Raw genomic sequence first — 53,401 nt, 5'->3', positions numbered from 1 at the left:
GGTCGCCATCGAGCCTTCGTGGCCGGTGTTCATGGCGCCCAGCATGTCGAGCGCCTCGGCGCCGCGCACCTCGCCCAGGATGATGCGGTCGGGCCGCATCCGCAGCGCATTGCGCACCAGCGCGCGCTGCGACACTTCGCCCTTGCCCTCGATGTTGGCGGGACGGGTTTCCAGCCGCACCACGTGCGGCTGTTGCAGTTGCAGCTCGGCCGCGTCTTCCACCGTGACGATGCGCTCGGTGCGGCCGATGAAGCCGGAGATCACGTTCAGCATGGTGGTCTTGCCGGAGCCGGTGCCGCCCGAGATCAGGATGTTGACCTTGGCCTTGCCCAGACCCTGCAGCACCTCGGCCATGTCGGCCGTCATCGAGCCGTAGGCCACCAGGTCGGCCAGGCGCAGCGGGTCGGCCGAGAAACGCCGGATCGACATGATGGGGCCGTCGATGGCCAGCGGCGGGATGATGGCGTTGACGCGCGAGCCGTCCGGCAGGCGGGCGTCGACCATTGGGCTCGACTCGTCGATGCGGCGGCCCACGCGCGAGACGATCTTGTCGATGATCTTCATCAGGTGGGCGTCGTCGCTGAAGGTGACGTCGGTCAGCTCCAGCTTGCCGCGCCGCTCGACGTAGATCTGGCGGTAGGTGTTGACCAGGATGTCGGACACGGTCGGGTCTTCCAGCAGCGGTTCGAGCGGGCCGAAGCCCAGCATCTCGTTCTGGATGTCGCGCGTCAGGGTCTTGCGTTCGGCGTCGTTGATGACCACCGAATCTTCTTCCAGCAGCTTTTCGACCAGGTTGCGCAGCTCGACGCGGATTTGATCTTGCGTCAGCCGCTGCATGCTTTCCAGGTCGACGCGGTCAAGCAGCGCCGCGTGCAGGCGCTGCTTGAGTTTCTGGTAGGCGCGGTTGTCGATGCCGGTGACGCGCTGGCCGGAGCCGCGCGCTTCGCCGCTCTCCAGCCGTTCGCGCAATGAAATCGGAGTGCTCATGATTCAGTCCTTATTTGCGCGGCAGCAGCTTGGACAGCCAGCCGCCGCTCTGCGCATCGGGCGCCGCTTCGCCGGTGAGGCTGCGCGCCAGTCCCGCCAGCGCCAGGCTCAGCTGGCTGTTCGGGTACAGCTGCAGCACCGGCACGCCCTGGTTGACCGAGGCGGCGGCGGCGTCGTAATGGTTCGGAATGGTGATGTTGACCTCGGCGTCGAAGGCGCCTTCGAGGTCTTTCAGGCGAATCTCGCCGCCCTTGTCGTGGCGGTTGACCACCAGGTGGATCTTCTCTTTGCCGTACTCCAGCGAACGGAACACGTTGAGCAGGCGCTTGCCGTCGCGGATGTAGGGCAGCGTGGTCTGCAGGATCGGGTAGATATGGTCGGCATGGTCGAGCGCGCGGATGCTGACTGCGTCCAGGCTGCGGCCGACGTCGAGCAAAATAAAATCGTACTGGCGACGCGCCAGCTTGAGGATGGCGTCGATGTGGTCGGGCTTGACGTCGTTGGCGTGGGCCGGGTCGGACGGCGCCGCCAGCACGCCGTAGTTGGGCGTCACGCTCAGCATGCTGGAGCTGAGGAAGGACGGGTCGAGCCGGTGGATCTGCTGGGCCACGTCGCTGAGCGTGGCCAGCGGCTTGTGGTCGGAGACGAACAGCGAGGCGTCGCCGAACTGCAGGTTCATGTCGATCAAGGCCACCTTCTGCTTGCCGCTGGCGGCCAGCGCATAGCCGAGGTTGGTGGCCAGGAAGGTGGCGCCGCTGCCGCCCTTGCACGAGATGAAGGCCAGCACCTTGCCGCTGGTCTGGCCGCGCCGCTCCAGCTTTTCGCCGATGCGCTCGATGGCCGGGTACAGCGTGGCGCTGGTGGCCGGCGACGGCAGCACTTCGCGCACGCCGGCGCGCATGGCTTGCATCAGGAATTCCGGATCGCGCTCGATGCACAGCGCCACGCAGGCGATGCGCGGGTATTGCGCCGAGAAGCGTTCCAGGTTGTCGAGATCGCCGTCCTCGCGCGACGGGCGGTCGAGGATCAGCACGTCTGGCAGCTGCTCGTCGGTCAGGGTAGCGGCGCGCGCCACGCCGCCCACCAGGTGGTCGATCTCGTCGGACGGCGAGCGTGCGCGCAGCATGCGCATCAGTTCGGCCAGGTGTCGCTCATCGCGTGAAATGACGGCTATCTTCAATTTGGTCCCTGCAAACTCGTGAGTGGTCGGGCCGGCACTATTTGCTGACGCCGATGGTGAAGTTGTTTTGCTGCTGTTCCGGGCTGGCGTAGGAGCGCTGGTAGTTGTCGTATACGCTCTTGGCGGCCTGGGCATCCAGGCCGTTGACCGGGCTGCGGTTGTTGCGCGCCTGCGGGTTCAGCGTCTGCTGGGCCAACGCCAGCCGCACGCTGCTGCCGAACTGCTGGTCGACGCGCGGCGTTTGCGCACAGCCTCCCAGGCAAGCCAGCGCCAGCGCCAGCACCAGCAGGACAGGACGGGAAAGTAAAGTCGTGTGCATGGGCGCTCCTATTGTGCCGGCGTGGCCGCTGCGGCCGGCGCCACCGGCGCGGGGCCTTCCATCTTGCCGCGCAAGAAGAAGTCGCTGCGGTTCGGCGGCGTGTAGTCGTCGGTCGGCAGCTTGTGGTCGGGCGGCAGCGGCTGCGCCAGGTGCGGCGTCACGATGAACACCAGCTCGGTGCGGTCGCTCTGGAAGTCGCTGCTGCGGAACAGCGCGCCCAGCACCGGAATCTCGCCGAGGCCGGGGAAGGCCTTGATGTTGGTGGTGACGTTGTTCTTGATCAGGCCGCCAATGGCGAAGCTCTGGCCGTCGTACAGCTGCACCGTGGTGCTGGCGCGGCGCGTGGTGAACGAGGGCAGCACGGCGGTCGAGGTGGTGCCGGCGGCGGTGATGCCGATGCCTTCGCGGTTCAGTTCGGACACTTCGGGCGCCACGCGCAGGTTGATGCGGCCGTTTTCCAGCACGGTCGGCGTGAACTTGACGGCCACGCCGAATTCTTTTTCCTCCAAGGTCACGCGCGGCACGCCGCTGGTGGTGTCCTGCGAAACCGGGATGAAGATCTTGCCGCCGGCCAGGAAGCTGGCCTCCTGGCCGCTGATCGCCATCACGGTCGGCTCGGCCAAAATCTTGACCAGGCCGTCGTTCTTTTGCGCGTCCAGGGTGGCGAACTTGCCGTTGCGGTTGTTGAAGGCGTCCAGCTTGTTGGGATTGCCGCTCAGCAGGTTCGACAGCAGCGTGTAGGTCCAGCTGCCTCGGGAGCCGACCAGGCCGACGCTGGCGCCGAGCTGGTCGACCAGCGTCTTGGAGATTTCGGCGATGCGCACTTCCAGCATCACCTGCTGCGGCGCCGCCACCGACAGCATGTTGATCACGCGGCCGGCGGCCTGGCCCTGGCCGAGCGCGGCCATGGGATCGGCCGCCGCCGGTGCAGCGCCGGCGGCCGGGGCTGCCGCTCCGGCAGCAGCCGCAGCTGGAGCGGCGCCGCCGGCGCCGTTGTTATTGCTGCTGTTGCGCTGCAGGTAGGCGCTGGTCACCGAGACGATCTGCGCGGCGCGCACCGAGTCGGCCACGGTGCCGGTCAGGATCACGGCGCCGCCGGAGACGGTGATGCGGATATCTTTTTCGGTCGGGAACAGCTGGTCGAACTGCTGGCGCAGCGCCACCGTGTCGAGGCCGACCACGATGTCGATGATGGTGGCCTGGTTGGCCTTGTTCCAGACGATCAGGTTGGTGGCGCCGGTCGACTTGCCCAGCATGTAGACCTCGCTCGGATTGATCAGGATGACGTCGGCCACGCGGGCGTTGCCGACCGCCAGCCGCGCCGCCGGGAATGGCAGGTGCATCAGGGTCGACTTGCCTTCGGACAGGGTGATCTGGGCGGCCAGCTCGACGCTGGAAGCCTGGCCCGGCGCGGCCGCAGGAGCCTTGACGGCGGCGGCCTGTGCCGGCGACAGCGCCAGCGTGGTGACCAGCAGGGCGCCGAGGGCGGCGGGATGGAGTACGGTCATCAATCTGTCTCTCTGGTTATCTTTAAAATTGTTGCGAGCTGCGGTCCAGGCCCTTGATCACTTCGATTTTGTCGCCCTGCGGTTCACGCGGCGGATGCGGCCGTGGCGCCGTGGCGGGTGCGGCCGGCGCGGCGGCCACGGGCGCTGGGACCGGCGCTGGCGCCTGACGCGGCGTCCTGCCGTCGTCCAGCAGCGAGCTCTTGGTCGCGCCCTCGGTGTTGGCGCTGGCCGGGTCGATCTGGTTGCGCAACACCAGCGACAGGGTGCCGACGCTGCGCGCCAGGTCGAGCTTTTCGACCTGTTCCGGCGTCAGTTCCAGGGTCACGGCGTTGACCACTTTGGGCTTGGTGTCGTCGCGGTTGGATTCCTGGGCGATGGCCAGCACCAGGATGCGTTCGAGCACGATCTTGGAGATGGCTTGTTCGCGCGGCGCGCTATCGCCGTGGAAGTCGCTCTGGGTGTTGACCAGGATGTCGACGAAGTTGCCCGGCAGCGCGAAGCCGGCCACGCCCACCACGTCGTTGACGCGCACCGTCATCGCGCGCTTGCCGGCGGCCACCACGGCCGACAGGCCGCCGGTGGTGCCGGCCGGCGCCAGCTTGCTTTCCATGATGGGTTCGCCGCGCTGGATGTTGGTGCGGGTGATGCGGCCGTCGGCCGACTTGATGTCGAGCAGGGCGCCGGGCGGCACCGAGCTCGACGGCCAGTCGACCATGTGCACCAGTTCCGGCGTGATGCGCGCGCCCATGCTGATGTCGAGCAGCGCCACCGCCACCTTGTTGCTATTGGTGGCCGACTGGCCGGCGATCCATTGCGCCGCCAGTACCACGGCGGCCATCGCCATCACCAGTGCCACGGCGATCATTGTCAAGGCCCGCGTATTTCTCATGCTGTACTTTCCCGGTTAGCCCGTTGTGTTGGTGTCGCGTCGTTCGCGCTCTTTTTTCTGCTGGTCGGCCGCCACGCGGCGTGCCCCTGCGCCGGCGAAATAATTCTGCCAGGCCCAGTCGAGCGAGCGCTGGTTGAGTGTCGGCGGCGTGTTTTCGTAGCGCGCCAGATCGCGCACCTGGCGTATCAGGTCGCGCGGGTAGCAAGCGAGCAACGGCGTCTGTTCCTTGGCGTGGTGTTCGTTCAGCAGATACGCGAAGGCGTCGGCGTCAAACGCCATGCCGTATTGCTTGCAGGCCTGGCGGAACAGCAGCTCATATTCCGCCTGGGTTTGGGGCGGGACTTCTATCTTGTAACCCAGGCGGCGCAAGAAGGCGCCGTCGGATAATCGTTCGGGTAGAAAGTTCGAGGAGAATACCACGACCACATCAAAAGGAACTTGAAAAACCAGTCCAGTGTGCAACGAAAGATAATCGACGCCACGGTCCATCGGCACGATCCAGCGGTTCATCAACTCCAGCGGCGAGCAGCGCTGCCGTCCGAGGTCGTCGATGATGAAGATGCCGTTGTTGGCTTTCAAATGAGGCGGCGCCTGGTACAGGCGGGTGTTGGCGTCGAAGCGCAGGTCCAGCATCTCCAGCGTCAGCTCGCCGCCGGTGAGCGCGGTCGGGCGCTGCAGGTCGCGCACCCAGCGCGCATCGAGCGTGCGGTTGCGGTCGCCCAGTTCGATCTGCGCCGCTTCGCTGCTGTCGGCGACGGCCTGCGCCACGCCGGCCGCCGGCTGGTGCTGCACCGGATCGTAGAACGGCACCACCTCGGCGTCGATCATGATGGCGTAAGGCACGGCGATGGCGCCGTGCAGCAGGCCGCACAGGCGCTCGGCCAGGAAGGTCTTGCCGCTGCCGGCCTGGCCGTAGATGAACATGGCGCGGCCCGAGTTCATCGCCGCGCCCATCTGGTCGAGCACGCTCTGGCTGGCGACCACGTCGCTGAAGGCGTGGCCGACATCGGCGCGCGTGACGTGCAGTTGGCGCACGCTTTGCGCTTCCACTTGCGCCACGTAGGCGGCCAGCGTCACCGGCGCCGGCCCGGCGTAGGCGTTGCGGTTCAGGCAGGCGGTGGCGCGCAGCGCGCCGGCATCGGTCAGGTGGTAAGTAAGGTCGGCGTCGGTGCCGCTGTGGCCGCTGCGCGTGACTTCGCACAGTTTTTCGTTGCGCAGGAAGGTCACCAGCGGCGTGATCACGCTGACGCTCAATTTGATGTGGGCCGCCAGTTCCGGCAGCCGCACCTGGCCGCGCTGGAACAGGACTTTGAGCACAAGCTCGGTGAGGAACAGGAACGACAGGCCGGTTTCCTCGACGCTGCGCGGCGCGCGCGCGCCGGCCGGTGCGCCGGATTCCGCAATGGCAGTGGTGGGGCCCGGCTCAGCTTGCATAGCGTCCTTGATCGTAAGCCGTCAGGAATCTTGTCGGCAGAACAATTATATCGTTACGGCTGGTCACGGGCGTATACAAACTTAGTGTTGTAAAAAAACATCAAACAGCGAGCGTCCGGTGACGGCGCCATAGATCAGGTAGGGCAGGGTGCCGGACGCGATCGCCACGGCGTAGGGCAGCCGGCCGCTGGCCTCGGCCGGCGCCTCGATCTGCACCCGTTCGCCGCCCAGGCTGCGGAAGAAGGCATGCAGGCCCATCTGGTAGGTGTTGCGCAGCAAAGGGCGCAGGCGGCCGCTCGCCGCCGCCACCGCCAGCGCCAGCACGCCGCCGGCCAGCAAGGTCATGACGGTGCAGCCGATCACCGTTTGCGGACCGACAAAGGCGCCCACCATTGCCATCATCTTGACGTCGCCGGCGCCCAGCGTGCGCAGGATGTACATCGGCAGCAGCAGCGCGAGGCCGGCGCCCAGGCCGGCCAGGGCCCATAACAGGCCGAGACCGCCGAACGGGGTAATGAACAAGCCGTCGCCGGAAGCATAGACCGTGTTCAGCACCAGGCCCAGCAGTGCGCCACCGAACACCAGCCCGTTTGGAATACGGCGCGTGCGCACATCGCTCCAGACCGCCAGAGCAAGCAGGGAGCACAGCAGAATCAAAGGTAGTTGGGTCATGGCGTGGCGCAGAGAAAGGCGATGGCTGATGGTAACGCAGTTGTGGTCGCGACGCTTACACCTTGGCGCCGCCGAGGCTGTCGATGATCTCGTTGATCTTGCTCTTGATCCCGTCGCCCAGCCCGGTGAAAGCGACCGTGATGATGGCGCCGAGGGCGGCCGCGATCAGGGCATATTCGATGGCGGTGATACCGGATTCGTCGTTGATGAAGTTGGTGATCGCATTCATGAGCTTCCTTGCTTATCGAATTGGAGAAATTGAATATTAAGCAATGGCCCTGCTTGTCACATCGGACAGATGTCATTTATGGCAAGGAGTAATGTCATGATCTTGCGGCGACCACCCGTGACATTTGTCACGGGTTAGGACAAAAAAACGGACCGACTATGCGATCCGCTCAAGTAGGGGTACTACTACTGCGTTTAAACCGTGGTGCCGCCGAGGCTGGTGATGATGGCGTTGATCTTGGTCTTGATGCCGTTGCCCAGGCCGGTGAAGGCGACGGTGATGATGCCGCCGATGGCTGCTGCCATCAGAGCGTATTCGATAGCGGTGATGCCCGATTCGTCGTTGATGAAGTTTTTGATAGCGTTCATGATAGTTTCCTTGAGTATGTGGGGGGATTTGCTTACATCGTCAATTCAACTAAAACGGGGTTCGGGTTTTAGGTGCAGCTGATGGAATGAATTCTACGGAAGGCCGGCCGGCGCCGCATCCGACAGATGTCACTTTGTGGCATGACATTTGTCACGGTCCGCAGCAAAAAAAACGGACCGCAATGCGGTCCGCTCAAGTAGGGGTGCTACTACTGCGTTTAAACCGTGGTGCCGCCGAGGCTGGTGATAATGGCGTTGATCTTGGTCTTGATACCGTTGCCCAGGCCGGTGAAAGCGACGGTGATGATGCCGCCGATGGCTGCTGCCATCAGTGCGTATTCGATGGCGGTGATACCGGATTCGTCGGCGATGAAGTTTTTGATGGCGTTCATGATGGTGTCCTTGTGCTTATGTATGTATGGGTGTGTACGGTGTGCGCCGCGCTTAGACGGTGGTGCCGCCCAGGCTGGTGATGATGGCGTTGATCTTGGTCTTGATGCCGTTGCCCAGGCCGGTGAAGGCGACGGTGATGATGCCGCCGATGGCTGCGGCCATCAGTGCGTATTCGATGGCGGTGATACCGGATTCGTCGGCGATGAAGTTTTTGATGGCGTTCATGATAGTTTCCTTGGATATGTGCGTTAAATGTCGTTTTACATCGTCAATTCAACTAAAACTGGGCTCAGGTTTTAGGTCCTAAAAAAAGCGAGCAGCGCGATGATGATGATCACCGACCCGAGGGCCACGAGGAGCGCATACTCCATCAAGGTGGCGCCTTGCGCTCGACCGATCAGACGGTATGGGCGGTTGGCCTTCCTTGTTGAAATCCGCATTCTCATGCTCCTTTGTGTTGGGGTTCCGTTGCCGGTTCAGCCGTTACAACAACGCTGCTGATGTATTGAATTCTACGGAAGGCACGGCGGCGCCACATCGGACGGATGTCACTTTGTGGGGAGGAGGGAGGTCACGATTTTCAGCGGCGGCGGCGTGACATTTGTCACGCGCCGCGCCGGTTCGCCTTATTGCAGCCCGTGGCGGGTGGCGTAGACGTACAGTTCCAGGCGGTTGGCCACGCCCAGTTTTTGATAGATGGAGGTGAGGTTGTTGCGCAGCGTCGGCTCGGCGATGAACAGCTTGGCCGCCAGTTCCTTGTTGGCCGCGCCGTTGCTCTCGACCACGGTGGCGACGATCTTGCGCTCCTTGGGCGTGAGCGAACCGATGCGCTGCGCTTCGGGATCGGCCTTGGCCGGGGCGCCCTGGCCCAGCAGCGCGCCCATCAGGCTGGCGTCCAGATGCATCTCGCCGGCGCGCACGCGCTCGATGGCCTGCAACAGCACTTCGGCCGGGGCCTCCTTGCTGACCACGCCGCGCGCGCCGAGCTTGACGGCTTGCGCCAGCAGGGCCTGGTCGCGGTTGCCGCTGAGGATCAGTACGCGCGCGCCGCTGTCCTGCAGCAGCTGCGGCAGGATTTCGATCGAGCTGCGGCCTTCGAGGTCGAGGTCGAGCACGATCAGGTCGGGCCGCAGGCGCGCGCCTTCGCGCAGCGCGCTGTCATTGTTGTGGGCGGTGCCCACCAGGGTCAGGGCCGCGCCGGCGCCTTCGATCAGTTTTTCCAGCCCCCACAACATGGTCTTGTGGTCGTCGACCAGCATGATGCGGATCGGCGTGTTGGTGTCGGTAGTGGTCATTTCTCTTCCAGGACTCAGACCGGAATGGCGATATGGACAGCGGTGGCGCCTTGCGCCGTCTGGCTTATCTCGATCGTGCCGCCGAGCGCGGTGGTGCGTTCGGCGATCGATCCTGGCAGGAATTGGGCCGGTGGACCTTCCGGTGTTTCATTTTCAATCCGTATGTGCAGCTGGTCATCCACGTTGTTGAGGTGGATGCGGCCGTTGCGCGCACGGGTATGCTTGCGGATGTTGCTCATGCCTTCGTTGACGATTTGGAACACCTCGGCGGCCAGGCGGTCGCTCAGGCGGAAATCCTCGGCCGCCTCGATGTTGATGGTCAGGCCGTAGAATTCGCGCACTTGCGTGGCCTGGCGGCGCAAGGCCACCAGCAGCTCGGTCTCCTGCCGCGCCGCGCCTTCCCGCACGGTCTTGGCGAAGGCGCGCATGTCGGTGATGACCTGGCTCGTCATGTCCAGTAGTTTATCGAGTTCCGCCGCACATGGGTGCTCTGTTTGCACCGATTGGCGAATCGCGCTGATGCCGTGGCGCAGGCCGATGTAGGGCTGGATGGTGGTGTCGTGCAAGTCGCGGGCGATTTTCTGCCGCTCGCGGAAGGCGGCGTCGGACGCCAGCCGGTCGAGCAGCACGATGTTTTCGATCACCGGGAAGAACTGCGTGGCCAGCTGGTACAGGAAGGCGGCGTCGCCGCGCGTCAGGCGGTCGGCGCCGGAGACCACGTACAGCCGGCCCTCGCCCTTGCGCAGCGGCAGCGGCACGCTGATCAGGGAGCTGGCGTCGAGCAGGTCGATCAGGTGCACCAGTTGTTCCGGCGGCAGCGCTTCCCAGCGCGCCTGGCCGGCCGCGCGCTGGCGCGCCTCGGCGGTGCGCGGCAGGCGCGGGTGCAGCGGCTGCGCATATTGCACCAGCATCTTGGGCGCGAACGCCAGCAGCGGAGCGGCGGCGGCGTCGGATAAATGCGACAGTGTCACCTTGTCCGCCGTGGCCGAGTGCAGTTGCCACAACTCGTCGGCGCCGCTGCGCATCAGCAGCAGGCAGTTGCTGGCGTGATAAAAGCGGCCCGTCTGCTGCAGCATCGAGCCGATGGTCTGGTCGACCCCGAAGCGCGGATTGGACAGCTGGCTGACCCGGCGCAGCAGGTTGAGGCGGCGGCGCTGGGTCAGGCCCAGTCCGCCCCAGTAGGAAATCATGTAGCCGAGCGCCAGCAGGAAGGTGGTGCGCAGCAGCAGGTTGGCGTGGTTGGCGCCCTGGTCGGCCAGCCAGGTGGCCAGCGCCAGCACCAGCGCCGAGGCCAGCGTGATGCGCGCGCCCTCGTCGAAGCCCCATTGGAACGAGGCGGTCAGGATCACAAAGAAGAAGAAGGGGAAGAAGAAGCTGTTGCTGCCGCCGCTGCAATACACCATCAGGCCGTACCAGCCCAGGTCCAGCCAGTACACCAGCTTGCCGTGCCAGAACGGATTGCCGTGGCGCCGCGCCGCCACCAACAGCGTTATGCTGTGGGCCAGGTAGGCGCTGAAGATCATCCACGACAGCGCGCCCTGCACACCGGCGTTGCCCAGGTCGCCCGGCGCGATGGACAGCGTCAGCAGGGCGGACAGGGCCAGCAGCAGGCGCATGACAAACACCATCGAAGCGCCGGCCACATCGCCGTTGCGTCCCTTGGGCGTATCGATGTCATGAATGGGTGGCGTCATGCTGTTGGAATAACAATGTTTGAGTTTTAGTCAACATTTGTTGCACTAGTTGCAATTCCGGGAGTCTACTCATAGAATCGCATCCTGTAAAGTAAGTATTTCCGGTGCTGCGGCAAGCGCGGCGGCGTGGCTTGCTATTTGGTACTGATAGTTAACTTTAAATAACAAGACGAAACTTTTGAATCACGCTACAATGAGCCATCGCCACCCCAATCCCGTGACGCCGCCGGCCCGCATCAGAAGCCGGAACGCCGCTACGCCGTGCCGCGCAACGCGCCACCGCCGCATTTCCTTGTTTTATATTCCCGACATGACGTCATGAGCGTATCTAATTTTTCGCGTCGCCGCCAAGGCGGATCAGCGGTGGTGGAGATGGCCCTGGTAGCGCCGATCGTGCTGCTGCTGATGTTCGCCATCCTCGAATTTTCCATCATTTTCTTCACCACCATGAGCATGCAGTACGCGGTGCGCGAAGGCACGCGCTACGGCATCACCGGGCGCACCGACCAGGACAGCTCCACCACGCCGGCGCGCTTTCAGGCGATGATCAACGTCATGCGCAACAGCTCGGCGGGGATGTACGACATGGTGTCGCCGGTGATCTCGGTGAACGGCGCCACCTATGCCAGCTCGGCTAATTATTCCAACACCATGTTCGGCGGGCCGGACGATATCGTGGTGATCCGCCTCGATTGCACCTGGACCCTGCGCACGCCGCTGATCGGCGCCTTCTTCAAGAACGGCAAGCTGAACTTCGCGGTGGCGGCCACCATGAAGAACGAAAGCTGGGGTAGTTGATGAAACCGGTCTATCGTTCGCGCCGCCGCGCGGCTGGCATTGCCGCCGTCGAGGTGGCACTGATTCTGCCGGTGATCATCATTCTGTTCCTCAGCCTGGTCGATGTGGCGCGCGGCATCCAGGCCAATATGATCCTGATTAACCTGAGCCGCGAAGGCGCCAACCTGGCCTCGCGCGGCAAGCTGCAGCTGTCGGAAAATGCCCAGGCCATCATCGGCCAGGTGGCGGCCTCGGCGCCGCCGCTGGACATGAACAAGCAGGGCATGCTGTACGTCACCCGCATCATGGGCCAGACCAGCGGCAGCGGCACCCGCACCGTCGTGCTGGAACAGTACCGCTGGGATGACAGCGTCAACAATCGCGGCTACCGCGTCAGCGGCTATGCGCCGACCAGCAAGGTCTGGAGCTGCGGCAACTGGGCCAGCGGCGTGGCCGGCACCTGCGTGGTGCCGACCGGCAGCAATGCGCCGACCACCACGCTGATGAGTAATCAGCTGGCCGACGGCGAGGTGGTCTACGTGGTCGAAGCGTTCTACAAGTTCGACATGGTGTTCGCGCCGGTCACGTTCGGTCCGCTGGGTACGTCGACCATTGGTCCCAACCTTTATTCGATGTCGATATTCTGATCATGGCTACCTACACACACAAACAACGCGGGGCGGTGCTGCCGCTGATCGTCATCGGCATGCTGGTGCTGATCATGGCGGCCGGCCTGGCCTTCAGCGCCGGCCTGAGCTATATGATCAAGGCCAAGCTCAACGCCGCCACCGACTCGGCGGCGCTGGCCGGCGCGCGCGCCACCAGCCTCGGCGGCGACCAGGCCACCCAGACCGCCAACGCCAAGGCGGCGGCGACGCGCTTCTTCAACGCCAACTTCCCGGCCGGCTACATGGGCTCGACGGCCACGCTGGGCGACACTCAGGTCAGCTACAGCGGCGGCCAGGTCACGGTGTCGGTCTCGGCTTCGGCCACCATGCCGGCTTCGCTCTTGGGCACCAATCTCAGCGGTCCGCTGACCCCGGGCGTGCTGACGCAGACCACGCGCAAGGACCTGGACATGGTGATCACGCTCGACACCTCGGGCTCGCTGTCCGACAGCGCCGCCAATGTGCGCAGTTCGGCCATCACCTTCCTCAAGCAATTCAATTCGACCCAGGACCGCGTGGGCCTGGTGCACTTCGCCTACGGCTCCGAAGTGGACGACGCGATCCGTCCGACCCTGCGCGGCTTCGACCGCACCAGCATGGAGACGCACATCAAGGCGCTCCAGTTCGAAGGCTCGACCGCCTCGGCGGAAGGCATGTGGCGCGCGCGCGACCAATTGAACAGTGTGCCCTCGGCCAACCTGAACCGTTCCAACCTGCGCGTGATCATCTTCTTCTCGGACGGTGCGCCCAACTCGTTTGCGGCCTACCTGAACTGGAAGACCGCCAGCGATTGCATCGTGGCCGGCACCATCGCCACCGACGATGATGGCTCGGGCGAACCGTCCGGCCTGTACAGCCCGAGCGACAACAACACCGCACTGGCCGGCAAATGCAATCCCTATAACCTCGGCTATAACGACTCGCTGGGCCGCAGGGCGCAGCTGTCGGACCGTGTGACGTCCTTGCCCGACTGGTACAACGGCCACAATCTCGTGACCAATCCCAACGATGCGAACTTGCGCGAATTCAAGGTGGTCACGACCACGCCGCGCGTGGTGACCAATGCCATCACCTACCAGAACGTCAACCGCGCCGCGCGCAACCTGGTGGAAGCCATGGCGGCCAAGTCGCAGGACGAGGGCATCTATGTGTTCACGCTGGGACTGGGCTCGCAGCTGAAGGCCGGCTCCGGCGTCGACAAGGAAAAGGGCGAGGACACGCTGAAGTGCATGGCCAACGCGGTCGACGCGCCGGCCCGTTGCGCGCGTCCCAGCAAGCCCGTGGGCGTGTACTGCTACGCCGCCACCCAGGCCGACCTGACGCCATGCTTCTCCAAGCTGGCGTCGGCCATTTTGAAAATCACCAAATAAACCCGCCCAGCAGTTAGCGGGTGGAGGCCAGCGGCGGCGTCTTGTGGCCGTAGGCGGTCAGCTCCCAGCTGTCGCGGCTGTAGAGCCGGCCCTGGGCGTCGCTGTCCTGGTAGTCGAGCTTGACGTAGTTGTTGAGCGCCGGGACGAACCAGACGGTCTCGGTCAGGCGGCCGCCGCCGGCGCTGCCGTCCACCGCGCCGTACTGCGCGTCGATCACGATTTTCAAGGCTTCGAATTCGCCGGCCGGCACGCGCACTTTTTCCCAGTCCTGCACCTTGCCCTTGATCTGGTAGCGCCATTGCTTGCCGGCCTTGCTGTTGTCGCCGACCACTTCGCTCACCCATTCCTTGCCCGGCGCCAGCGGGAAGGCGTAGCGCGGGAAGGAGGGCGCGAAATGCATGGCGCCGCGATCGATGGGGTTCATCTCCGGGCTGAACAACTGGGTGTTGATCAGGGCGCCGCTGGCGGCGCGCTTGATCTCCATGTGCACGCCGGCCTGGTCGATGGCGGCCACTTCCAGCCGGTTGATGTTGCCCTTGGCGCCTTTCCACACATCGGTGTACTGATAGGTCCACGAATCGCCGACCGCCGGCGCCGGGGCCGCTACCGATTCGTGGTTGCCTGCCTGTGCCAGCGCACAGGGCAGGATGAAACAGAGCAGTGCAAACGAACGTTTGAGGGTCATGCTGTCTCCTTTGTTGTGATTTGTGCACTGACTATATCGTCAACATTGAAACAGAGCTAGCGGCACTGCAACATAAACTACCAGCGCATGGCCTGGATGAAGTCGACAAAGGCGCGCAGCGGCGCCGGCAGGTAGCGCCGGCCCGGGTAGTACAGCGACGGGCCGCTGAAGCTGGGCCACCAGCGCTCCAGCACCGGCTCCAGTTCGCCGCGGTCGAAGTAGGGCTGCAACCAGTCCTCGAACAGGTTGAGGACGCCGGCGCCGGCCACCGCCGCGTCGACCTTCAGCTCGGCGCCGCCGCCCAGGCTGACGATCAGCGGCCCGGCCGGTTCGATCACGATCTTTTTGCCGCGCTGCTCGAATTCCCAGGCCGGCATGGCGCCGCTGGCAAAGCGGCCGCGCAGGCAGATGTGATTCAGCAGGTCTTGCGGCCGTTTCGGCCGGCCGTGGCGGTCCAGGTAGGCGGGCGAGGCGGCCACCGCGAAACGCTGGCGGCGCGGCCCGATGGGTATCGCCACCATGTCCTGCTCCATGCGCTCCTCGTAGCGGATGCCGGCGTCGCAGCCCGAGCGCAGCAGGTCGACAAAGCTGTCCTCGACGTTGACCTCGACCTGGATCTCCGGATAGGCCGCCATGAACGGCGGCAGGATGCGCGGCAGGATCAGCTTGGCCGCGCTGAGCGGCACGTTGAGCCGCAGCCGTCCCGCCGGCCGCTCGCGGAAACCGTTCACCACGTCCAGCGCCGACTCCACCGCGCCCAGCGCCGGCTCCAGCTGTTCCAGCAGGCGCTGGCCGGCGTCGGTGGTGGCGACGCTGCGCGTGGTGCGGTTCAGCAGGCGCACGCCCAGCCCCGCCTCCAGCCGCCGCACCGCTTCGCTCAGTTGCGAGGCGCTGTTGCCGGTCTGCCGCGCCGCCTCGCGAAAGCCGCCGTGCTTCGCCACCGCGACGAAGGCGCCGATGTCCTGAAGTTCTGCCATATCGATTGTCCTGAATTCCGCACAAGCTGTGTGATTGTGCTGTATTGTCGCACAGCGCAAACGCTCATAGACTGGCTCCATCAACCACAAGGAGAACTACATGAGCACCTTCCAACTCGGCGACCTGACCGTCAACCGCATGGGCTACGGCGCCATGCAACTGGCCGGCCCGCATGTCTACGGCCCGCCCAAGAACCGCGACGAGGCGCTGGCCGTGCTGCGCGAGCTGGCCGCGCTGGGCGTCAACCATATCGACACCAGCGACTTCTACGGCCCGCACGTCACCAACCAGCTGATCCGCGAAGCCCTGCATCCGTATGCGGACGACCTGGTCATCGTCACCAAGGTCGGCGCCACGCGCGGTGCGGACGCGTCCTGGCTGCCGGCGCAGTCGCCGGCCGAGCTGGAGGCGGCGGTGCACGACAACCTGCGCAACCTGGGCCTGGAAGTGCTGGATGTGGTGAACATGCGACTAATGTTCGACGTCATGGGCCCGGCCGAAGGCGATATCGAAGCCCACATCACCAAGCTGGCGGAACTGCGGCAGCGCGGGCTGATCCGCCACATCGGCCTGAGCAACGCCACCGCCGCGCAAGTGCGCCAGGCGCGCGGCATCGCTCCCATCGTCTGCGTGCAGAACCAGTACAACCTGGCGCACCGCCACGACGACGCCCTGATCGATGAGCTGGCCAAGGATGGCATCGCCTACGTGCCGTTCTTCCCGCTGGGCGGTTTCTCGCCGCTGCAATCGGCCGCGCTGGAGCAGGTGGCCGCGCAACTGGGCGCCACGCCGATGCAGACCGCGCTAGCCTGGCTGTTGCAGCGCTCGCCGAACATCCTGCTGATCCCCGGCACCTCGTCGGTGGCCCACCTGCGCCAGAACGTCGCCGCAGCCTCCGTGGTGCTGCCACCGGCGGCCCTGGATCAGCTCGATTCCATCAAGGGCTGAAAAAGCTTTTCATATTGTGGGATGCGGCATGATGGACTGCCGCATCTTTTTTTTCATTTTTCGAAAAGGCGTTTCATATCCCAAAAAACACTGTCTAACTAATTGAAAAACAACGAATAAATTTAAGTTATATGTCTTATATAAGACTTTGTGCAACGCATCAGAATAGCCTACTATTTAGTCATGCAGTTTTGCTTTACGGCGCACTCGACGATCCACTTATTCTTGTTTTTCTTTAGGAGATACACATGTCCCAATATCAAGACGACATCAAGGCAGTTGCTGGTTTGAAAGAGCAGCAAGGTTCGGCCTGGAACGCCATCAATCCCGAGTCCGCCGCTCGCATGCGTGCCCAGAACAAATTCAAGACCGGCCTGGACATCGCCAAGTACACCGCCAAGATCATGCGCGCCGACATGGCCGCCTATGACAAGGACCCGTCGAAGTACACCCAGTCGCTGGGCTGCTGGCACGGTTTCATCGGCCAGCAAAAAATGATCTCGATCAAGAAGCACTTCAACAGCACCGACCGCCGCTACCTCTACCTGTCGGGCTGGATGGTGGCCGCGCTGCGCTCCGAGTTCGGCCCGCTGCCTGACCAGTCGATGCACGAAAAAACCGCCGTCTCGGCGCTGATCAAGGAGCTGTACACCTTCCTGCGCCAGGCCGATGCCCGCGAACTGGGCGGCCTGTTCCGCCAACTGGACGCTGCCCCGGCCGCTGAAAAAGCCGCCATCCAGTCGAAGATCGACAACCACGTCACCCACGTCGTGCCTATCATCGCCGACATCGACGCCGGTTTCGGCAATGCCGAAGCGACCTACCTGCTGGCCAAGCAATTCATCGAAGCGGGCGCCTGCTGCATCCAGGTTGAGAACCAGGTGTCGGACGAGAAGCAATGCGGTCACCAGGACGGCAAGGTCACCGTGCCGCACGAAGACTTCCTGGCCAAGATCCGCGCCATCCGTTACGCCTTCCTGGAGCTGGGCGTGGACGACGGCATCATCGTCGCCCGTACCGACTCGCTGGGCGCCGGCCTGACCAAACAGATCGCCGTGACCAACGAGCCGGGCGACCTGGGCGACCAATACAACGCCTTCCTCGACTGCGAAGAAGTGTCGGCCGACGCGCTGGGCAATGGCGACGTCATCATCAAACGCGAAGGCAAGCTGCTGCGTCCTAAGCGCCTGCCGAGCAACCTGTTCCAGTTCCGCGCCGGTTCCGGCGAAGCGCGCTGCGTGCTCGACAGCATCACCTCGCTGCAGAACGGCGCCGACCTGCTGTGGATCGAAACCGAAAAACCACACATCGCCCAGATCGGCGGCATGGTCAGCGAAATCCGCAAGGTCATCCCGAACGCCAAGCTGGTGTACAACAACAGCCCATCGTTCAACTGGACCTTGAACTTCCGCCAGCAGGTGTACGACGCGATGAAGGCCGAAGGCAAGGATGTTTCCGCCTACGAGCGCAGCCAGCTGATGAGCGTGGAATACGACACTACCGAACTGGCGCAGCAGGCCGATGAGAAGATCCGCACCTTCCAGGCCGATGCGGCGCGCGAAGCCGGCATCTTCCATCACCTGATCACGCTGCCGACCTACCACACCGCCGCGCTGTCGACCGACAACCTGGCCAAGGAATACTTCGGCGACCAGGGCATGCTGGGTTACGTGGCTGGCGTGCAGCGCAAGGAAATCCGCCAAGGCATCGCCTGCGTCAAGCACCAGAACATGTCCGGATCGGACATCGGCGACGACCACAAAGACTACTTCAGCGGCGAAGCAGCCCTGAAAGCAGCCGGCAAAGACAACACCATGAACCAGTTCTAAAAGCCGGTTCAAGCAGTACTTAAGGCTCGCTCCGGCGAGCTTTTTTTATGGCCAGCCTTCCCGGCGTGGCGGGAGTAAGATAGTGCTGCCGCGCGACGGGCGCGGGAAATCAAGAAAGGTCGGATCCATGAAATCAGTATTGTTCTTGAAGTCGGCACTTATTACTCTGGCGGTTGCGCCGATGTTGCTGGCCTTGCCAGCGCAGGCGCAGACGCCGTCGGCTGCCATCACGGCGGCGGTTGCGGATAAGACGCGGCCGGAAAAGGATGTGCAGCAAGACGAGGTGCGCCATCCGGCGGAACTGGTCGCTTTCTCCAAGGTGAAGGCTGGCGATGTGGTGGTGGATATCTGGCCGGGCGGCGGTTACTGGTCGCGCCTGTTCTCCACAGTGGTGGGTGGCAAGGGCAAGGTGTACGCTTATGTTCCGGCCGAGATTACCGGCTTCAAGTCCGATCCGCTGGCGCTGGCCAAGGCCATCTCCAGCGAACCGGGCCACGGCAATGTCGAGGTCAGTTCCTATCCCGCCGGCGAGCAGCCTGCGGCCGATGCGTACAGCAAGGTCGATGTCTTCTGGACCTTCGAGAATTACCACGATCTGCACGACAGCTTCATGAAGGGCGCCGATGTGAACGCCTTCAATCAGGCTGTCTTCAAGCGCCTGAAATCGGGCGGCTACTACATCGTTGCCGATCACGCCGCCACCGCAGGAACCGGCTTGAAGCACACCGAAGACCTGCACCGCATCGACCCGGCCACAGTGAAGGCCGAAGTGGAAAAAGCCGGCTTTGTGTTCGATGGCGAGACCAAGGTGCTGGCCATTCCCGGCGACGATCACCAACTGAAAATCTTCGACCCTGCGGTGCGCGGCAAGACCGACCGCTTTGTACTGCGCTTCAAAAAGCCCTGACTTTAATCCTGCATCACCACAGGCGCTTTGCCGATGTACTGATTGCGTGCCGCTTCCCTCAATATGAAAGAGGCGAGGTCGGCGCGCGACAGGCTGCTCGTTAGTCCGGGCCGAAGATCCGTGCCGGCCCGATAGTTGTCCGTCAGCGCGCCGCCGGTCAGCCTGGGCGGACGCACCAAGGTCCAGTCCAAACCGCTGCCGCGTACCAACGCTTCCATGCCATCCTTGTCGCGCATTTTGTCGGCGATGATCTTGCGCACCAAACGAATGAAGAGCGACGCGCCGCTGGTTTCCGCTGCGCCGTAGGCGCTCAAGGCAATCAGCCGCCGCGCGCTGGTTGCCGTCATGGCTTGAACAATGCTGCGCGCGCCGTCGGTGCAAACGGGCGTGGTGTCCTTGTCGCGCATGCCCAGCACGCTGATGACCACATCCGCTCCCTGCACCACGGACCGCACGGCGGCAGGCTGCTGCAAGCTGCCTACGACCGTCGTCAGTCCTGCGGCATGGCTGGGCAGACTACCTTCCGTGCGTATCAAGGCCGTGACTTCGTGTCCTGCCTGCAGAGCTTGTTCGACCAGATGGCGGCCGGTGGCGCCGGTCGCGCCGAAGATAGCGATTCTCATAGCGTCTGCTCCAATACCGCGACTGCCGCCGTGGTCAAGCCCGGCGCACTGGCCAGGAAGGCCGTGCTCTCCGGACGCCAGGCGGCGCCGTGCAGATCGGTCACACTGCCGCCAGCCTCGGCCACCAGCAAAGCGCCGGCCAGCAGCCCCGAGCGCACTTGGCTGTACTGCCAGAACATGTCCTGGCTGCCGGACGCAACGTGGATCAGTTGCAGCGTGGCCGGCACCGAAACCCGCACCACCAGCGCCGCCTGCAGCATGGCCGTCACCGATGCGCCGATGCGGGCATAGGTTGCCGCACCTTCACCGGGCGTGGCCTGGCCGGTGCCGACCATCGCGGCCTGCAAATCGGTTTTCCGCGAGACGTGCAAGCGCTCTTCGTTCAGGTAAGCGCCGGCGCCGGTACTGGCCGTATAAAGGTCGCCCGTCATCGGCAGATAAATGGCGGTGAGTACCGGCACATTGTCGCGTACCAGCGTGGCGGTTACGCACCATTCGGACACGCCGTGGATATGGTTGATCGCACCCTCGACCGGATCGACCACCCACCATTCACCATCCGGTAGCGCGCCGGTGCCGCTTTCATCCTCATCCCAGCGGGCGTTGGGCGCGGCTTGCGACAGGCGCTCGCGCAGGATCCGCAGCGCGATGCCGTCGTTGGCCTCAATCATGCGGATGATGTCCTCACGGTCTCGTGGGCGCGAGGCGCTGGTAAAGCGGGATTTGATGGCATCGCCTGCGGCCTGCACGGCGGCGATTACCTGATTTAACTGATGCATACGGTTGCTCCTGATGACGTCCAGAGACTGGAATTAGCTCTTGACATGGTCAGGAAATAATATGAGCATAAGCTCACATGAACAACTCGCAATCCGACAAACCCGCTCCGCGCGGCCTGGCGCCAAGGAAGACGCCATCCCAGCCCCGTTCCGCACAGACGGTGGAGACCATTTTGCAGGGAGCAGCTCACATTCTTGAGCAGCACGGACTGGAGGGCTACACCACCAACGCGATTGCCGCACACGCCGGCGTCAGCATCGGTTCGCTGTATCAGTACTTTCCAACCAAGGATGCAGTCACCGTCGCGTTGATCGAGCGGGAGTCGGCCGATCTGGTGCTGGAGGCCTGCAAGGCGTTGCAGGGAGAGGACAAGCGCAAGGCGCTGCGCCAGTTAATCGAGGTTGCCGTCCACTACCAGCTACGCCGGCCCAGGTTGGCCAAGCTACTGGATTTTGAACAGGACCGCCTGGCGCCGCTGCTGCCCAGGTCGGGAAACGTGGCGGCTTTGCACGCCGCCTTGGTGGAGTTTTTGAAGGACTGGAAGGCTGCGCTGCAGCCGGAAGTGGCCGCAGCCGACCTGATGGCGCTGATGAGCGCACTCACGGACAGCGCCGGTCGTCGCGGAACCATGGACCCGGCAAAGCTGGCGAACAGTATCGAAGGCGCGGTACTCGGCTATCTGGGATAGCCGGCGCCTACATCAGGATAACGTCGTACTGCTCCTGGTGATAGGCGGTTTCCACCTGCAGCGAGATCTTCTTGCCGATGAAGTCACCCAGCATCGCCAGGTGCTGCGATTCCTCTTCAAGGAACATGTCGACCACCTCCTGCGAGGCGAGGATGCGGAATTCGCGCGGGTTGAATTGCTTGGCTTCGCGCAGCAGTTCGCGCAGGATTTCGTAGCAGATGGTACGCGAGGTCTTGACCTGGCCCTTGCCGTTGCAGGCCGGGCACGGTTCGCACAGGATGTGCGCCAGCGATTCGCGCGTGCGCTTGCGCGTCATTTCCACCAGGCCCAGCGCCGAGAAGCCGCTCACCGATACCTTGGTGCGGTCGCGCGACAGGGCTTTTTTCAGTTCGCCCAACACCGCCGTGCGGTGCTCGGTGTTTTCCATGTCGATGAAGTCGAGGATGATGATGCCGCCCAGGTTGCGCAGGCGCAGCTGGCGCGCGATGGCGTGCGCCGCTTCCAGGTTGGTCTTGAAGATCGTGTCGGCGAAATTGCGCCCGCCGACGAAGCCGCCGGTGTTGACGTCGATGGTGGTCATCGCCTCGGTCTGGTCGACGATCAGGTAGCCGCCCGATTTCAAATCCACGCGCCGGCCCAGCGCGCGCAGGATTTCTTCCTCCACGCCGTACAGGTCGAACAGCGGCCGCTCGCCGGTGTAGTGGTGCAGGCGCGGCAGCACGCCCGGCGTGTAGGCCTTGCCGAATTCCTGCAGGTTCACATAGTTCTCGCGCGAGTCGACCTGGATGGTGGCCGTTTCGTCGTGCACGAAGTCGCGCAGCACGCGCTGGGCCAGGCTCAAGTCCTGGTGCAGCAGGGTGGTGGCGGGCTTGGTGCGGGCGCCGTGCGTGATCGCGGCCCAGGTCTTGCGCAGGTATTCGACGTCGGCGGCGATGTCCGAGTCGGAAGCGTCTTCCGCTTGCGTACGCACGATGTAGCCGCCTTTTTCCTCCGGCGGCAGCAGGCTTTGCAGGCGCGTGCGCAGCGCTTCGCGGTCCGATTCCTTTTCAATTTTCTGCGAGATGCCGATGTGGCCATCCTGCGGCAGGTACACCAGCATGCGGCCGGCGATCGAGATCTGCGTCGACAGGCGCGCGCCCTTGGTGCCGATCGGGTCCTTGATCACCTGCACCGTCAGCACCTGGCCGTCGAACAGGATTTTTTCGATCGGCGTCGGCGGCGCGGCGTTGTTGCCGCCGTCGTGCGGCCGGGATTCCCAGATGTCGGCCACGTGCAGGAACGCCGCCCGCTCCAGGCCGATATCGATGAAGGCCGACTGCATGCCGGGCAGCACCCGCACCACCTTGCCGGAATAGACGTTGCCGGCCAGCCCGCGCGTGAGCGTGCGTTCGATGTGGAGTTCCTGCACCGCGCCCTGCACGATGAGGGCGACCCGGGTTTCCTGCGGGGTGATATTGATCAGTATGTCTTCATTCATGCCCCGATCATACACGGGCGTCAGGACCGCAGCAAACTCAGTCCACCAACAGGGCCTGCGCGGCCATGCCGGGCGGCAGGACGATGCCGTGCCGTTGCAGTTGCGTCCGGCTGAAGACGAAGCGGCCGCGCTGCGCGGTGACGGGATAAATGTTGCCGGGCGCGGTGCCGCCGAGGATGCGCAGCGCGATGTCGGCCGCCGCCATGCCCTGTTCGCGGCCGTCGAGCACCAGCCCGCCCACGGCCAGGTCGGCGCCGACGAAGAAGTCCCAAAGCCCGAACACCGGCACCTGCGCGTGCTCCGAGGTCCAGCGCAGCATGCTCATGGCCGTGCGCGGAAACGCGGTTTCCTCGCGCAGCGCCTGGTAGGTGCCGAGGTAGATGGCATCGTAGCGGTTGGCGCGCGCTGCTTCCACCTCGGCCTGCCAGGACGGCCAGTCGTTGATCAGCTTGATGTCGACCTCCAGGCCTTCGATGCTGTGGCGCTGGCGGCCCTGCAGCACTTCCTGGTACAGCACGGTGGAGGTCATGCTGGTGTCGAACAGGAACAGCACGCGCCGCGCCGCCGGCAGGATCTTGCGCAGTTCGGCGACGTTGCGTTTGACCAGCGGCCGTTCCAGCACGCCGGTGATGTTGCGCACCTTGCCGGGGTCGAAGTAGGCGCGCGGATTGTTGTTGATGCCGAGGTAGACCACCGGCGTGGCGCTGGCGGCCAGCCGCGTGGCCAGCAGGCTGAGGGCGGCGTCGTCGCCGACGATGATCAGCGCGGGTTTCAGTTTCAGGTAGGTGGCCCAGGCCTGGTCGGCCATGGCGGCGTGTCGTTCGGGCGGCAGGCGCTTGGTGTTGAGTTCCACGCTGACCACGCGATAGGCCGGCTCCAGGCGCGCTTGCAGCGCGGCCCTGTAGCCGTCGTCCCATTCGAAGGCGGCGTGGTAGCTTTCGATCAGCAGCACGGTCGGCGGCGGCGATTGCGCGGCGGCCGGCGCGGCGCTCCAAAAAAACAACAGCGACAGCAGCAGCCGGTTCAGGATAGTCATGTGTCCACCCAAGGCAAATGGCAAGGCCGTGTAAGCCGCCTCGACCGGAAATGCTATGCCGGTCGGCGGCGTCTGTCAACGACGTCGCCGCCGGGTGGTCAGGGCAGGGGCAAGCCCGCCTGGCGTAACAACTGGATGGTTTCGTAGATGGGCAGGCCCATGATGCCCGAGTGGCTGCCGGAGATGTGTTCGATGAACACGGCGGCCGGGCCCTGGATGCCGTAGCCGCCGGCCTTGTCGTAGGGTTCGGCGGTGGCGCAATAGGCTGCGATGGCGGCCGGCGACAGCACGCCGAAGCGCACGTCCGACACTTGCGTGATCTGGGTCGAGAAATCGGCCGAGGCCACGGCGATCGAGGTCAGCACCTGGTGCGTGCGGCCCGACAGCTGCTGCAGCATGGCCGTGGCTTCCGCCGGATTGGCCGGCTTGCCGAGGATGGCGCCGTCGATGGTGACGGTGGTGTCGGCCGACAGCACCGGCCGCGCCGCCATGCGGCGCTTGACCACCAGGTCGGCCGCGAACTGGGCTTTTTCCAGCGCCACGCGCGCCACATAGTCGATCGGGGTTTCGCCGGGCAGAATGTCTTCGGTCACGTCCGGGCCGCGCGGCCCGTCGCTGCGCAGCAGCAGCAGTTCGAAATCGATGCCGACCTGGCGCAGCAGTTCGCGCCGCCGCGGGCTTTTCGAGGCGAGGTAAATCTTCTTGTCGACCGGTTTCATATAGTTTTGTTAGACGCGGTGATAAGGATGGTTCTGCGTAATGGTCCAGGCGCGGTACAACTGCTCGGCCAGCATCACCCGCACCATACCATGCGGCAGGGTCATACTGGAAATCCGGATCAAGCCTTCGGCCCGCGCCTTGAGCGCAGGATCGAGACCGTCGGCGCCGCCGATCAGGAAAGCCGTGTCGCGGCCATCCTGCTGCCACGCCTCCAGCTGCTGCGACAGGCCCACCGAGGTGAGATCCTTGCCGCGCTCGTCGAGGGCGATGATGCGCACGGCTTTCGGCAGCGCCGCCTCGATGCGCTCGCGTTCGAGCGCCATCGCGGTGGCGGCGGTCTTGCTGCCGGAACGCTCGACCGGCTTGATTTCCTTCAGCACGATCTTCAGTTCCGGCGGCATGCGCTTCACATACTCGGCGTAGCCGGTTTCGATCCAGGCCGGCATTTTATGGCCGACCGCAGCGATAATCAGCTGCATGGCGGATTACTCAGCCGCTTTTTTGATACGCTTGATGACCGTTTTGGCCGGTGCTTCTTCCGCTTTAGGCTTGGCTGCGCGTGGCTTGGCGGTCGCTTTCAGTGCTTTCACTGCGGCGACGGTGGCCTTCGGCGCGCCGACCTTGATCTTCTTGCCGGCCGGGACGGCTGCTGGCTTGGCCGGTTTTTTCTCGGCGGTGGCGGCGGACGCTTTGGCGGCGGCCGGCTTGCGGGCCGAGGTTTTCTTCTCGACGACCGGGGTGGCGGCAACGGCCTTTTTACCAGCGGCCAGGTGGCTGCTGATTTTCTTCGGCGCGTCGGCGGCTTCGCCTTCGGCGGTGTTCTTGCGCTTGGCGGCGCCCAGTTTCACCGGCTTGTCGCCCCAGATTTCTTCCAGGCGGTAGTAAGCGCGGATCGGCGCCTGCATGATGTGGACGATCATGTCGCCCAGGTCGACCAGCACCCATTCACCGGTGTCCTCGCCTTCCATGCCGTAGACGTCGCCGCCGGCGGCCTTGACCTTGTCGCGCACCGAGGCAGCCAGCGCCTTGGTTTGACGATTGGAAGTACCGGACGCGATGGCGATGCGGTCGAACAGGCTGGTTAAGTGGGTCGTGTCGAACAGGGCGATGTCTTGGGCCTTAACGTCTTCGAGGGCGTCAACGACCAGGGTTTGCAGTTTTTTGATGTCCATTTAGCTTTTGTATAAATTGTGTTGTTTAATATAGTCTAGCACTAGCGGCGGGATAAGCGAGTTTGCCGGTTCCCCCCGTTGTAATGCCGCACGTATCTGGGTTGCGGAAATATCCACCGCGAAGTCTTCTGCCAGAAAAGTCAGACCATGCGGCGTGTTACGGATTTGTTGCGGCGTTCCCAAACGGCTGGAAAACGCCTGCGCCACGGCCGGCGGCAAACCGGCGGTGGCAATGTCATAGCCCGGGCGGGCCGCTACGCAGATATGGGCGTAGTCGAACAGCGCCTGCCATTCGTGCCAGGTATCGAGCCGTTGCAGCTGGTCGGCGCCCATCAGGAAACTGATGGAGGCCTGCGGCCCCAGCTCGGCGCGCACCTGGCGCAAGGTGTCGATGGTGTAGGTCGGCAGTCCGGCCGCGCCGCGCGCGATCTCCTGCATGTCCACGGACACGCTGAACGGCTGGCCGGCGAAGGCCAGCGCCACCATGTCGGCGCGCTGCTGCGCCGAAGCTTTCAGCGTGGCTTTTTGCCACGGCAGTCCGGTGGGGATCACGCGCAACTGGTCGACCTGCAGCAGATTGGCGAAATACTCGCCCAATGCGACGTGACCTCGATGCACCGGATCGTAGCTGCCTCCCAGCAGTGCGACGCGGTAAGCCATCGTCACGCAGCGAGCCAGTCGCGATGGGGCAGGAAGTCGGAATACAGCGCCGCTTCCGGCGTGCCTTCCTCGGGTTCCCAGCGATAGCGCCATTTCACGATCGGCGGCATCGACATCAGGATCGCCTCGGTGCGGCCGCCCGATTGCAGGCCAAACAGCGTGCCACGGTCGAATACGAGATTGAATTCGACATAGCGGCCGCGCCGGTAAGCCTGGAAATCGCGTTCGCGTTCGCCGTAAGGCATGTCCTTGCGCTGTTCCAGGATCGGCAGGTAGGCCTTCAGAAAGGACTGGCCCACGCTTTGGGTCATGGCGAAGCTTTGCTCGAAGCCCTCGGCGCTGTGGTCGTCGAAGAAAATGCCGCCGACGCCGCGCGCTTCCTGGCGGTGCTTCAGGTAGAAATACTCGTCGCACCACTTCTTGAACTTGCCGTGCAGGTCCGCGCCGAACGGGGCGAGGGCGTCATGGCAGGTCTGGTGGAAGTGCTTGGCGTCTTCCTTGAAACCGTAATACGGCGTCAAATCCATGCCGCCGCCGAACCACCATACCGGCTCGCCGGCAGCGTTGGTGGTGCTGAAGAAGCGCACGTTCATGTGCACCGTCGGCGCGTACGGATTGCGCGGATGGATCACCAGCGACACACCCATGGCTTCCCACGGATTGCCGCCGATGTCGGGACGGTGCGCCGACGCCGATGGCGGCAGCTTGGCGCCCAGCACGTGCGAGAAGTTCACACCACCGCGTTCAATGACATTGCCTTCTTCAACCAGACGCGAAATCCCGCCGCCACCTTCGGCGCGCTGCCACTCGTCGCGCAGGAAGGAGGCGCCGTCGACGGCCTCCAACGCTTGCACGATGTCGTTTTGCAGTTGCAGCAGCCAGGTTTTGACTGCTTCGGGATTCGGTGCGGCGGACATCTTAGTGCTTCAGCCCACGCCAGCCGATATCGCGGCGGCACTGCATGCCTTCGAAGCTGATCTGGTCGACCACTTCATAGGCAGCCTTCTGCGCCAGCTTGACGCTGTCGGCCAGGCCGACCACGCACAGCACGCGGCCGCCGGTCACTTGCAGTTGGCCGTCCACATCGGCGGTGCCGGCGTGGAAGGTCACCGATTCCGGCGTTTCGGCCGGGATGCCTTCGATCACGGCGCCTTTCAGCGGCGCGTCCGGATAGCCGGCGGCGGCCAGCACCACGCCGACGGCGGTGCGACGGTCCCATTCCAGCTCGATCTGGTCCAGCGTACCGTTGACGGCGTGTTCCATCACCGCCACCAGGTCGGTCTTCAGACGCGACATGATAGGCTGGGTTTCAGGATCGCCCATGCGGCAGTTGAACTCCAGCGTGCGCGGATTGCCGGCGGCGTCGATCATCAGGCCGGCGTACAGGAAGCCGGTGAAGACGATGCCGTCCTTCGCCATGCCGGCGATGGTCGGGTTGATGATCTCGCGCATCACGCGGGCGTGCATGGCCGGCGTCACGATCGGGGCCGGGGAATAAGCACCCATGCCGCCGGTGTTCGGGCCTTCGTCGTTGTCCTTCAGGCGCTTGTGATCCTGGCTGGTGGCCAGCGGCAGGATGTTTTTGCCGTCGCACATGACGATGAAGCTGGCTTCTTCGCCGGCCAGGAATTCTTCGATGACGATGCGCGCGCCGGCGTCGCCGAAGCGGTTATCGGCCAGCATGTCATCCACCGCCTGGTGGGCTTCTTCCAGCGACAGGGCAACCACCACGCCTTTGCCGGCGGCCAGGCCGTCGGCCTTGATGACGATCGGGGCGCCGTTGGCGTCGATGTAGGCGTGCGCTTGCGCCACGTCCGAGAAGGTCTGGTATTTGGCGGTGGGGATGCCGTGGCGTTCCATGAAGGACTTGGCGAAGTCTTTCGAGGACTCCAGCTGAGCCGCTTCCTTGGTCGGGCCGAACACCTTCAGTCCGCGTGCGCGGAACAGGTTGACGATGCCGCCGGCCAGCGGCGTCTCCGGGCCGACCACGGTCAGGCTGATGCCTTCGCTCTCGACGAAGTTCGCCAGCTCGTGCAGGTCGGTGATGTTGACGTTGACCAGGCGCGAATCGCGGGCGGTGCCGCCGTTGCCGGGGGCCACGTACACCATCTGAATGCGCTCGGATTGCGCCAGTTTCCAGGCCAATGCATGTTCACGGCCACCGGAGCCGACTACCAAAATTTTCATATTCCCTCAGTCTTCGATCAGGGTGTTGGAATACACTTCCTGTACATCGTCCAGCGCTTCCAGCGCGTCCAGCAGTTTCTGCATCTTGATCGCGTTGTCGCCGGTGACGGCGATTTCGACGTCCGGCTTCATGATGATCTCGGCCACTTCGGCCTTGAAGCCCTTGGCTTCCAGCGCGTCTTTCACGTTGGCGAAATCGTGCGGGCCGCACAGCACTTCAATGCCGCCTTCTTCATCGGTGACCACGTCTTCGGCGCCCGATTCCAGCGCCGCTTCCATCAGCGCGTCCTCGTTGGTGCCCGGCGCGAACAGGAACTGGCCGCAGTGCTTGAACATGAAGGCCACCGAGCCTTCGTTGCCCATGTTGCCGCCGTTCTTGTTGAAGGCATTGCGGACTTCCGCCACGGTGCGCACGCGGTTGTCGGTCATGCAGTCGACGATGATCGCCGCGCCGCCGACGCCGTAGCCTTCGTAGCGTACTTCTTCGTACGACGCGCCGTCCTCGCCGCCGGTGCCGCGCGTGATGGCGCGCTGCACGTTATCCTTCGGCATATTGGCGTCGGCCGCCTTGTCGATCGCCAGGCGCAAGCGCGGGTTGGCGTTGACGTCGCCGCCGCCCATGCGTGCAGCAACGGTGATTTCCTTGATCAGGCGCGTCCAGATCTTGCCGCGTTTCGCGTCAGTTGCTGCCTTTTTGTGCTTGATGTTGGCCCATTTGCTGTGTCCAGCCATGTTCGGTCTTCCTTCGGCGGTGATTCGTTGGTGTGCGGTGAGGGCGGTATTCTAGCATAAGAGGGCGGCCAGAAACCGCCCGCCCATAGCACATAGCCTCGCCCTACCGCTAGAGGGGAAGCTCCACTTTTTGTAGGGATGCTGTCATATCCTCCTGCTACGCTTTATTTTTTGACATCATCGCTTACGCGGGAGCAGAACATGGACAGACGGCAGTTTATTAAATTCGGCAGCTTCATCACGGTATCGGTGGCCTCGGGCGCAGGCCTGAGCGCCTGCGGCGGCAGCGATGGTGCGCCGGCTAGCGCCTTGCCGCCGGCCAGCGGCGCCTGGAAATTCCCACAGAGCGTGGCCTCCGGCGATCCGCGCGCCGACAGCATCCTGTTGTGGACGCGCGCCGTGCCGGCGTCGTTCGACAACGTGGCGGCCGCCACCGGCAGCGACACCTCGCTGCGCCTGGTCGTGACTGCGGCCGATAACGGCAAGTCGTTGGGCAGCAATGCGGCCCTCAGCGGCGCCACCGTGACGGACGTGGTGCTGCCGCTGCAGGCGCAATACGACAACACCGTGCGCCACAAGCTGACCGGCCTGTCCGCCAACACCACCTATTACTACCAGTTCGTCGCCGGCGAGACGCGCTCCAACGTCGGCCGCTTCAAGACCGCACCGGCGGCCGATGCCGACGTCGCGCAGCTGCAGTTCGCCTACATGACCTGCCAGGACTGGAGCGTGAACCACTGGGGCGCGATGAGCGCCATCGCCGCCGAGAACCTGGACTTCATCGTCCACCTGGGCGACTACATCTACGAAACCGTGGGCGAGGACTTCCAGCTGGGCGCGGTGGAAAGCCGCCACGACGCGCTGACCTTGCCGGACGGCGTGTTCAAGAACGGCAGCTCCGGCGCCAAGTACGCCAACACGCTGAACGACTACCGCTACCTGTACAAGAAGTACCGCACCGACACCCGCCTTCAGGCGCTGCACGAGCGCTTCGCCTTCATCGCCATCTGGGACGACCACGAATTCAGCGACGATGCGTGGCAGGACGCGCAAACCTACGACGGCTCCTTCAACGCCGACGGCTCCGATCTGCACCAGGGCGCGCGCCGCCGCAACGCCAACCAGGCGTGGTTCGAGTTCATGCCGGCCGACGTGTCGCTGGACGCGGCCAACACCACCTTCCAGAACATCAAGATCTACCGCGACTTCCAGTTCGGTAAGCTGATGCAGCTGGTGATGACGGACGAACGCTTGTACCGCTCGGACCACATCATTCCGGAATCGTCGGTGAATCCGGCCACCGGCAAGCCGCTGGGCCGCATCGGCTCGCGCTACCTGGTGCCGCAGGATTTGTTCAACAGCGTGGAAGCGCAGAAGATGGCCGGCGCCAAAACCATCGGCCTCGATCCGCTGACCACCGCCACCATTCTGGGCAACACGCAGCGCCAGTGGTGGATGGACAAGATGAAAGCCGCCACCTCGACCTGGAAATTGTGGGGCAATGAAGTATCGCTGCTGCGCATGGGCCTCAACGGCGTGGACGCCGTGGCGACTTTGCTGGCGCTGAATGCGGTATCGACGCTGGCGACGTCGGTGGCGACGCTGGCACCGTCGGTAGGCAGCAACGAGGCGGTGGCGGGGGCTATCGTTGCCGCTTCCACGGCGGGCGCTTCGGCGGCGAACGCGCAGGCTGGTGCGGCGGCCATCGTGGCGGGCGTAGGCTCGGCCGACCGGCAGCTGGCGGCGGCAGTGACAGCGGGGCTGACCACCGCCCAGGCGACGATCGCGGTGGCAACCTTCACCCAGGTCATGGCGGCCGCCCGCGACGGCGTGGTCGGCGCGGCATTGGCTGCGGTGGCGGGGCAGACCATCGCCTTCGGCTACATCAAGCCGGACGTGCAGGCGCGCAAAGCCGAATCGCCGTTCGTGGCGGCGTCCGGCAAGAAGGAAGCGCTGGCGGCGTTCTTCACGCGCTTCCTGCTCAACTGCGACCAGTGGGACGGCTACAACAGCGAACGCAAGGCGCTGATGTCGCACCTGAAGACCAACAACATCGGCAACGTGGTGGCGCTGACCGGCGACATTCACGCCTTCTTCGTCGGCACGGTGAGCGATGATTTCGACGCGGCCGGCGGCGGCACGCCGGTGATGGTGGATCTGGTGTCGGCGGGTATCAGCTCGGATTCGTTCTTCAGCTACCTGCGCGATGCGGCGTCGGCGCTGGGCGATATTGGCACCTTGGTGTCTTACCCGCTGGCGATTCCGGTGCCGGGCGTGGGCGCGATCAATCTGAGCTTCAACCTGCTGGACTACACCATGGGCAAAGCGGTGCCGACGGCGGGGGCGTTGATGGAGCAAATCCGCGTCCAACTGCGCGGCGGCCTTGCGGCGAAAGGCGTACCCGAAGCGCAACTGGAAGCGACCGTGGCCGCCGTGCTGCTTGGCCTGCAAAGCAACGCGGACTTCAGCATCAGCTTGTTGGGCCTGGCGCAGCAGCTGGCGGGCTTGGGGAATAATCCATGGCTCAAGCATTTGAATACGGATGCGCAGGGCTACACCTTGGTGACGCTGACGCCGGGCAAGATGACGGCGCAGTTCAAGCAGGTGAATAAGCTGGTTGGCGCCGTTGCCCCCGCAACCCTGATCGCGCGCACGACGACAGCTACGGTTACAGCGGGTTCGCCTTCCGTGGCCATCAGCTAGCTTTTACCCCGCACGCGCTGCCTGCATGCCACCGGCGCATCCTAGGGGTCTGTCCCCGCAGGGGACAGACCCCGCCTTGCTGGGGTAGGCCTTGCCGGGGTGGTCTTCAGCGGCCACCGGCATTTGCCCGTACAATCTCAGGTATGGACAAAAGCATCACACACTCCGCCCCGGCGCGGGCTGCTTATTTGGGTGGGTTGGGTATCGCCGTCGCCGGCGCCGTGCTGTTTTCTACCAAGGCCATCGTCGCCAAGCTGCTGTACCGCTATCAGATCGACGCCGTCACCCTGATCGCCTTCCGCATGCTGTTCTCGCTGCCGGTGTTCGCCGCCATCGCCATCTGGAAGATGCGCACCCAGCCGCCGCTCTCCAAAGCCGACCGTTGGCGCCTGGTCGGCATGGGCCTGGTTGGCTACTACCTGTCCAGCTTCCTCGACTTCCTCGGCCTGCAATACATCACCGTCGGCCTTGAGCGTCTGATCCTGTTCCTCACGCCCACGTTCGTCCTGTTGATCAGCTCCACCGTGCTCAAGCAGCACATCAGCCGCCGCCAGTGGCTCGCGCTGCTCACCTCCTATTGCGGCATCGTGTTCGTCTTCCTGCACGATCTGCAGGGCGGCGGCAACGTCGCGCTGGGCGCCACGCTGGTGACCGGCTCTGCGGCCGCCTATTCCATCTACCTGCTGATGTCAGGCGAAATGGTCAAGCGCCTCGGCACGCTGCGGCTGGTGTCCTACGCCATGTGCGTGTCCAGCGCCGCCTGCATCGGCCAGTTCTTCCTGCTGCGGCCTGCTTCGATGCTGATCCAGCCGCTGCCGGTGTATGGCCTGTCGCTGGTCAACGGCTTGCTGTGCACGGTGGCGCCGGTGCTGATGACCATGGTCGCCGTCGAACGCATCGGCGCCGGCACCGCCTCGCAGGCTGGTATGATCGGCCCCGTTTCAACGCTGTTTCTGGGTGCGCTGTTGCTGGGCGAACCCGTCACCTCCTGGCAGCTGGGCGGCACCGCCCTGGTCCTGTCCGGAATCTATCTGCTGTCCAAAAAATAAATAGGATCAAGACATGAAATTCCGCATTGCCCTGATTGCTCACGATAAGAAAAAAGACGACATGATCGCCCTGGCGGCCGAGTACAAGGCCTTCCTCTCGACCTGCACCCTGACCGCCACCGGTACCACCGGCGGCCGCCTGATCAACGAGCTGGGCCTGGAAGTAGACCGCAAGCATTCCGGCCCCTTCGGCGGCGATTTGCAGATCGGCTCGATGCTGGTGGAAGGCCTGATCGACTGCGTGATCTTCCTGCGCGACCCGATGACGCCGCAGCCGCACGAGCCGGACATCAACGCCCTGGTGCGCGCCTGCGACGTGCACAATACGCCCTGCGCGACCAACGTCTCCTCGGCACATCTGGTACTGTCTCAGCTTCAGCAACGCGCAGCGCAATAAGGGGAAGATCATGGTCAAAGCGATCCGCATGAACCGCGTCGGCGGTCCGGAAGTCATGGAACTGGTGGAGGTCGATTTGCCGCCGCCCGCTCCGGGCGAGGTGCGGATGCGCCATGAAGCCATCGGCCTCAACTACATCGACGTCTACCACCGCACCGGCCTGTACCCGCAACCGTTGCCCGGCGCGCTGGGCGTGGAGGGCGCCGGCGTGGTGGAGGAAGTGGGCGAGGGCGTGACCGACCTGCAAGTGGGCGACCGCGTCGCCTACGGCGGCCGTCCGCTCGGCGCGTATTCCGAAGCACGCAACATCCCCGCCTCGCAACTGCTGGTGCTGCCGCAGCAAATCGACTTCGACACCGCCGCCGCCATGATGCTGCAAGGCCTGACGGTGCAATACCTGTTCCACCGCACCGTGCCGCTGAAATCCGGCGACACCGTCCTGTTCCACGCGGCGGCCGGCGGCGTTGGCCTGATCGCCTGCCAATGGGCGCGCGTGATGGGCGTGAACCTGATCGGCACCGTCGGTTCGGAAGAGAAGGCCGCGCTGGCGATCGAAAACGGCGCCACCCACGTCATCAACTACAACAAGGAAGACTTCACCGAGCGGGTGAAGGAACTGACCGACGGCAAAGGCGTGTCGGTGGTGTACGACTCGATCGGCAAGGATACCTTCATCGGCTCGCTGGACTGTTTGCAGCCGCTGGGCATGATGGTCAGCTTCGGCAACGCCTCCGGCCCGGTGCCGCCTTTCGGCCTGAACGAACTGGCCAGCCGTGGCTCGCTGTTCATCACCCGTCCATCGCTGATGGCCTACATGGCCAAGCGCGAAGACCTGGAAGCATCGGCCAAATCCCTGTTCGGCGTGGTGAGCAGCGGCGAGGTCAAGATCGACATCCGCCAGCGCTACGCCCTGGCCGACGTCCAGCAGGCGCATATCGACCTGGAGGCGCGTAAAACCACCGGTTCGTCCATCCTGCTTCCATGAACGAACCGCGCGACTACGACGCCGAGGAGCGCGAAGACGGCGACTTCTCCGACATGCTGAGCGAAATGCGCATCCTGCTGCCGGGTGCGCAGATGCTGTCGGCGTTCCTGGTCATCCTGCCGTTCAACGAAGGCTTCGGCAAGATCGTGCATGCCGAGAAGCTGCTGTTCCTGGCCACCTTCTTCTTCTCGCTGACCGCGCTGGTGCTGCTGAGTGCACCGGCGGTCCAGCACCGCGTGATGCGGCCGCTGAAGGACCGCGCGCGCTTCAAGCGCAACGCGACACGGCAGATCGTGGCCGGCGCCTTCTCGCTCGGCATCGCGCTGACGCTGGGCACGGACCTGGTGATCTCGGAAGTGTTCGGCGCCACGGTCGGCTTCGTGATGGCGGCCACCATGGCGGTGATCATCCTGTGCTTCTGGTGGCTGATGCCCGCGTTGATGAAGCGGAACGATAAAGAATAAAAAAGCCGGGCAATGCCCGGCTTTTGCTTGTGCTGCTATCCGAAGATCAGCCGGCCTTCGGCGGCGACTTCACTTCCACGGTATCGGTCTTCGGCTCGATGGTGATGTCGATGGTGCGCGGCACGCCGTTCTGGCCGGGGAAGCCGGTGAACGCGCTTTGCACCAGCGCCGGCATCACATACGGCGTGGCCTGCACGCTGCTGGTGTTCTGCACCGTGACGTCGTACAGCTTGCGGCCCGAGGTGTCGTTGATGGTCACGCGCAGCTGGCGCTGATATTGATGCTTGATGCGCTCTTCGACGTAGGTCGGACCAATCCGGTAAAACGGATCATAGAAGAACGGGCGATACGCCCAGCGCGAATAACCCCAGCCGAAGCGGCCGTAGCCGGGACCCCAGTATGGGCCCATGAACGGATCTTCGGTCTGCAACACGCGCACCGGATGGTCGATGGTCGAGAATTTCATGCCGATGAGCAACTTCGGCGTCTGGTTGTCGCCCACTTGGCGGAAGCCGAGCTTGTTCAGCTCGTTGGCGACCAGCACCTGGTAATTGCGGTATTCCAGCGTATCGTCCGCACCTTGCGGCGCTTCGAAGGCGAAGGATTTGTCCGGAACATCGGCCGGCCAGTCATTAAAGGCAGTCACATTGCTGCGGATATTGGTGGCGCAGCCGCTCAACAGCATGACGGCGGCAGTCGCCAGAATGGCGAGATATTTCATGATGATGCCCTCTCAGGTAAGACGGTATTTTCCAGAACTAAGTGTATGACGCGCGCATTAAGCCTGCATGATTATTACAGAATGTTACCGCATCGTGGAAAGCAGCAACTTACAAGTCAGGAAAGATGGCAATTACGCACGTCTGTCCACCTCGTACTTGGTAAAATAAGCTTTTGCATCCGTCCACTCAGAGTTCCCAATGCGCACAGACAGCAGCCCCACGACGATATACCGCAAAGATTACACCCCTCCAGCCTACCTGGTAGATACCGTAGAACTGGGTTTCGATCTGTCCCCGGCACGTACCGTGGTGGCCAACCGCGTCACCATGAGCCACAACCCGGCGTCCCGGAGCCGCGACATCGTGCTGCACGGCGAGGAGATCGAACTGGTGCAGTTGCGTCTGAACGGCCAGCTGCTGAGCGTCGGCGATTACCAGCTGACGTCCTCAATGCTGACCATCCCCACCACGGCCGACCATGTGGTGCTGGAAATCGAAACCATCTGCGCGCCGGTGGAAAACACCACCCTGTCCGGCCTCTACGTTTCCAACAACAGCTTCTACACCCAGTGCGAGGCCGAAGGCTTCCGCCGCATCACCTATTTCCCGGACCGCCCGGACGTGATGGCCAAGTACACCGTGATGCTGCGCGCCGACAAGGCCGCCTATCCGGTGCTGCTGTCGAACGGTAACCTGATCGAGGAGGGCGACCTCGGCGACGGCCGCCACTACGCCAAGTGGGAAGACCCGTTCAAGAAGCCGTCCTATCTGTTCGCGCTGGTGGCCGCCAAGCTGGTGTGCCAGGAAGAGACCTTCAAGCTGGCCGACGGCCGCAACGTGCTGCTGCAGGTGTGGGTGGAAGAGGGCAACCTCGACAAGACCGACTACGCCATGCAGTCGCTCAAGAACTCGATCCGCTGGGACGAGGAGCGCTTCAATCTGGAACTGGACCTGGACCGCTTCATGATCGTCGCCGTGGGCGACTTTAACATGGGCGCGATGGAAAACAAGGGCCTGAACATCTTCAACACCAAGTTCGTGCTGGCCAACCCGCGCACCGCCACCGACATCGACTACGCCGGCATTGAAGCCGTGGTCGGCCACGAATACTTCCACAACTGGACCGGCAACCGCGTGACTTGCCGCGACTGGTTCCAGCTGTCGCTGAAGGAAGGCCTGACCGTGTTCCGCGACCAGGAATTCTCGGCCGACATGATCGGCACCGACAGCGGCCGCGCCGTCACTCGCATCGACCAGGTGCGCACGCTGCGCCAGGCGCAGTTCCCGGAAGACGCCGGCCCGATGTCACACCCTGTGCGTCCCGACTCTTTCGTCGAGATCAACAACTTCTACACCGTGACCGTGTACGAAAAAGGCGCGGAAGTGGTGCGCATGTACCAGACCCTGCTGGGCCGCGACGGCTTCCGCAAAGGCATGGACCTGTACTTCGAACGCCACGACGGCGAAGCCGTGACCTGCGACGACTTCCGCGCCGCCATGGCCGACGCCAACAGCCGCGACCTCAAGCAATTCGAACGCTGGTACTCGCAGGCCGGCACGCCGATCGTGACCGCGCGCACGCGCTACGACGCCGTCAAGCGCAACTTCGACATCATCCTGAGTCAGCGCAGCACCGCCACCGCCGGCCAGCCGGAAAAGCTGCCGTTCCACATTCCCGTGGCGGTCGGCCTGCTGGGCGCCAACGGCAAGGATCTGGTCCTGAACCTGGAAAACGGCAAGCATGCCAAGGGCGCGACCACGGTCGTGCTGGAACTGACCGAGCAGGAACAGATCTTCCGCTTCCGCCAGGTGGACGAGCGCCCGACGCCATCCATCCTGCGCGACTTCTCGGCGCCGGTGATCCTCGAATACGACTACACCGACGACGAACTGCTGCACCTGTTCAGCCACGACAGCGACCCGGTCAACCGCTGGGAAGCCGGCCAGCGCCTCGCGATGGCCCGCCTGCTCAAGCTGACCTCGCAAGTGGCGTCCGGCGGCGAAGCCAAGCTCAAGCTGGACAGCACCTTCCTCAACGCCATGCGCGCCGTGCTCACCGACGAAACGCTGGACCCGGCGTTCCGCGAACTGGCGCTAATCCTGCCATCGGAAACCATTATCGCCGAGCAGATGGACGTGGTGGACCCGCAAGCCATCCACACCGCGCGCCAGTTCATGCGCCGCACCATCGGCGCATCGCTCAAGAGCGAACTGCTGGCGCAATACCACGCCAACCAGACGCCAGGCGACTACAGCCCGGACGCGCTGTCGGCCGGCAAGCGCGCGCTGAAGAACCTGTGCCTGTCCTACCTGATGGTGGCGCCGGAACTGGCCGAGCTCAAGCTCTCGCAGTCGCAGTTTGAAAACGCCACCAACATGACGGACCGTTCGGCCGCGCTGGTGTCCATGATCCACAGCGGCGCCGAAGCGGGGCCGTACCTGAAGGCCTTCTATGACGACTTCAGCAACGAAGCGCTGGTCATCGACAAATGGTTCGCCATGCAGGCCTCGGCGCCGACCGCCAACGTGGCGGCGGTGCGCAAGCTGATGCAGCACCCGGCCTTCACGCTCAAAACGCCGAACCGCGCGCGCAGCCTGATCTTCAACTTCACCAGTGGCAACCCGTCGCAATTCCACGCGGCCGACGGCAGCGCCTACGAATTCTGGGCCGAATATGTCATCAAGCTCGACGCCATCAACCCGCAAGTGGCGGCACGCCTGGCGCGCGGCATGGACCGCTGGCGCCGTTACGCGCCGGCGCTGCAGGCCAAGATGAAGCAGGCCCTGGAAAAAGTCGCCGCCCGCGCCAAGCTGTCGAACGACGTGCTGGAAGTGGTCACCAAAGCTCTCGCAAACTAACGTCGTCCCCGCGTACGCGGGGACCCATACTCAGCCAAACACTCAACGATTTACATCTACTTCAAGGGACCACATGAAACGAGTCAGCCTTACACAATACCTGGTGGAGGAACAACGCCTGCACAACACGATCCCGGCCGAACTGCGCCTGTTGATCGAAGTGGTGGCGCGCGCGTGCAAAACTATCAGCCACTCGGTGGGCAAAGGCGCGCTGGGCGAAGTGCTGGGCACCGCCGAGACCGAAAACATCCAGGGCGAAGTGCAGAAAAAGCTGGACATCATCTCCAACGAAATCCTGCTCGAAGCGAACGAATGGGGCGGCCACCTGGCGGCCATGGCGTCGGAAGAAATGGAATCGATCCACCCGATTCCAAACCGCTATCCGAAAGGCGAATACATGCTGCTGTTCGACCCACTGGACGGCTCCTCGAACATCGACGTCAACGTCTCGATCGGCACCATCTTCTCCGTGCTGAAAGCGCCGGAAGGCATGGCCCAGCCGACCGAAGCGGACTTCATGCAGGCAGGCACCAAGCAGGTCGCCGCCGGCTACGCCGTGTACGGCCCGCAGACCATGCTGGTGCTCACCACCGGCAACGGCGTCAACTGCTTCACCCTGGACCGCGAAATGGGCTCATGGGTGCTGACCCAGCGCGACATCAAGATCCCGGTGACCACCAAGGAATTCGCGATCAACATGTCGAACCAGCGCCACTGGCATGCGCCGGTGCAGCGCTACATCAGCGAACTGCTGGCCGGCGACACCGGCCCGCGCGGCACCAACTTCAACATGCGCTGGATCGCCTCGATGGTGGCGGACGTGCACCGCATCCTGAATCGCGGCGGCATCTTCATGTACCCGGCCGACACCCGCGACACCTCCATGCCGGGCAAGCTGCGTCTGATGTACGAAGCGAACCCGATGGCGTTCATCGTCGAGCAGGCAGGCGGCGCGGCCACCGACGGCAAGCAACGCATCATGGACATCCAGCCGCACAAGCTGCACCAGCGCGTGCCGGTGTTCCTGGGCTCGCGCGATGAGGTGGCGGTGGTGACCGGCTACCATAGCGAGGGCTGATTAGTGCACTAGGCCCGCAAAGCAATGCTATTTTTGCATCGTTGGTGAAATTTATCGGATTTGCACTAGCGTATTGCGGAAGTTCTTTGTTAGAATGCGGGTCGTCGCCGCTTTAGCTCAGTTGGTAGAGCAGTTCATTCGTAATGAAAAGGTCGCCAGTTCGATTCCGGCAAGCGGCACCAAGGATTCATCAAAAAACCCGCTTTCTCTTAGGAGGAAGCGGGTTTTTTGTTGTCCTTGCAAATTCGACAGCTTATTGACAGCATGACGGGCCACGAGTACGATGAACGTACAACTCATCCCTTGTAGCGTCATTCAGTTGGCTTTTACTTGGGACGGAAAAGCCGCTCTTTGGGCGGCTTTTTCACATCTGAGAGGTATGGCTGTGTCCGATAACTCGTCATTTCCCATAAGTGTTGCTGTCTATATTGATGGCGATAATTTGTACTATGGCCGATTGCGAGGCACTCCTTTCAAGTGGCTGGACATAGTTCAGTTTTTCGATGCGTTGATGGCGCGACGCGATCAGCACGAAGCGATCGAGAAAGTCGTTTATTTCACTGCGCCAGCTTTGGCAACCTTTGCCACCCATGGCGCAGCGTCGGTAGAGGCACAATCCTCTTATCACAGGGCATTGCAAGCTATCCACGGCGAGCGGCTGGAGATCATCTATGGCAGCCACTCCTATGACAGGGGTGGAGCAGAGCTTCCCAGGTTTATCGAGGGGCGTCCTTACAATCGACGCGATCGTGTCAAGGTTTGGAAACTTGAAGAGAAGAAGACTGATGTGAATATTGCTATCCGCATGTATCGCGATGCGTGCAGAGGCAAGTATCGGCGAATCATTTTAGTGTCGAATGACAGCGATGCAGAACCCGCACTGGCCGCGATCCGAGAGGATTTTAACGAGATGATGATCGGCATCGTGTCCCCGGTGCGGCCACCTCAACCTGGAGTGCCCCACCTTCGAAGGACCAGCGGTTCGTTGGTAAAATTTGCGGATTGGACAGTTCCTTACTTGCTGGACGAACACTTGGCTTCGGCGCAGTTGCCACACTTGGTCGCAACTAAGAAAAAGCCGATCCGAAAGCCTCGGCATTGGGGTGCCAACGCCAGTTGATCGGCAGATACAATCGATTTAGTGCGGGTGCTCAGATATAGCGTAGTGATCTACGAAGGGCGCAAACTATTGAGTCGGGCCAAGGCTTCGCTAAAGGTGGCTGTGCTGATATTGCGGAACTTCCCATTTAGTACGGCTGACAGCGAGTCTTCCGGCATGTCAATGATTTCTGCGGCATGAGACTGCGTTATTCCAAAATCGTCAATAACAAGTTGAAGTTGAGGCGCGAGCTCGGCCTTGGCCAGCATTAGGTCGGCATCAGGGTAGCCCAGGTCTGCGTAGACATTCCCGCTACCTTCCTCAACGAGAACGCCGTTGATAATGGTGTTCATGACCAATTGCTCCTGTGGTGTTGTAGCTAGCATGCGGGTCTAATTGAATGGCTCTGCCGCGTGCTATTGCGATTCCAAACTCAGACTTCTTTTGAAAGCAGTGTAGTACATAAATTTCGGTGTGATGGCACCTACGCGTTTGACAGTATGGCAGGCGACCCATACGATAGTTGTGCAAAGCCGACCTCCCGCAGTAGTGGGAGCGCATGCTGCGTCTGCTGGAAAAAATTGCTATGGGTTCCTACTTCCGCGAGAACGACAGGAGCTGCTTCCATGGTTACTCAATTTAGATTGCTGCTCAGCTGAAAGAGCTGCCGTCGGAGGATGCGGCGACTCTCCTTATGGAGACCTTTCCGCTCGATGCATCGAACTGGAGCGAGGCCCTTAGAATCATGGCCCATCGTTCATGGAAGCGGCCGGACCAAATGCGTCTGGCTCGTTTCTACCTCAAGAAAATGCCATTCGCCGCTGCAACGCCATACGAAGTATTTGCTTCGTTCATGTCCGTGCCCAGGCTGATCGCTGTCATCAAAGAGGCGTTGCCCAGCACGCCGGCAGAGAGGCAGTTGGTTGCGTATTACGTCTGTCGCGTTTTGAGGAAAAACATTAAGACAGATCGCGATCGCGATATGGTGGAGCGATTTGTTGCGGAACTGGACTCAACGCTTACAAATGCAGGCTGCTGAGTCGGACCAGGCTTTCGCGGATGGTCGTTTGGCTGACGTCGCGGATCTTCCCGTCCAGTAGATTGGATAGCCAGGATTCCGGCTTGCCGATGAGTTCTGCCGCCTGCGAATGCGGCAGCCCGAGGTCATCTATGAGTTGCTGGAGCTGATAAACAAGTTCGGTTTTGATTTCCACTTGTTCGGCATCAAGATAGCCCGAGTCTGCATACACAAACCCATTTTCATCTTCAACGAAAACGCCGTTGATAAAGTTGTTCATACCCGCTAGCTCCTTCCCGCTGCCGCTGCAATTCCCATGTGGGCTTTGCTAAAATAAAATTAGCAACAATGTTAGCACAGCTCAGTGGCCGTGAGTGCAGCGGCACGCAACGGCTGCGATCACACCTATAACGGCCAGCATCGCGGCAGTGTGGAGGCCGACGGCGGCAAGGGCCAAGGTGATGGAGCCGGACGCGGTGAGCTCCCGGGCCGGAGTGTCGGACAGGCAGAGTGGGATCAATGCCGGCACCAGCATCAGGCCTGCACCGTGTGCGGTTGACATCATGAACGACCATAGCATCAGTGCAGCCTGGCCGCCCGGCTTGCGAGGGCGGCTGCCAACGCGCCGCCACAGGTAATGCGCCAGCATCCCGACGAACAATCCGGCCGCTATCCAGCGCAGAATCGCGCGATCCGTCACCAGCCCCAACGCCACCGCAGCCGCCACCAGTGCGACCGATGCCATGTGGCCGGCCGCTATCGGCACCAGGGCGCGCAGCGCCTGCTTGCTGTCGCGCGACTGCACGCCGCGTGTGGCGGCGAATAGCCAGCCGGTCGCAGGGTTCAGCCCGTGCAGGGCGCCGAGGCCTGCGACCGCCAGCCATGGAAGCAAGCTGGACATGCTCCGCGCTCCAACTCAGGCGCTCGCTGCGCAGCAGGACGACGCCGCCGGCGCCGATTCGTAGCGATCGTGATGACGCACCCATTCCATGGGGTACGACAGCTCGTCCTCATTGCGTCCCAGCGGCGTCAGGTCGAGGACGTTATAGGTGTGCATCATGACTTCGACGCCGCGCCCAAAGGTCGAGTAGCTGAGGTAGATCTGCCCGTCATCGTCCTTGAAGAATACGCTCACGCCCGGCGCATCCGGATGCGGGAACGGCTGCTGCTTGTAGTTGTAGTAGACCTCGCCCGTGCCGATTTCTTCCGGCGTGAAGCTGACATGGAAGTCGTAGTTGAAGTCGCTCTCGCCCGACGACACCCACTGGAATTGCCAGCCCATGCGCTGGCGCATGCGTTGCAGGTCGGCCAGCGGTGCGCGCGAGATCGCCACCACGGTGGTGTCGCGCTGCGCCAGATGCGGCAGCGCGCCGTTGGTGTGGTCCGCCATGTACGAGCAGCTCTTGCAGCCTTGCTCGGCGCCCGGCGTGAACATGAAGTGCTGCACCACCAGTTGCCGGCGGCCGTCGAACAGTTCCGCCAGCGTGCGCGGGCCGGATGGCGTGTCGAATACGTAGTGCTTGTCGATGCGCAGCCACGGCAGTTTGCGGCGTTCGCGGGCGAGCTGGTCCTTCATGTGCGTCAGTTCCTTTTCGCGCGCCAGCAGCGTTTTGCGTGCCGCCAACCATTCGCCTGCGGAGGCGATGGGGTGATGTGTCTGGTTCATGATTCTGCTCCTGTCGTGATCAAGCTGCTGCTTTGGGACGGCGCACGGCGCGCACCTTGCCGCTGGAACCGCCGCCGGCGTAGAACAGGTCGGCGCCGTCGGATTCGAGGCCGCTGATGTTGACGCCGGGCGGCATGCCCAGCCGTTCCAACACGGCGCCATCGGCCGGGTCTACGCGGAGCAGTTCGCTCTCGTCACCTTCCCAGGTGCCGTGCCATAGCTGGCCGTCGACCCAGGTCACGCCGGTGACGAAGCGCTTGGAGTCGATGGTGCGCAGGATCTTGCCGGTGGCCGGGTCGATCTGGTGGATCTTGCGGTCGCGGTATTGGCCGACCCACAGGCTGCCTTCGGCCCACGCCATGCCGGAGTCGTTGCCGTCGCCGGGTGCGGGGATCGAGGCCACCACTTTGCCGCTGGCCGGGTCGATCTTGTCGATGCGCCGTTCGGCGATCTGGTACAGGTGGGTGCCGTCGAAGGCGGTGCCGGCGTCGCAGGCGCAGGGCAGGGAGTCGGCTGGGTCACCGCTGGCCGGGTCGAAGGCGATCAGGCGCTTGCCGGTGGCGGCCCAGACGCGCTTGCCGTCGTGGGTGACGCCGGCGATGCTGCCGGCGTCCGGGAAGGGGCCGTATTCGCGCACGATTTCGGCCGGGCGCAGGGCTGGTTCGGCGAGTTTGCTGGTGTTGCTGGTCATCGTAGTCTCCTGTGGATGCGCCCGAAATCGGCGCCGCAAGAGCACTTTATGTCATTTGCAACGCGGCAGGGAGTAACAAGATTGTCGTGTATCCGGCCAGCGGCGGCGCCAGCCAGCGCCGGGTGCGGGTGCGGCCGATGGCGCGTACGCGGCCTTCCGCTTCCAGCTCGGCCAAGGCGCGCTGCACGGTGCGCTGGCTGGCGTTCAACGCCAGGGCCAGGGCGGAAGTCGACCAGGCTGCGCCGTCGGACAGCAGGGCGATCAGCGAGGCCTGTTCGCCGTCGATGGGCGGCGCCAGCAGCGCCACCCCGCGCCCGTCCAGCGGACGCAGCACGAAGCCGCGCGGCGTGGCCACGATCTCGGCCATGGGCTTGAGCAGCGCGCGCAGGCGGCCGATTTCAACCCGCAGGCGGGCGCGGTGGGTTTCGTCGGGTTGCTGGGTATTGAAGGCGTTGTCGATCAGCGTTTCGCGGTCGATGTCGCCGGGCCAGGCTTCGGCCAACACTCGCGCCAGCGCGAATAGCACGGGCCTGCGCGCCAGTGGCTGCCATTGCGCGCCGGCGCAGATGCCACGGCGGCAGCCGTCGATCACCAGTGTGTCGGAGTCGAGCAGCTCGGCCACTTCGTCCAGCCGCAGTGCGCGTGCATTGCCGGCGGACAGTTGGCGCGCGGCAGGGTGGTTGAGTGCGCTGCGGGCTTCTTCCACTTCCGCGAGCAGCGCGGGGACGCGGGCGCGCTGTGCCGCCGCGTGTGCGCGTTCGAGGGCGGCGCGTGCCGGCGCCACGTTCAGGGAGCGCAGGCCCAGTTCTGCCGATGCCAGTTCGGCGGTGGCCGCCAGTGCCGGCGGCAGTGGGCGGCCGTTCAGGTGGGAGAGTTCTGTTTCCGCTGCATCCAGCTGGCCTAGCAGCAAGAGCTTGCGCACGGTGATGAGGCGCGCGTGGACGGCGTTGGCGTGGTCGTCATGGGCTTCGAGCGCGGTCAGCGCGGCCGTCAGCGCGCGCGGCGTGCCGCCGAGGTCGCGCATTGCCAGCGCCACTTCGGCTTCGGCCACAACGCAGCGGGCGCGTGCCAATGCTTCATGCGAACCGAAGCCGCGCGCGGCGCGCTTCAGCAGTTCGCGTGCGCGCGGGTGTTCGCCCAGCTGGGCCATGGCGATGCCGCGTAGCGCCAGGGCCGGCGGGTCGTCGCGCAGGGCGATATGTTTGAGGGTGCCCAGGGCGTCGCCAGCGGCGAGCGCCCTGGCTGCGGCGGCGATCAGGGAGTCCATGGGGAGAGCATACACTGCCGGGCTTCGCGCCGGTCCTGAAGATGCTGTGCAGACTTCGGGGGATTTATGCCGTCGTGAATTATATTGGCGCCAGCGCTTGAAAGCTGTGCAGCGCGCCTGCGTGTTCGCCGCCGTCCATCGCTTGCGCCAGCGTGTGCATGTCCACTTCCAGCCGCTTGCGCATGGCGCCCAGCATCACGCGCACGAAGGACGACGCCGGCTGGCCGGCTGGTTTTACCGTGAGCGAGGTGTAGGTCAGGCGTTCGGAGAACGGTCGGAACACCAGTCCCGCATGCAGGTAGTCGCAAGCGGTGATCGGGTTGACGATGGCGATGCCCACCTTGTTGCGCACCAGTTCGCACTGACTGATGGTGAACGGGCACTCCACCTCGGTGCGCAGTTCCACGCCGTGGCTGCAGCTCGGCCTCGTTGCTGAGGATGCGCATGCGGCCGGTGCCGAACTGGCGCAGCGCACGGATGCGCTGTTCGATCACTTCCATGCCAACGCATGGACGGTGCGGCTCTTTATGCTAGGCTTCATTATCAATCTCTGGGAGTGGCGGCATGAATGCACATCAAGTGAACCGGCGCAAGCTGCTGGGCGCGGCGGCGGGTTTGACCGCGCTGGCGGCGACGGACCTGTACGCGGCGCCTTCGTCGGCTGCGGACTGGGAGCGCATCGCCCAGAGTTACGACGTCGCCAGTGATTTCGTCAATCTGGAGAACGGCTACTACGGCATCATGGCGCGGCCGGTGGCGGAGGAGTTCAAGCGTAATATCGATTACCTGAACCGCTACAGTTCCTTCCATCTGCGTCGGCAGTTTGATAAAGCGGGCATGGAGCAGATCCGCGCGCAGCTGGCGGTACACACCGGCGTGGCGGCGGAGGAATTGGCGATCACGCGCGGCGCCACCGAGTCGCTGCAAAACCTGATCAGCAACTACCGCCTGCTGAAGCGGGGCGACACCATCATGTACTGCAATCTCGATTACGACGCCATGCAGTACGCCATGAACGATCTGGCGCAGCGTCACGGCGCCAAGGTGGCGCTGGTGCAGATACCGGAGCCGGTGTCGCGTCAGGCCGCCATCGACGTGTACGAGAAGGCGCTGCGCCAGCATCCGCGCACGCGGCTGCTGCTGCTCACGCACCTCAACCATCGCACCGGCTTTGTGCTGCCGGTGGCGGAGATCGTCAAGCTGGCCAAGTCGCGCGGGGTCGACGTGATTGTCGATGTGGCGCAATCGTGGGGACAGCTCGACTTCAAGCTGCCGGACCTGGGAGCGGATTTCATCGGCGCCAATCTGCACAAGTGGGTTGGAGCGCCTTTAGGTACGGGCTTTCTGTACATCCGCAAGGAGCGGCTGGCCGACATCGGCGTGGAGCGCGGCGATGAAGATTTTGCGATCACGGACACCCGCTCGCGCGTGCATTCCGGAACGGTGAACGCGGCCGCGCTGATGACGATACCTGCGGCGCTCAAGCTGCACGAGGAAATCGGCCTGGCGAATCGCGGCCGTCGGCTGCGCGAGCTGCGCGACTATTGGGTGCATCAGGTACGCGACCTGCCCAACATCCAGGTGCTCACGCCGGACGACGCCGGTACCTACGGCGCGGTGACGTCGTTCCGCGTGCGCGGGCACACCACGCCGGAAGCCAACGTGGCGTTGGTGAACCGGCTGGTGGAACAATACGGCGTGTTCACGGTGATGCGCAAAGGCCCGGTAGGCGGCGCCTGCATCCGCGTCACCCCCGGCCTGTTCACCCGCACCGCCGACCTCGACAAACTGGTCGCCGCCATCCGCGACCTCTCGGTGGCCTGAGCTTAGTAATCCGCCAGCTTCGCTTTGTCGACTTCAATCAACTGGTCGAGCCGCAGGGTTTCGCCGGTGCTGAGGGTGAGGTAGTCGGCGCCTTCCTTGGCGAAGACGTCGGTGATGACGGCATTGCGTGTTTGGATGCTACCGTCGGCGTCGCGGTATTGGATGTCGGTGGCTGCGCGTCGCGTGGCGTGGACTTCCAGCAGATCGTGGAAGTCGCAGCTGATCGGTTGGTATTGTTCGCTGGTCATGAAGTTTCCCTCGCTGATGAGTGCGCGGCCATATTTTTAGATGAGGTACATTGATTTTATAACATCATCCAAGGGATATGCGCCAATGAAATATTACGCCACTGCGGCCGCCATCATGCTGGCCGCCTCGCTCACCGCCTGTCAGAAGAAGGCCGACGACACCGCCGCCGCCCCCGCGCCCCAGCCTGTACCGGCCGCCGCGCCGGCGCCTGTCGAAACGCCGCCCGCCGAGCTCACCTCCGAGCAGCGCAAGCTGGCCGAGAAGAAAGCGGCGCTCGATTACGGCGTGATGGAAGACAAATACCTCAACGATCCACGCGCGCAATGGGCCACCGAGGCCAAGGCCAGCTCGGTTTTCGGCGACACCAACGGCGCCACGCCGAGCGAGTCGAATCTGCCGGACAAGGCCACCGGCCCTTCCGATGACCGTCAATGGACCAATAGCAACATCGACAAAGGCTTCGACTGGTTGCAGCTGGGCTACGCCACGCCGGTCAACGCCACCGAACTGCGTTTCGTCATCAGCGGCGGCCAGGGCGTGGAGGCCATCAACAAGGTCGAGCTACAGGACACCGACGACAAATGGCACACCGTGTGGGAAGGCCTGAGCGACGCCAAGCGCGATACGCGCGGCACGCGCACCTGGTTCGTGCGCAGCTTCGAGAAGACCAGCTACAAGGCCAAGGGCGCGAAGATCACGTTCGCCAACAACCTGCAGCATGACTACAAGGTGATCGACGCGGTGCAACTGGTCGGGGACAAGTAAGCGCGCTATCATCGCGGCATGAACAAGAAACTTCTTGCCCTTGCCGCTGTCGCCGTAGTGTTCGCTGTGCTCAATCTTGCTGGCCGCGCCCAGTCCGGAACGCCGAAGGCGCCGCTGCAGGCGCTGGTCAGTCCCGCCAACTGCACTCAGCCGCAATGGCCGGCCGAGGCGCGCCGTTACGAAATCGAAGGCGTGACCACGCTGCGGTTTGAAATCGGCGCCGACGGCAAGGTGGTGCGTCCGGCCATCACGCACAGCAGCGGCTGGCGCATTCTGGATGAGGCCGCCATCCGCAGCGTGTCGCAATGCGTGTTCCAGACTAACCTGGATGCCGCGCGCGATGGCAAGGTGTTCCCGCTGCAATATGTCTGGAAATTCTCCGGCCCGCCGGCCGCGCGTCCGCTATTGGTGGCCAACAGTTGCCGGCCGTCCGATCGCTTTGCCGACTTCCGTGAAGCCGATCCGCGTCCCAGCGGCAAGGATGGCATCCTGTTGCGCTTCCTGCTGAACGGCGAGGGCGCGCCGGTGCGCGTGGTGGCCGAAGCGGCCGGCCAGCCGCAGGAGTTGGTCGCCCAGGCGGTGGATTATCTGCAAAGCTGCCGCTTCGCCCATGATCCCAAGGCCACGGCCGAACGTACCGATACGGCCTTCGGCCGGGTGGTATTGCGCTGAAGTTCAGGTGCGCAGGTCTGCCGCGCGGCGCTTGTCCGGCTCGCTCAGCACGCGGGCGATCACCGGCAGGGGCACGCCTGCCTCTTCCAGAAACACGGCTGCCGCCTCGCGGCCTTTTTCCTCCGCCATGGCGATGCCGGCGTTGACGGCAACCGCTTTGGCGCGGTCGGGGCGTGTACGTCTTTCCATGGTGACACCTCCTGTCTGACCCAAGACAGTATCATAAAAGCATTATGAGGCGCTTACCGCAGTCAGTTGTTCGCGTTTGTGCAGGGCATTGCGCAGCGCCGACAGGATGCGCTCCAGGTTCGCCGGCTTGATGATGTGCTCGTCGAAGCCGGTGTCGATCACCCGCTGCCGGGTCACCACATCGCCCCAGGCGGTGAAGGCGACCAGCGCCACGTCGTCGAAATCCGGCACGGCGCGCAGGGCGGATGCCACCTGGTAGCCATCCATGCCGGGCATGCCGAGGTCGAGCAGGATGCCGTGCGGCTGGAAGGTGCGCGCCGCCTCAAGCCCGGCCAGGCCGGAATAGGCAACGTTGGTCTGATAGCCGTGCAGCTCCAGCAGTTCAGCGGAAATGTCGGCTGCTTCGGCGTTGTCGTCGATGACGAGAATACGTTGTTGAGTGGTCTGGTCCATAATCTTGAACGATGAGTGAGACGTTACGTTCGGCTGGGTCCAGGCCGGGGGAGGAGGGCGCGGCGGGGGAAGGGCGCGCGGCAGGAACGATGAAATTTCCTAAGGTTAATTATAGTTGGATTTCGGCCGCACGCTTGAAGAAATCTGTTTTTGTCTCCAAATTAGCTACCGACACCATTAAAAGGAATCAATATGACAAGCACCACTGAAAAGGCCATCCTGGCCGGCGGCTGTTTCTGGGGCATGCAAGACCTGATCCGCAAGATGCCGGGCGTGAAGGCCACGCGGGTCGGCTACAGCGGCGGCGATGTGCCCAACGCCACCTACCGCAACCACGGCACCCATGCCGAGGCGATCGAAATCGTCTACGATCCGGCCGTGCTCAGCTACCGCAAAATCCTGGAGTTTTTCTTCCAGATCCACGATCCGAGCACGCCGAATCGCCAGGGCAACGACATCGGCCTGAGCTACCGTTCGGCAATTTTCTATGTCGATGAGCAACAGAAAACGACGGCCGAAGACACTATCGCCGACGTCAACGCATCGGGCATCTGGCCCGGCAAAGTGGCCACCGAACTGGCCCCGGCCGGTGCCTTCTGGGAGGCGGAACCGGAGCACCAGGACTATCTGGAGCGCATTCCCAACGGCTACACTTGCCATTACGTGCGTCCGGGCTGGGTTTTGCCTAAGCGGTAAAGTCTTTCAAAAACAGTGACTTAGAACGCGGAAGGTATTCGGAAGGAAAGTTTTAGGCGGCAGACCTACAGTGAGGGCCATGTTTCACACCCTCACGTTAGGAATGCCATGAGCCAATTATTTGCCGCAGTCTACGAAGTCTCCAGCGCCACCGTCGGCCGCCCATCGTTGCGCCTGAACCTGGTCGTCAACCGCGATACCGACAGCGTGGTCGGCGCCGCGATGCTGGAAACCGTCACCGCCGATGTGTACGAAATGCCGGTGCGCGGCCACCTGATGGAAATCGACGGCGACGAGCCGATGCAAGCCATCGTGCTGGCCGGCTCGCCGCCGGTGTTCGCCGTGCTGGACGAGCAGCCGACCGCGTTCCAGATGCTGTTGATTTTGCCCACCGCCTGGAAAGATGGTCAGGCTTGCTACAAGATGACGCTGGGCAATATCTACCCGCGCGTGATCGATGTCCGCGACGGCAAGGCGCGCGCGGTGCTGCCGGAAACCTCCTATTGAGTGAGGGACATGCCGGCGCTATTCCCGGTTTCGGCTCTGCGGTACACTAGGCAACTCACGAGCCCGGTGTAAAAACGATGCAGACCATGAACCAAGCGAATGTTGCTCCGCAGCAGGAAATCAACGATCAGTGGCGTAGCTGGATCGCCGAAAACCTGATCCTTGGCGGCCTGCCGGAAGCGCTGGTCGGCGCCATGGTGCAGGCCGGGATCGCCGAGCCGACGGCACGCCTGGAGATGGATGCGGCCCTGCAAAGCCCCTACCTGCGCGGCAGCACCCGTTTGAAAAACCGCTTGGGCAAGCGTGATTGGGTGCTGGGCATCCAGTCGCGCTTGAACAAGCTGGTGTCGCACGAGGTGCCGCGCCGGGATCGTTTGTCCGGCCAGGATTTCCTCGAACAGTACTACAGCCGCAATGAACCGGTCATCATCACCGGCATGCTGGAAGACTGCCCGGCGCGCGGCAAGTGGACCTTCGACTACCTGGCGGCGGAGCTGGGCGAGCGCGAGGTGGAAGTGCAGTTCGGCCGCGACGCCGATCCCAACTACGAAATGAACAGCCCGAAGCACAAGCGCCGCATGCCCTTCGGCGACTACGTGGCGATGGTGCGCGACGCCGGCGTGACCAACGATTTCTACATGACCGCCAATAACAATGGCCAGAACAAGGAAGCGCTCAGCGATTTGAAACGCGACCTGCCGCCGTTGACCGAATACCTGGTCCCCGACAACAGCGGCTTTTTCTGGTTTGGCCCGGCCGGCACCATCACGCCCTTCCACCACGACCTGACCAACAACTTCATGATCCAGATCGCGGGCCGCAAGCGCGTGCGCCTGATGGCCCCCTGCTACACGCCGAAGCTGTACAACCAATCTCATTGCTACACGCTGGTCGACGGCAGACAGATCGACCTGCAGCGCTTCCCCATGATGGCGGACGTGCCGGTGATTGAATGCGTGTTGGAGCCGGGCGAGATCCTGTTCCTGCCGGTGGGCTGGTGGCACTTCGTCGAGGCGCTGGACGTCACCATCACCATCTCCACCACCCACTTCAAGTGGGACAACGATTTCTATTCCTGGTATCCACCCGACCGCAATTTCTAGCGTCAGGCCTGGCTGCTGCGGCTTTGCAGCTCGCGCACGGCGGCGCGGGCCTGTGCGCCCAGTTCCGCCAGGTCCAGGTCCGGTATGGCGTCGTGCTCCGCCACCACGCGTCCCGCCACCAGCAGCGCGTGCAATGACGGCCGGCCGCCGCCCGCCACCGGCGCGATAGCCAGGTCGTGCAGGCCGAAGTAGCGCGGGTCGTCCAGTTTGTAGATGGCGATGTCGGCTGCCTTGCCCACTTCCAGCGTGCCGATGGCATCCATGCCCAGCACCGCCGCGCCGCCCGCCGTGCCCCAACGCACCACGTCCTCGATGCGCGCCGCATCGGCGCCGCCTTCGCTGCTGCCGCCGTGCGCGCGGCTGCGCGCCAGTTCGCCGCGCCGCGCGCGTTGCATCAGCCAGGCGGCGTGGGTTTCGGAGATCATGTCGGCCGCTTCGTTGGAGGCCGCGCCGTCCACGCCGATCGAGACCGGCACGCCGGCCGCTTCCAGCGCCGGGATGTCGGCGATGCCGCTGCCCAGCCGTCCGTTACTCTGCGGGCAGTGGGCGATGCCGGTGCCGGTGGCGCCCAGCTGGCCGATTTCGTCGTGGTCGAGTTTCACCAGGTGTGCGAACCAGACGTCAGGCCCCAGCCATTCGTACTCGCCGCAGAAGGCTACCGGCGAGCGGTCGTATTTTTCGCGCGCGCTGTTCTGGTATTCCACCGTTTCGGACAAGTGGCTGTGCAGGCGGACGCCGAGGCGGCGGGCTTCGCGCGCGCAGGTGCGCAGCTCTTCCGGCGCCATGGAGTACAGCGGCGTGGTCGGCGCCATCACCACGCGGCGCATGGCGTCCGGCGCGGCCTGGTGATAGCGTTGCGTCAGGCGTTCGCAGTCGGCCAGGAACTGGTCCAGCGATTCCGGCCGCAGCGCCTGCGGCAGTTCGCTTTCCAGCTGGCGCGTGCGCGTGGCGCCACCACGGCATAGCACAAAGCGCATGCCCAGCTTGTCGGCTTCGTCGAACAGGATGGCCGATCCGTCGAAGGGCATGCCAGGATAGTAAAGGTAGTTGTGGTCGGCCACCGTGCCGCAGCCGCTACGCAGCAGTTCCACCAAACCGATACGCGCGGCCAGGCGGAAGCTGTGTTCATCGTAGGCGGCGCGGAAGCGGTAGGGCGTGGCGGCCAGCCATGGCGTCAGCGTCAGGTCCAGGCCTTGCGGCTCGCCCTTCAGCAGCGACTGGAACAGATGGTGATGGGTGTTGACCCAGGCCGGGTACACCACGCAGTCGCGCGCGTCGATCACGCGTTCGCCCGCCTGCGGCGTCAAAGCACCCATGGCGGCGATGACGCCGTTCTCGATGCGGATGTCCGGTCCTGCATGGCGTTCGCCGGCGCCGCGCCGGCCGGTGAGGATGGCGCTGGCGTTGCGGATCAAGATAGTTTTCTGGTTCATGCCATTTCACTTTCGTGCCAATGCGACAGGGCCAGGCGCGTCACCATCGCCATCACGCCGAACAGCGCCACGCCGCTCAGGGTAATCAGGAACAGCGCGGCAAACAGGCGCGGGATGTTCAATGCAAAGCCGGCCTGCAGGATCTGGTAGGCCAGTCCCGCGCCGGTGCCGCCGGTGCCGGCCACGAACTCCGCCACCACCGCGCCGATCAGCGCCAGGCCGCAGGAGATGCGCAGGCCGCCGAAGAAGTAGGGCAGCGCGCTCGGAATGCGCAGTCGGCGCAGCGTGTCCCATTTGCTGGCGTGGT

General features: G+C 63.6%; 61 protein-coding genes and 1 tRNA gene (2 of these 62 cut by a window edge). 23 read left to right on the top strand and 39 right to left on the bottom strand.

Annotated elements, in window-relative coordinates; all coding sequences use genetic code 11:
* The 13 genes from ACXZ1M_RS08435 to ACXZ1M_RS08375 form a co-directional block, all read right to left on the bottom strand.
* A protein-coding gene (locus ACXZ1M_RS08435; RefSeq protein ID WP_459052723.1) for a CpaF family protein crosses the window boundary here: on the bottom strand, positions 1-987 show its 5' portion. It extends 363 nt beyond the left edge of the window; the window shows 987 of its 1,350 coding nt (coding positions 1-987); the start codon lies at positions 985-987; its stop codon lies beyond the left edge, outside the window.
* 10 nt (positions 988-997) lie between these two features.
* Positions 998-2,167 carry an AAA family ATPase gene (locus tag ACXZ1M_RS08430; protein ID WP_459052722.1) on the bottom strand — a complete coding sequence of 390 codons (1,170 nt, stop codon included), beginning with the start codon at positions 2,165-2,167 and terminating at the stop codon, positions 998-1,000.
* Positions 2,168-2,204: 37 nt separating this feature from the next.
* Positions 2,205-2,486 (bottom strand): pilus assembly protein, encoded by a 282-nt coding sequence (locus tag ACXZ1M_RS08425; RefSeq protein ID WP_459052721.1) that lies wholly within the window; start codon positions 2,484-2,486, stop codon positions 2,205-2,207.
* 8 nt (positions 2,487-2,494) lie between these two features.
* The gene (locus ACXZ1M_RS08420; RefSeq protein ID WP_459052720.1) at positions 2,495-3,994 is read right to left on the bottom strand and encodes a type II and III secretion system protein family protein; all 1,500 of its coding nucleotides are present in this window, start codon (positions 3,992-3,994) and stop codon (positions 2,495-2,497) included.
* A gap of 22 nt (positions 3,995-4,016) precedes the next feature.
* Positions 4,017-4,883 (bottom strand): Flp pilus assembly protein CpaB, encoded by an 867-nt coding sequence (gene cpaB, locus ACXZ1M_RS08415; RefSeq protein WP_459052719.1) that lies wholly within the window; start codon positions 4,881-4,883, stop codon positions 4,017-4,019.
* A gap of 15 nt (positions 4,884-4,898) precedes the next feature.
* Positions 4,899-6,317 carry an ATP-binding protein gene (locus ACXZ1M_RS08410; RefSeq protein WP_459052718.1) on the bottom strand — a complete coding sequence of 473 codons (1,419 nt, stop codon included), beginning with the start codon at positions 6,315-6,317 and terminating at the stop codon, positions 4,899-4,901.
* Positions 6,318-6,398: 81 nt separating this feature from the next.
* Positions 6,399-6,989: an A24 family peptidase gene (locus ACXZ1M_RS08405; RefSeq protein WP_459052717.1), complete on the bottom strand. Its 591-nt coding sequence runs from the start codon at positions 6,987-6,989 to the stop codon at positions 6,399-6,401.
* 55 nt (positions 6,990-7,044) lie between these two features.
* Entirely contained in the window at positions 7,045-7,218 is a 174-nt protein-coding gene (locus ACXZ1M_RS08400; RefSeq protein WP_459052716.1) for a Flp family type IVb pilin, read from the bottom strand.
* 194 nt (positions 7,219-7,412) lie between these two features.
* A complete protein-coding gene (locus tag ACXZ1M_RS08395) occupies positions 7,413-7,586 on the bottom strand; it encodes a Flp family type IVb pilin (protein ID WP_373988774.1) in 174 nt (57 codons plus the stop codon).
* Between the two features lie 218 nt (positions 7,587-7,804).
* Positions 7,805-7,978 (bottom strand): Flp family type IVb pilin, encoded by a 174-nt coding sequence (locus tag ACXZ1M_RS08390; protein ID WP_373988773.1) that lies wholly within the window; start codon positions 7,976-7,978, stop codon positions 7,805-7,807.
* 52 nt (positions 7,979-8,030) lie between these two features.
* Positions 8,031-8,204 (bottom strand): Flp family type IVb pilin, encoded by a 174-nt coding sequence (locus tag ACXZ1M_RS08385; RefSeq protein ID WP_373988773.1) that lies wholly within the window; start codon positions 8,202-8,204, stop codon positions 8,031-8,033.
* 401 nt (positions 8,205-8,605) lie between these two features.
* Positions 8,606-9,274 carry a response regulator gene (locus tag ACXZ1M_RS08380; protein WP_459052715.1) on the bottom strand — a complete coding sequence of 223 codons (669 nt, stop codon included), beginning with the start codon at positions 9,272-9,274 and terminating at the stop codon, positions 8,606-8,608.
* A 14-nt stretch (positions 9,275-9,288) separates the two neighbouring features.
* Positions 9,289-10,968: a sensor histidine kinase gene (locus tag ACXZ1M_RS08375; protein WP_459052714.1), complete on the bottom strand. Its 1,680-nt coding sequence runs from the start codon at positions 10,966-10,968 to the stop codon at positions 9,289-9,291.
* Between the two features lie 318 nt (positions 10,969-11,286).
* Between ACXZ1M_RS08375 and ACXZ1M_RS08370 the strand changes: the two genes are divergently transcribed.
* From ACXZ1M_RS08370 to ACXZ1M_RS08360, 3 genes are read left to right on the top strand one after another with little or no spacing between them, the layout of a single operon-like run.
* Positions 11,287-11,766: a TadE/TadG family type IV pilus assembly protein gene (locus ACXZ1M_RS08370; RefSeq protein WP_459052713.1), complete on the top strand. Its 480-nt coding sequence runs from the start codon at positions 11,287-11,289 to the stop codon at positions 11,764-11,766.
* On the top strand, positions 11,766-12,392 hold the full coding sequence (locus ACXZ1M_RS08365) for a TadE/TadG family type IV pilus assembly protein (protein ID WP_459052712.1): 627 nt from the start codon (positions 11,766-11,768) through the stop codon (positions 12,390-12,392). The genes ACXZ1M_RS08370 and ACXZ1M_RS08365 overlap by 1 nt, the downstream gene beginning before the upstream one ends.
* Before the next feature lie 2 nt (positions 12,393-12,394).
* Positions 12,395-13,783, top strand: coding sequence for a VWA domain-containing protein (locus ACXZ1M_RS08360; RefSeq protein ID WP_459052711.1), 1,389 nt, complete (start codon positions 12,395-12,397; stop codon positions 13,781-13,783).
* A 13-nt stretch (positions 13,784-13,796) separates the two neighbouring features.
* On the opposite strand, the gene ACXZ1M_RS08355 is transcribed toward ACXZ1M_RS08360, so the two are convergent.
* Both ACXZ1M_RS08355 and ACXZ1M_RS08350 read right to left on the bottom strand, forming a co-directional pair.
* Entirely contained in the window at positions 13,797-14,468 is a 672-nt protein-coding gene (locus tag ACXZ1M_RS08355; protein ID WP_459052710.1) for a hypothetical protein, read from the bottom strand.
* A 77-nt stretch (positions 14,469-14,545) separates the two neighbouring features.
* A complete protein-coding gene (locus ACXZ1M_RS08350) occupies positions 14,546-15,445 on the bottom strand; it encodes a LysR family transcriptional regulator (RefSeq protein WP_459052709.1) in 900 nt (299 codons plus the stop codon).
* Between the two features lie 100 nt (positions 15,446-15,545).
* Between ACXZ1M_RS08350 and ACXZ1M_RS08345 the strand changes: the two genes are divergently transcribed.
* The 3 genes from ACXZ1M_RS08345 (at position 15,546) to ACXZ1M_RS08335 (ending at position 19,130) form a co-directional block, all read left to right on the top strand.
* Complete coding sequence (locus ACXZ1M_RS08345) at positions 15,546-16,394, top strand: aldo/keto reductase family oxidoreductase (protein ID WP_459052708.1); 849 nt, start codon at positions 15,546-15,548, stop codon at positions 16,392-16,394.
* Between the two features lie 248 nt (positions 16,395-16,642).
* Positions 16,643-18,223 (top strand): isocitrate lyase, encoded by a 1,581-nt coding sequence (locus ACXZ1M_RS08340; RefSeq protein ID WP_459052707.1) that lies wholly within the window; start codon positions 16,643-16,645, stop codon positions 18,221-18,223.
* A 127-nt stretch (positions 18,224-18,350) separates the two neighbouring features.
* Complete coding sequence (locus ACXZ1M_RS08335) at positions 18,351-19,130, top strand: class I SAM-dependent methyltransferase (protein ID WP_459052706.1); 780 nt, start codon at positions 18,351-18,353, stop codon at positions 19,128-19,130.
* Positions 19,131-19,132: 2 nt separating this feature from the next.
* Here the strand turns inward: ACXZ1M_RS08335 and ACXZ1M_RS08330 are convergent, their stop codons facing one another.
* Positions 19,133-19,753 (bottom strand): NAD(P)-dependent oxidoreductase, encoded by a 621-nt coding sequence (locus ACXZ1M_RS08330; RefSeq protein WP_459052705.1) that lies wholly within the window; start codon positions 19,751-19,753, stop codon positions 19,133-19,135.
* Positions 19,750-20,532 (bottom strand): inositol monophosphatase family protein, encoded by a 783-nt coding sequence (locus tag ACXZ1M_RS08325; protein ID WP_459052704.1) that lies wholly within the window; start codon positions 20,530-20,532, stop codon positions 19,750-19,752. The genes ACXZ1M_RS08330 and ACXZ1M_RS08325 overlap by 4 nt, the downstream gene beginning before the upstream one ends.
* A gap of 173 nt (positions 20,533-20,705) precedes the next feature.
* Here ACXZ1M_RS08325 and ACXZ1M_RS08320 point away from each other — a divergent pair, with 173 nt between their 5' ends.
* The gene (locus ACXZ1M_RS08320) at positions 20,706-21,221 is read left to right on the top strand and encodes a TetR/AcrR family transcriptional regulator (RefSeq protein ID WP_459052703.1); all 516 of its coding nucleotides are present in this window, start codon (positions 20,706-20,708) and stop codon (positions 21,219-21,221) included.
* Positions 21,222-21,228: 7 nt separating this feature from the next.
* Here the strand turns inward: ACXZ1M_RS08320 and rng are convergent, their stop codons facing one another.
* The 9 genes from rng to ACXZ1M_RS08275 form a co-directional block, all read right to left on the bottom strand.
* Positions 21,229-22,698, bottom strand: a complete 1,470-nt coding sequence (gene rng, locus ACXZ1M_RS08315) for a ribonuclease G (RefSeq protein ID WP_459052702.1) — start codon at positions 22,696-22,698, stop codon at positions 21,229-21,231.
* 37 nt (positions 22,699-22,735) lie between these two features.
* Entirely contained in the window at positions 22,736-23,734 is a 999-nt protein-coding gene (locus ACXZ1M_RS08310; RefSeq protein ID WP_459052701.1) for an ABC transporter substrate-binding protein, read from the bottom strand.
* A gap of 98 nt (positions 23,735-23,832) precedes the next feature.
* Positions 23,833-24,453, bottom strand: a complete 621-nt coding sequence (locus ACXZ1M_RS08305) for a Maf family protein (RefSeq protein WP_459052700.1) — start codon at positions 24,451-24,453, stop codon at positions 23,833-23,835.
* Between the two features lie 9 nt (positions 24,454-24,462).
* Entirely contained in the window at positions 24,463-24,933 is a 471-nt protein-coding gene (rlmH, locus tag ACXZ1M_RS08300) for a 23S rRNA (pseudouridine(1915)-N(3))-methyltransferase RlmH (protein ID WP_373988759.1), read from the bottom strand.
* Positions 24,934-24,939: 6 nt separating this feature from the next.
* Positions 24,940-25,626, bottom strand: coding sequence for a ribosome silencing factor (rsfS, locus tag ACXZ1M_RS08295; RefSeq protein WP_459052699.1), 687 nt, complete (start codon positions 25,624-25,626; stop codon positions 24,940-24,942).
* A complete protein-coding gene (locus ACXZ1M_RS08290; protein ID WP_459052698.1) occupies positions 25,627-26,286 on the bottom strand; it encodes a nicotinate-nucleotide adenylyltransferase in 660 nt (219 codons plus the stop codon).
* 2 nt (positions 26,287-26,288) lie between these two features.
* Complete coding sequence (gene hemF / locus ACXZ1M_RS08285) at positions 26,289-27,203, bottom strand: oxygen-dependent coproporphyrinogen oxidase (protein WP_459052697.1); 915 nt, start codon at positions 27,201-27,203, stop codon at positions 26,289-26,291.
* Position 27,204: 1 nt separating this feature from the next.
* The gene (gene purD / locus ACXZ1M_RS08280; RefSeq protein ID WP_459052696.1) at positions 27,205-28,473 is read right to left on the bottom strand and encodes a phosphoribosylamine--glycine ligase; all 1,269 of its coding nucleotides are present in this window, start codon (positions 28,471-28,473) and stop codon (positions 27,205-27,207) included.
* A 6-nt stretch (positions 28,474-28,479) separates the two neighbouring features.
* The gene (locus ACXZ1M_RS08275; RefSeq protein WP_459052695.1) at positions 28,480-29,205 is read right to left on the bottom strand and encodes a YebC/PmpR family DNA-binding transcriptional regulator; all 726 of its coding nucleotides are present in this window, start codon (positions 29,203-29,205) and stop codon (positions 28,480-28,482) included.
* Positions 29,206-29,406: 201 nt separating this feature from the next.
* On the opposite strand from ACXZ1M_RS08275, the gene ACXZ1M_RS08270 reads away from it, so the two are divergent.
* From ACXZ1M_RS08270 to ACXZ1M_RS08250, 5 genes are all read left to right on the top strand, one after another.
* Positions 29,407-31,908 (top strand): alkaline phosphatase D family protein, encoded by a 2,502-nt coding sequence (locus ACXZ1M_RS08270; protein ID WP_459052694.1) that lies wholly within the window; start codon positions 29,407-29,409, stop codon positions 31,906-31,908.
* A 143-nt stretch (positions 31,909-32,051) separates the two neighbouring features.
* Positions 32,052-32,957, top strand: coding sequence for a DMT family transporter (locus ACXZ1M_RS08265; RefSeq protein ID WP_459052693.1), 906 nt, complete (start codon positions 32,052-32,054; stop codon positions 32,955-32,957).
* A 13-nt stretch (positions 32,958-32,970) separates the two neighbouring features.
* Positions 32,971-33,354: a methylglyoxal synthase gene (locus ACXZ1M_RS08260; RefSeq protein WP_459052692.1), complete on the top strand. Its 384-nt coding sequence runs from the start codon at positions 32,971-32,973 to the stop codon at positions 33,352-33,354.
* Between the two features lie 10 nt (positions 33,355-33,364).
* The gene (locus tag ACXZ1M_RS08255; RefSeq protein WP_459052691.1) at positions 33,365-34,339 is read left to right on the top strand and encodes a quinone oxidoreductase family protein; all 975 of its coding nucleotides are present in this window, start codon (positions 33,365-33,367) and stop codon (positions 34,337-34,339) included.
* Entirely contained in the window at positions 34,336-34,803 is a 468-nt protein-coding gene (locus ACXZ1M_RS08250; RefSeq protein WP_459052690.1) for a DUF6328 family protein, read from the top strand. Before ACXZ1M_RS08255 ends, ACXZ1M_RS08250 begins: the two co-directional genes overlap by 4 nt.
* 46 nt (positions 34,804-34,849) lie before the next feature.
* On the opposite strand, the gene ACXZ1M_RS08245 is transcribed toward ACXZ1M_RS08250, so the two are convergent.
* On the bottom strand, positions 34,850-35,524 hold the full coding sequence (locus ACXZ1M_RS08245; protein WP_459052689.1) for a DUF4136 domain-containing protein: 675 nt from the start codon (positions 35,522-35,524) through the stop codon (positions 34,850-34,852).
* A gap of 199 nt (positions 35,525-35,723) precedes the next feature.
* On the opposite strand from ACXZ1M_RS08245, the gene pepN reads away from it, so the two are divergent.
* From pepN to ACXZ1M_RS08225, 4 genes are all read left to right on the top strand, one after another.
* Positions 35,724-38,384 (top strand): aminopeptidase N, encoded by a 2,661-nt coding sequence (gene pepN / locus ACXZ1M_RS08240; protein ID WP_459052688.1) that lies wholly within the window; start codon positions 35,724-35,726, stop codon positions 38,382-38,384.
* 73 nt (positions 38,385-38,457) lie between these two features.
* Positions 38,458-39,462 carry a class 1 fructose-bisphosphatase gene (locus ACXZ1M_RS08235; protein WP_459052687.1) on the top strand — a complete coding sequence of 335 codons (1,005 nt, stop codon included), beginning with the start codon at positions 38,458-38,460 and terminating at the stop codon, positions 39,460-39,462.
* 106 nt (positions 39,463-39,568) lie between these two features.
* Positions 39,569-39,644: transfer RNA gene (locus ACXZ1M_RS08230), tRNA-Thr, on the top strand.
* Positions 39,645-39,745: 101 nt separating this feature from the next.
* Complete coding sequence (locus ACXZ1M_RS08225) at positions 39,746-40,582, top strand: NYN domain-containing protein (protein ID WP_459052686.1); 837 nt, start codon at positions 39,746-39,748, stop codon at positions 40,580-40,582.
* 50 nt (positions 40,583-40,632) lie between these two features.
* On the opposite strand, the gene ACXZ1M_RS08220 is transcribed toward ACXZ1M_RS08225, so the two are convergent.
* On the bottom strand, positions 40,633-40,914 hold the full coding sequence (locus ACXZ1M_RS08220; protein ID WP_459052685.1) for a helix-turn-helix domain-containing protein: 282 nt from the start codon (positions 40,912-40,914) through the stop codon (positions 40,633-40,635).
* Positions 40,915-41,255: 341 nt separating this feature from the next.
* Between ACXZ1M_RS08220 and ACXZ1M_RS08215 the strand changes: the two genes are divergently transcribed.
* A complete protein-coding gene (locus ACXZ1M_RS08215; protein WP_459052684.1) occupies positions 41,256-41,600 on the top strand; it encodes a hypothetical protein in 345 nt (114 codons plus the stop codon).
* Here ACXZ1M_RS08215 and ACXZ1M_RS08210 read toward each other — a convergent pair.
* The 6 genes from ACXZ1M_RS08210 to ACXZ1M_RS08185 all read right to left on the bottom strand — a co-directional run bounded on the left by ACXZ1M_RS08210 (position 41,581) and on the right by ACXZ1M_RS08185 (position 45,609).
* Positions 41,581-41,859 (bottom strand): XRE family transcriptional regulator, encoded by a 279-nt coding sequence (locus ACXZ1M_RS08210; RefSeq protein WP_459052683.1) that lies wholly within the window; start codon positions 41,857-41,859, stop codon positions 41,581-41,583. The two genes, ACXZ1M_RS08215 and ACXZ1M_RS08210, sit on opposite strands and share 20 nt — an antisense overlap.
* A gap of 81 nt (positions 41,860-41,940) precedes the next feature.
* Positions 41,941-42,480: a hypothetical protein gene (locus tag ACXZ1M_RS08205; RefSeq protein ID WP_459052682.1), complete on the bottom strand. Its 540-nt coding sequence runs from the start codon at positions 42,478-42,480 to the stop codon at positions 41,941-41,943.
* 15 nt (positions 42,481-42,495) lie between these two features.
* The gene (locus ACXZ1M_RS08200; RefSeq protein WP_459052681.1) at positions 42,496-43,245 is read right to left on the bottom strand and encodes a DUF899 domain-containing protein; all 750 of its coding nucleotides are present in this window, start codon (positions 43,243-43,245) and stop codon (positions 42,496-42,498) included.
* Positions 43,246-43,264: 19 nt separating this feature from the next.
* Complete coding sequence (locus ACXZ1M_RS08195; RefSeq protein WP_459052680.1) at positions 43,265-43,936, bottom strand: DUF5074 domain-containing protein; 672 nt, start codon at positions 43,934-43,936, stop codon at positions 43,265-43,267.
* Positions 43,937-43,982: 46 nt separating this feature from the next.
* Entirely contained in the window at positions 43,983-45,203 is a 1,221-nt protein-coding gene (locus ACXZ1M_RS08190) for a helix-turn-helix domain-containing protein (protein WP_459052679.1), read from the bottom strand.
* A 79-nt stretch (positions 45,204-45,282) separates the two neighbouring features.
* Positions 45,283-45,609, bottom strand: coding sequence for a hypothetical protein (locus ACXZ1M_RS08185; protein WP_459052678.1), 327 nt, complete (start codon positions 45,607-45,609; stop codon positions 45,283-45,285).
* A gap of 158 nt (positions 45,610-45,767) precedes the next feature.
* Between ACXZ1M_RS08185 and ACXZ1M_RS08180 the strand changes: the two genes are divergently transcribed.
* Entirely contained in the window at positions 45,768-47,027 is a 1,260-nt protein-coding gene (locus ACXZ1M_RS08180; protein WP_459052677.1) for an aminotransferase class V-fold PLP-dependent enzyme, read from the top strand.
* Between the two features lie 2 nt (positions 47,028-47,029).
* On the opposite strand, the gene ACXZ1M_RS08175 is transcribed toward ACXZ1M_RS08180, so the two are convergent.
* Positions 47,030-47,275 carry a hypothetical protein gene (locus tag ACXZ1M_RS08175; RefSeq protein WP_459052676.1) on the bottom strand — a complete coding sequence of 82 codons (246 nt, stop codon included), beginning with the start codon at positions 47,273-47,275 and terminating at the stop codon, positions 47,030-47,032.
* An 85-nt stretch (positions 47,276-47,360) separates the two neighbouring features.
* Here ACXZ1M_RS08175 and ACXZ1M_RS08170 point away from each other — a divergent pair, with 85 nt between their 5' ends.
* Both ACXZ1M_RS08170 and ACXZ1M_RS08165 read left to right on the top strand, forming a co-directional pair.
* Entirely contained in the window at positions 47,361-48,041 is a 681-nt protein-coding gene (locus ACXZ1M_RS08170) for a hypothetical protein (protein ID WP_459052675.1), read from the top strand.
* A gap of 18 nt (positions 48,042-48,059) precedes the next feature.
* Positions 48,060-48,713 carry an energy transducer TonB gene (locus ACXZ1M_RS08165; RefSeq protein WP_459052674.1) on the top strand — a complete coding sequence of 218 codons (654 nt, stop codon included), beginning with the start codon at positions 48,060-48,062 and terminating at the stop codon, positions 48,711-48,713.
* A 3-nt stretch (positions 48,714-48,716) separates the two neighbouring features.
* On the opposite strand, the gene ACXZ1M_RS08160 is transcribed toward ACXZ1M_RS08165, so the two are convergent.
* Together ACXZ1M_RS08160 and ACXZ1M_RS08155 are read right to left on the bottom strand one after the other, a co-directional pair.
* Complete coding sequence (locus ACXZ1M_RS08160; protein WP_459052673.1) at positions 48,717-48,902, bottom strand: hypothetical protein; 186 nt, start codon at positions 48,900-48,902, stop codon at positions 48,717-48,719.
* 42 nt (positions 48,903-48,944) lie between these two features.
* Positions 48,945-49,355, bottom strand: a complete 411-nt coding sequence (locus ACXZ1M_RS08155; protein WP_459052672.1) for a response regulator — start codon at positions 49,353-49,355, stop codon at positions 48,945-48,947.
* A 192-nt stretch (positions 49,356-49,547) separates the two neighbouring features.
* On the opposite strand from ACXZ1M_RS08155, the gene msrA reads away from it, so the two are divergent.
* From msrA to ACXZ1M_RS08140, 3 genes are all read left to right on the top strand, one after another.
* A complete protein-coding gene (gene msrA / locus ACXZ1M_RS08150; protein ID WP_459052671.1) occupies positions 49,548-50,051 on the top strand; it encodes a peptide-methionine (S)-S-oxide reductase MsrA in 504 nt (167 codons plus the stop codon).
* Positions 50,052-50,159: 108 nt separating this feature from the next.
* On the top strand, positions 50,160-50,558 hold the full coding sequence (locus ACXZ1M_RS08145; protein WP_459052670.1) for a DUF1842 domain-containing protein: 399 nt from the start codon (positions 50,160-50,162) through the stop codon (positions 50,556-50,558).
* 86 nt (positions 50,559-50,644) lie between these two features.
* Complete coding sequence (locus tag ACXZ1M_RS08140; protein WP_459052669.1) at positions 50,645-51,661, top strand: cupin-like domain-containing protein; 1,017 nt, start codon at positions 50,645-50,647, stop codon at positions 51,659-51,661.
* Between the two features lie 2 nt (positions 51,662-51,663).
* Here the strand turns inward: ACXZ1M_RS08140 and ACXZ1M_RS08135 are convergent, their stop codons facing one another.
* The gene (locus ACXZ1M_RS08135) at positions 51,664-53,094 is read right to left on the bottom strand and encodes an amidohydrolase family protein (RefSeq protein ID WP_459052668.1); all 1,431 of its coding nucleotides are present in this window, start codon (positions 53,092-53,094) and stop codon (positions 51,664-51,666) included.
* Positions 53,091-53,401 carry the 3' portion of an ABC transporter permease gene (locus tag ACXZ1M_RS08130; protein WP_459052667.1) on the bottom strand. The gene runs 484 nt beyond the window's last position, so the window shows 311 of its 795 coding nt (coding positions 485-795); its start codon lies off the right edge, out of view; the stop codon is at positions 53,091-53,093. Before ACXZ1M_RS08130 ends, ACXZ1M_RS08135 begins: the two co-directional genes overlap by 4 nt.

This window comes from Duganella paludis (assembly GCF_054461335.1).
The sequence above is the reverse complement of the archived record's forward strand: the minus strand, read 5'-3'. Positions and strand labels throughout refer to the sequence as shown.

What these genes read in the sequence shown, in the direction of transcription:
- ACXZ1M_RS08385 (WP_373988773.1), bottom strand. Translation starts at nt 8,204, where the DNA reads ATGAACGCCATCAAAAACTTCATCGCCGACGAATCCGGTATCACCGCC.
- ACXZ1M_RS08145 (WP_459052670.1), top strand. Translation starts at nt 50,160, where the DNA reads ATGAGCCAATTATTTGCCGCAGTCTACGAAGTCTCCAGCGCCACCGTC.
- rsfS (WP_459052699.1), bottom strand. Translation starts at nt 25,626, where the DNA reads ATGGACATCAAAAAACTGCAAACCCTGGTCGTTGACGCCCTCGAAGAC.
- ACXZ1M_RS08420 (WP_459052720.1), bottom strand. Translation starts at nt 3,994, where the DNA reads ATGACCGTACTCCATCCCGCCGCCCTCGGCGCCCTGCTGGTCACCACG.
- ACXZ1M_RS08265 (WP_459052693.1), top strand. Translation starts at nt 32,052, where the DNA reads ATGGACAAAAGCATCACACACTCCGCCCCGGCGCGGGCTGCTTATTTG.
- ACXZ1M_RS08165 (WP_459052674.1), top strand. Translation starts at nt 48,060, where the DNA reads ATGAACAAGAAACTTCTTGCCCTTGCCGCTGTCGCCGTAGTGTTCGCT.
- ACXZ1M_RS08335 (WP_459052706.1), top strand. Translation starts at nt 18,351, where the DNA reads ATGAAATCAGTATTGTTCTTGAAGTCGGCACTTATTACTCTGGCGGTT.
- ACXZ1M_RS08365 (WP_459052712.1), top strand. Translation starts at nt 11,766, where the DNA reads ATGAAACCGGTCTATCGTTCGCGCCGCCGCGCGGCTGGCATTGCCGCC.
- ACXZ1M_RS08400 (WP_459052716.1), bottom strand. Translation starts at nt 7,218, where the DNA reads ATGAATGCGATCACCAACTTCATCAACGACGAATCCGGTATCACCGCC.
- ACXZ1M_RS08205 (WP_459052682.1), bottom strand. Translation starts at nt 42,480, where the DNA reads ATGTCCAGCTTGCTTCCATGGCTGGCGGTCGCAGGCCTCGGCGCCCTG.
- rng (WP_459052702.1), bottom strand. Translation starts at nt 22,698, where the DNA reads ATGAATGAAGACATACTGATCAATATCACCCCGCAGGAAACCCGGGTC.
- ACXZ1M_RS08195 (WP_459052680.1), bottom strand. Translation starts at nt 43,936, where the DNA reads ATGACCAGCAACACCAGCAAACTCGCCGAACCAGCCCTGCGCCCGGCC.
- ACXZ1M_RS08390 (WP_373988773.1), bottom strand. Translation starts at nt 7,978, where the DNA reads ATGAACGCCATCAAAAACTTCATCGCCGACGAATCCGGTATCACCGCC.
- ACXZ1M_RS08380 (WP_459052715.1), bottom strand. Translation starts at nt 9,274, where the DNA reads ATGACCACTACCGACACCAACACGCCGATCCGCATCATGCTGGTCGAC.
- ACXZ1M_RS08180 (WP_459052677.1), top strand. Translation starts at nt 45,768, where the DNA reads ATGAATGCACATCAAGTGAACCGGCGCAAGCTGCTGGGCGCGGCGGCG.
- ACXZ1M_RS08220 (WP_459052685.1), bottom strand. Translation starts at nt 40,914, where the DNA reads ATGAACACCATTATCAACGGCGTTCTCGTTGAGGAAGGTAGCGGGAAT.
- ACXZ1M_RS08245 (WP_459052689.1), bottom strand. Translation starts at nt 35,524, where the DNA reads ATGAAATATCTCGCCATTCTGGCGACTGCCGCCGTCATGCTGTTGAGC.
- ACXZ1M_RS08325 (WP_459052704.1), bottom strand. Translation starts at nt 20,532, where the DNA reads ATGCATCAGTTAAATCAGGTAATCGCCGCCGTGCAGGCCGCAGGCGAT.
- ACXZ1M_RS08375 (WP_459052714.1), bottom strand. Translation starts at nt 10,968, where the DNA reads ATGACGCCACCCATTCATGACATCGATACGCCCAAGGGACGCAACGGC.
- ACXZ1M_RS08170 (WP_459052675.1), top strand. Translation starts at nt 47,361, where the DNA reads ATGAAATATTACGCCACTGCGGCCGCCATCATGCTGGCCGCCTCGCTC.
- ACXZ1M_RS08425 (WP_459052721.1), bottom strand. Translation starts at nt 2,486, where the DNA reads ATGCACACGACTTTACTTTCCCGTCCTGTCCTGCTGGTGCTGGCGCTG.
- ACXZ1M_RS08355 (WP_459052710.1), bottom strand. Translation starts at nt 14,468, where the DNA reads ATGACCCTCAAACGTTCGTTTGCACTGCTCTGTTTCATCCTGCCCTGT.
- ACXZ1M_RS08275 (WP_459052695.1), bottom strand. Translation starts at nt 29,205, where the DNA reads ATGGCTGGACACAGCAAATGGGCCAACATCAAGCACAAAAAGGCAGCA.
- ACXZ1M_RS08255 (WP_459052691.1), top strand. Translation starts at nt 33,365, where the DNA reads ATGGTCAAAGCGATCCGCATGAACCGCGTCGGCGGTCCGGAAGTCATG.
- ACXZ1M_RS08290 (WP_459052698.1), bottom strand. Translation starts at nt 26,286, where the DNA reads ATGGCTTACCGCGTCGCACTGCTGGGAGGCAGCTACGATCCGGTGCAT.
- ACXZ1M_RS08350 (WP_459052709.1), bottom strand. Translation starts at nt 15,445, where the DNA reads ATGGCAGAACTTCAGGACATCGGCGCCTTCGTCGCGGTGGCGAAGCAC.
- ACXZ1M_RS08405 (WP_459052717.1), bottom strand. Translation starts at nt 6,989, where the DNA reads ATGACCCAACTACCTTTGATTCTGCTGTGCTCCCTGCTTGCTCTGGCG.
- ACXZ1M_RS08345 (WP_459052708.1), top strand. Translation starts at nt 15,546, where the DNA reads ATGAGCACCTTCCAACTCGGCGACCTGACCGTCAACCGCATGGGCTAC.
- ACXZ1M_RS08160 (WP_459052673.1), bottom strand. Translation starts at nt 48,902, where the DNA reads ATGGAAAGACGTACACGCCCCGACCGCGCCAAAGCGGTTGCCGTCAAC.
- ACXZ1M_RS08200 (WP_459052681.1), bottom strand. Translation starts at nt 43,245, where the DNA reads ATGAACCAGACACATCACCCCATCGCCTCCGCAGGCGAATGGTTGGCG.
- ACXZ1M_RS08330 (WP_459052705.1), bottom strand. Translation starts at nt 19,753, where the DNA reads ATGAGAATCGCTATCTTCGGCGCGACCGGCGCCACCGGCCGCCATCTG.
- ACXZ1M_RS08395 (WP_373988774.1), bottom strand. Translation starts at nt 7,586, where the DNA reads ATGAACGCTATCAAAAACTTCATCAACGACGAATCGGGCATCACCGCT.
- purD (WP_459052696.1), bottom strand. Translation starts at nt 28,473, where the DNA reads ATGAAAATTTTGGTAGTCGGCTCCGGTGGCCGTGAACATGCATTGGCC.
- rlmH (WP_373988759.1), bottom strand. Translation starts at nt 24,933, where the DNA reads ATGCAGCTGATTATCGCTGCGGTCGGCCATAAAATGCCGGCCTGGATC.
- ACXZ1M_RS08250 (WP_459052690.1), top strand. Translation starts at nt 34,336, where the DNA reads ATGAACGAACCGCGCGACTACGACGCCGAGGAGCGCGAAGACGGCGAC.
- pepN (WP_459052688.1), top strand. Translation starts at nt 35,724, where the DNA reads ATGCGCACAGACAGCAGCCCCACGACGATATACCGCAAAGATTACACC.
- ACXZ1M_RS08135 (WP_459052668.1), bottom strand. Translation starts at nt 53,094, where the DNA reads ATGAACCAGAAAACTATCTTGATCCGCAACGCCAGCGCCATCCTCACC.
- ACXZ1M_RS08360 (WP_459052711.1), top strand. Translation starts at nt 12,395, where the DNA reads ATGGCTACCTACACACACAAACAACGCGGGGCGGTGCTGCCGCTGATC.
- ACXZ1M_RS08235 (WP_459052687.1), top strand. Translation starts at nt 38,458, where the DNA reads ATGAAACGAGTCAGCCTTACACAATACCTGGTGGAGGAACAACGCCTG.
- ACXZ1M_RS08270 (WP_459052694.1), top strand. Translation starts at nt 29,407, where the DNA reads ATGGACAGACGGCAGTTTATTAAATTCGGCAGCTTCATCACGGTATCG.
- ACXZ1M_RS08215 (WP_459052684.1), top strand. Translation starts at nt 41,256, where the DNA reads ATGGAGACCTTTCCGCTCGATGCATCGAACTGGAGCGAGGCCCTTAGA.
- hemF (WP_459052697.1), bottom strand. Translation starts at nt 27,203, where the DNA reads ATGTCCGCCGCACCGAATCCCGAAGCAGTCAAAACCTGGCTGCTGCAA.
- msrA (WP_459052671.1), top strand. Translation starts at nt 49,548, where the DNA reads ATGACAAGCACCACTGAAAAGGCCATCCTGGCCGGCGGCTGTTTCTGG.
- ACXZ1M_RS08305 (WP_459052700.1), bottom strand. Translation starts at nt 24,453, where the DNA reads ATGAAACCGGTCGACAAGAAGATTTACCTCGCCTCGAAAAGCCCGCGG.
- cpaB (WP_459052719.1), bottom strand. Translation starts at nt 4,883, where the DNA reads ATGAGAAATACGCGGGCCTTGACAATGATCGCCGTGGCACTGGTGATG.
- ACXZ1M_RS08370 (WP_459052713.1), top strand. Translation starts at nt 11,287, where the DNA reads ATGAGCGTATCTAATTTTTCGCGTCGCCGCCAAGGCGGATCAGCGGTG.
- ACXZ1M_RS08410 (WP_459052718.1), bottom strand. Translation starts at nt 6,317, where the DNA reads ATGCAAGCTGAGCCGGGCCCCACCACTGCCATTGCGGAATCCGGCGCA.
- ACXZ1M_RS08140 (WP_459052669.1), top strand. Translation starts at nt 50,645, where the DNA reads ATGAACCAAGCGAATGTTGCTCCGCAGCAGGAAATCAACGATCAGTGG.
- ACXZ1M_RS08310 (WP_459052701.1), bottom strand. Translation starts at nt 23,734, where the DNA reads ATGACTATCCTGAACCGGCTGCTGCTGTCGCTGTTGTTTTTTTGGAGC.
- ACXZ1M_RS08260 (WP_459052692.1), top strand. Translation starts at nt 32,971, where the DNA reads ATGAAATTCCGCATTGCCCTGATTGCTCACGATAAGAAAAAAGACGAC.
- ACXZ1M_RS08210 (WP_459052683.1), bottom strand. Translation starts at nt 41,859, where the DNA reads ATGAACAACTTTATCAACGGCGTTTTCGTTGAAGATGAAAATGGGTTT.
- ACXZ1M_RS08190 (WP_459052679.1), bottom strand. Translation starts at nt 45,203, where the DNA reads ATGGACTCCCTGATCGCCGCCGCAGCCAGGGCGCTCGCCGCTGGCGAC.
- ACXZ1M_RS08225 (WP_459052686.1), top strand. Translation starts at nt 39,746, where the DNA reads ATGAACGTACAACTCATCCCTTGTAGCGTCATTCAGTTGGCTTTTACT.
- ACXZ1M_RS08175 (WP_459052676.1), bottom strand. Translation starts at nt 47,275, where the DNA reads ATGACCAGCGAACAATACCAACCGATCAGCTGCGACTTCCACGATCTG.
- ACXZ1M_RS08340 (WP_459052707.1), top strand. Translation starts at nt 16,643, where the DNA reads ATGTCCCAATATCAAGACGACATCAAGGCAGTTGCTGGTTTGAAAGAG.
- ACXZ1M_RS08155 (WP_459052672.1), bottom strand. Translation starts at nt 49,355, where the DNA reads ATGGACCAGACCACTCAACAACGTATTCTCGTCATCGACGACAACGCC.